The following is a 53886-nucleotide window of genomic DNA, read 5'->3' as shown; positions in this document are numbered from 1 at the left end:
GCGGCTATGGCGACCCTGCTGGGTTTACTAGCCGCACTTATGCACGTGGATACGGTGTAATCGTTGACGTCGCTCGTAGCGATATGCCGGTGTTCGTGGTTCAACCAGACGACCCCTGGTTTCTGGAAGACTGATCGGCTAGAATCGCGTCAGCAAGGTTTCCCCTTGTTCCGGCACTATCCGGAATCCCACCCCCCGGACAGTGCCACCTAGGCCGCAGCCGGTTTTTGACCCCCTTCTTCCGGCTGCGGCTATTTTCGCAGTGATCGATTGCGACGTTTACTTGCCCTGCATTCTGGGCAACGACATCGAAACCACCTGTACGCCATTGACGTGCCGTGTAAGATGTCTTTGCGACGGCCCTCCATCATGGCCGCGTCAATGAGAACGCCGAATGACTCATCCCACCTCATGCGGCCATAAACCGCCGCTGGCGTGATGTGGGGAGGAGTCGCGTCGCTCATAGATTGGCCAGCCCGCAAGTTCTCGATGATATGGTTGTCCCATTCGGCGATAGCGGCGATTGAGATCTGGCGACGCCATTGTCGGACGTCATCGATGTGCGCCTGGCGGCAGGCGGAGCAGGCACACCCCCTCCTCCACCGAGACGGTGTGCCATGTTGTGCGGGGGGCTGTGGTGGCATCCTGCCTCCGAAAATATGCGGCCTGAGACGAGTGGGGCTTCACCTGGGCTGATGATAGCTTAAGTGCATTTGCCCCGGTTGCCAAGCGTTGACAACGCCACGAAACTGTCGTATTTTAGCTATGTCGGCATCGTCATTGGTGGCGATGCCCCTTCATTGAGGCATGGTCAAGGTACTCTGGCCGTTCGTGCCTCCAGAAAATGCCGCTCCCCGCCCTCGGGCGGGGAGCCCTTCATTAAACGGCAACCGAGGTTCCTTCTTCGGTTGCCGTTTTTTATGCCGCGCCAAAGGGCGTGTGCGAGGGGTGCAGGCATCCCCCAACCCCCTTCCCTGGTGGCGACCCCCGGGGGAGGCATTCCACTCGATTCTGAATGTACCCACACACCTTTCACAAGGGGTTCTGTATGTGTGACCCGGAGACGTGGCACGTCGACTATTGCCACGACGAAACTCACAACCACAAACCAGATCTTTCAATACCAGAGGAACGAAAAGAAGGATGGTGATGACTGAACGAGAGAAAATCTGGACCGCCGCCCTTTCGGGGGCGGCGTTTTTTGTTGGTTATATGTTGCCAATCGGCCCATGGTGGGCCGGGTAGGAGAGGAAGAATGGCGAATCAGTGGGGTCAGAGTGACGACTATATCCACCTGAAAGATCCAGTTGTCCAACTACTCGAAAAAGCACGAAGCGCCACCAAGGAAGCTGATGGTGCGCTTCGTGAAGCCAAGAGGATTCTGGCTAGACGGGCGCGAGGGCAGGAATGAATCTCGTTGCCCTAGAAGTCGCTGTGTTGCTGATCGTGGCTGTCGGGTGCGTGATCGTGGGTTATTTTCTGCGCAAGTCGTACGACGATGAGCTGACACAGCATCCGCAACCTGTAATCAAGGAATGGGCGCCGCCTGGGCGGCGCCCGGTTCAAATGACATTTCCGCGCAAGCGGACATGCACACAAGTAATGAAAAGGAGCAGACGTGCGAAACGATAATTGGGAGAACTGGAAGCCGGTTGATTTCAGCGAAATACGCAAAGGCGACCTTGTCCGGGCCAGGGTGGCGGACATTTGGACGAAAGGGGTTGCTCGCAAAAAAAGCAACGTTCTGTGGTATAGCGAGAAGGGCCTCGTTGTGGCTCGATGGGACAGCTCCTACATTTATGTTGACGTTGACAGTCGCCCTCCCGAACCACCCCCTCCAGGGACCAAGGGAACCGTGACGCTGCTGGGCATCGATGAGAGGGGGCGACCGGCGATCGTCGGTGTGGAGGACGTCGTGTACGTCGACGAAGCGGGTTATTTTTGCCAGGTGTCCCATGAGGAAATTGTCGACTTCCAACCAGACCCCCTCCTCACCGAGGAGGCTGCCAAGAAGATCCGGGCCGAAGAACGCGAGCGAATTGCTGATCTGGTCGAGCGAGACATCACGAGAAGGGCGGGAGTGCTTCTAGACGCCTCTGGATGCGCCCGTCTTGCGCGCTGGCTGCGGGAAGGCGCGAGATGAGCGAGCCCATGAGCGACGAGCGCCTGACCGAGCTGGAGCAGCTTATCGCTAACGCTGGCCCCGAGCCATTTGAGGCAGGCGAGCCAACTAAATCTCAACTTACGAACCTTGCGGTCGAACTTGCCCCCCGCTTACTGGCCGAGGTTCGCAGATTGCGAAGTCAGCTCGAACTAGTGCCCCGCCTCGTCGACCTGAACAAAAGACTTGCTCGCATCGAGCAGCTCGACGAGGTCCGCAAGTGTGAGGAGATCGCAGCTCAGGTTGAGGCGGAAATCCGGCCACTTATCAAAACAAGTGGCATGTCCGGGGGATACGACTGTTGCGGATGTCCTACATACGACACCATTTTGGATCATGCTATCCGCATCATTAAGGAACAATCGGAGGCATATGCTGATTAAGCGAGCGCCCCGGGTGGCCGGGGTGAGTGGAAAGTCGCTATTGCCCGCTCCGCCAGAATGGACGGAGCGGGCTTTGTGCGCGCAAGTGGATCCTGAGTTGTGGTTTGTCGAAAAAGGCGAGAGCAATCGACCTGCCAAATCAATCTGCCAACAATGTGAAGTCGTGCCTGAATGCCTCGAATATGCCTTGGAAAATGACGAACGATATGGCGTATGGGGCGGCACGACGGAACGAGAACGACGGAAGCTGCGAAAAGAAAGGAGCAACACACGTGAGTGATCCAGGCCAGCTATTGCTGGATGCACTAGAAGCGATTAAGGCCAACCCTGATCGCCATAAACAAGATGAATACCGCTGCAAGACAGGAATGTGTTTGGCGGGCTGGATGGCGGAAGTAGCTGAGGATGTTACGTGGGTATACCCGCTAGACACATCACCAGCTCACCTCCTCCCTTTGCTAAAGGATGAAAACAGCCACATGCAACATGTTGAAGAGTGGGCAAGTCGAAAGATTGGCTGGATTGCCCCTCATCTAGTCAGATTCCCACCTTTCGCACACGATGCCACCGTGCCGCAGATTGAAGCTGGCGTACATGCCTTTCTTGAGGGCGCCACCAGGCACGAGATTAAGAAGACAATGGAGGCGGCAGTGGGATCAATGGTATGAATCCTACGAAAACTGAACTGAACACTTTAACCGAGCATTTCGGCATGGATACCGCCACCGCAAAAGAGGCGTACACCATGGTCTACGAAATGCTCGCAGACAGAGCAACGGTCGCCCTCCTTTTCCAAGAGGGCGACCGTCACATTGTGGTGTGGGGATTCCCCACGACCCTACAGGCCGAGAAATGGGCGGAGAAGCTCGGCCTGGAGCCAGGACAAGCAACAGTCGCTGCCCTACACACAAAGGAGACACTACCATGACAATTAACATCGATTCGCACTACGCTCTCGACCTGCTCCGACAGGAGGTCAGGGGTCACGAAGATTACGTATATGATGAAAAAGAAAATAGTTTCTGTCATTACATAAAAGATGATCGGCCAAGCTGCCTTATCGGACGTGCTTTGCATCAAGCAGGTGTGCCGATTTATGTCCTGACTAAGCTAGATGAACTTGGCGCCATCAGCCAAGCTTCCACCGTTGAACATCTTGCCGTTAATCATGTGCACATGACTGCGGAGGCGCAACGTGTTTTTTCTGTTGCGCAGGATCTCCAAGACGCCGACCGGCCCTGGGGAAATGCCTTAGCTGCCGCCCACAACACATACGCACGTTTGTGCGAGAACGAGGAGGCGGTGTCTGCATGAGTGTGCCAATCGAGATTGATGCTGTTCGCGCCCTCGACCTGCTTGAGCGGGAAGTTGAAGGGAACGAAGAGTATATATACAACCCCGTTGATTTTACATGTCATTATGCGCATGAAGGCCAGCCAAGTTGTTTGATTGGGCGCGCCCTGTATCAAGCTGGTGTTCCTGTTGACGTGCTTGAAGATATGAACGGTTGGGGGGTAATTGTTGCCCATTCTATTCGCAGGATTTTGGCTATACACAATGTGTACGTTACCGAAGGTGCGCTTAAAGTCTTTTACGCCGCGCAAGTGCGACAGGATGTACGCGGTCGCTGGGGCGAAGCCTTGCTTGATGCCAAAAAAGCCTTCGTGCAAGTTATTGTCGAGGAGGTGGATGATGACTCCACAGAAGACAGTTGATGATTTGCACGAGCAGGCGCTTTGGCAGCGTCATGATGAACTGTGTGAACGCATTTTGGCCGATGTAGCTGAACGTGAGCAGATCTTAATATTGCTGGGAAAACGAGACGGAGTGTGAAAGAAGAGCAAAATGATTGACAGAATTCAAGCTGAACAACTACTTGAAAACCTCAATAACGCATTAGGAAATCTTGAGGCTGCGATCAAAGACCTCATCGCCCAAGAGGCATGGAAGCCTCTTGGATACGACACGTTGTTTGATTGCTGGTGTGAACGAATTAACGCTGGCGAGTTCAAGTGGCCGGTGCTTCGGCACCTGCTGGCGGCAGTCAAGGGACGTCGTTACAGACTACGGAGTACGGCCAGAAAGGAGGCAGTACGCATGAACGAGGCCAATCAAGACAATTCCTGGGGAGGAAAGCTCGAGGAAGAAGAAGAAAAACAAAACAACAACAGCAAGAAGTAGCCAAAATCACGTATGAGGCCCACCCTCTTGAAGGGTGGGCCTCTCTTATGTCCAAGCTTGACACATCCGACTTGGGCGGTATCGTCCAGTCGGGGATGTTTGGGGGGTTTTATGCTACGCAAGATCAACGATCATCACGTGGGGGTGGTGCCATCAGCCATAGTCAAGCGTTTGCCCATTGTGTCAATCGCGCTGTTCGGCGCCGCCGCCTCCCTGGTCGTCACGCGATGGTCCACGTATGGTGCGGCCAGCCTGTACGGCGTAGCCGTTTTCACCATCCTGGGCACCAAACTGCTCCTGTCTCTGTTGCCAGCCAAGCGCTGGCCAGCGCCCAACCCGCGCATGCGGGTGGGCGTCATCGTCACTTTGTACAACGAGGACCCAGAGCTGCTGCGGCAATGCCTGGGTTCGATCCTGAATCAAACCTTTCAGCCAACACACATCGTGATCATTGATGATCATTCGAGGAGCCTCGATGGCCATGATGCCGCACAAGAATACGCGGCTTGGTATGATCACATCAGCGTCATTCGTCAACAGTCCAACTTGGGTAAGCGAGAAGCCCTCGGGGAGGGCTTCCGGGCGCTAGCTGGACGTGTGGACGTGTTCCTATGCGTGGACTCAGACTCATACCTGGAGCCCAACGCTATTTACGAGGGCATGCGTCCGTTCCGGTCTCGCAAGACGGCGGCAGCCACGGGAATCGTGCTGCCAAGCAACTATAACAAGAACATCATCACACGCCTTCAGGATGTGCGCTACATTAACTCGTTCCTTGGCGAACGCGCCGCGTACTCTAAGTTTGGGTCGGTGCTGTGCGTGTGCGGCGCACTGGCCTTCTACCGGGCCAACATGGTCATGCGTCACCTGGACGACTTTCTAGACCAAACATTTTTTGGTCGACCAGCGGTCGTCGGAGACGACCGACACATGACCAACAGGTTGCTCACCGAGGGCCGCGTAGTGCTGGTGGAAGGCTCCATCAGCCACACAGCGGTACCTGAGAAGCTCGGGCATTTCGTGCGCCAACAAGCGCGCTGGGGCCGCTCCTTTTTTCGCGAGTCCATCTGGGCGTTACGTAATCTTGGACCTGGGCGATGCGCCTGGTGGTTGACGCTAATGGAGATGGCACAATGGGCGATCTTTTCGACCATTCTCGTCTACGTGGTGTTGATCCATCCGATTGTTACCGGCCAGATTCTCGCACTCCAGTACCTGATCTTTGTCGGCCTCATGGCCGCCACACGAGCGGTCAGGTATTTTGACCTGCGTAGGCGAGATCAGAGCATTTGGTCCCGGCTTACATCTTTTAGCGTCGCTCCGCTATACGGATACCTCAGCCTCTTCGTTCTGTTGCCTCTACGTTTCTATTCGCTTTTCACGCTACGTATGGCTGCGTGGGGTACCAGGAACAAGGTCGAGGTTCATTCGGCCGTCACAAATGAATCCACACATTTTTCACGACCACGTGGACGCTATCGAGGCGGAAAAATCGGCATCCTAGAAGACGCTGCATGAAAAAGGCCCCGCCTTCTGGCAGGGCCTTTTTTGTTTCATGACTTTTCGCCAAGCAACCAGCGCCAGCCTTCATACTCGGCTTCGAGAAAGACCAAATCAATCTCGCGAGTTGTGAGCTGGTTGGCAATAATCGCATTGACCACATGATCGCGGCGAGGGTGAAGCCACAACTCCCATCGAAGCCTGTCTTCCCAGATACGAGCGAAGAGCCGAGACGTACTGCCCATCAGGTCAACCCCCCCCCTCGTTCACTGCCTTCTTTCACCTCACGCCCATGCCAGTAAAGAAGAAGCGGCTGCTCCGGGAACTTCCCTGAAACCACACCCACAGACACTCGGCCAAGCTTCACCTGCTCCTGGGTCTCTTCGATCCCCGACAGAAACTCGCGCAGCTCGTCTGGCGAACAGGGCAACGGCATGAAGTTCCCAAACTCCCTGGGGAGCCCGGCTCCCGGCTCACCCACTCCCGGATCACTCATCGGGCCACCGTCCATCTAGCACCATGAGCGCGATCGCCGAGTAGTTGAGCATGTCCAGAAACGAGTCGCGCAAACTCTCATTGGTCGGTCCTGCATTCGAGTCGACCAGATTATTGATTCGCGCCTGCTTGTCCCACATCCGCACCCGGAGGCCGTTGAGCGGCCCTCCGGGTGATTCGCTGATATTCTTCGCACCATAATCCTGGTGCTTGCGAAGCAAAAGCTGGCGCGCCTCTTCGAATGTTTTGAAGGTGTCGTTTTCGAGCCGGTCTTCGTGAAACTTCTCTACCATCTCACTTTGGTCCTTTTGCAGTAGACGCTGTAGATCTTCGCGAGTTAACGGAGACAGCCAATCCTCCTCGACATCAACGTAGCCACCGTCCGGAAACATCACTCGCATCAGCTAAACACCCGATCGTTCACACGCGCAGTCTCTTCGGCATGCGCGTCATAACTGCATTCTGGATTGTTGCGAGTTCCAGTGAACTCGCCATAGATGCGTACCGCAGAGTTGCCCAAGAATTCTCGCATCTTCTCTAGTGTGCGCTGCACAACCTTGCGTGCTGCCTCAGGTCCGGGCGCCGAGCATCGAATCGCCAACTTCTCCCAGTCCCAGGCGACCGCCATGCCATGCTGTAGCACTTGCTGGTCCTGTGACGACAACGAAAAGTACGCGTCTCGAACGTCCATCATGGTCTCTTGCCAGTTGTTGACCTTGGACGGATCCGAACCACCGCGCACCTCGACGTCAACACCGTCCTGCTTGCCCAAATACCACTCGTCATCAATGGCGTATGGCAAGTACGCTCGCAGCTCCGCAAAGGAATAACGGTAAGTGTCCTCAGGGTCACCGCCACGCTCTAGGGCTATAATGCGCTCGCAAGCATCTATGGCTACATTGCGAATGTAGCCATAGTAAGTGTCATGACCATACTTTTCTTCACGCCACGCTTCAATTTTGTTCCAGTTCAGGGCAATCCACTCACCGATTTCACTGAGCACTTCGTCCGGGTCAACGCCTGGATAGCGTTGACCCGAATATTCTGCTACTTTAATGGCGGTGTCCCACTCGTACTTGGTCAGCTCAGTCATTACCAACCGCCCGAGCTGCTAGCACGAGACCGTTACGCACACCGCGCGCATACACTGGCGGGTCGTCTTCCCCGAAGACCCCCACGTGATGGTCGTTCCACTCATCAACCATCAACCACAACTCGTCAGAAACCTGTACGCGCACTCGCTCGCGCACCGCGTTGGCAATCTTCTTGACCAACTCCGCGTTTCCATCCCAGGGGTCGTGGGTTATTATGATTTTGATAATCTGGTCTTCTATTGTGTAACTCACGCCGCCACCTCACGCAGATCCACCCGATTAATCGCCTTACCGCCACGCGACCACGAGCCGCACACGCGGCACTGGTATTGCTGAAACTTGCCCTGTTTGGTGAAGGCGTAGCCTTCACGACGAAGGTTTCCGCTGCCACATTCGCGGCAATGGTCCCCCTCCAGGCCGTCATGTAGCGCTACATTCGGGGAGTTGACCAGCCACGGCTTCAACTCGTTGTGGACCTCTTCCAGCAGCGTGACGTCGCGCTTGTTGTATGTGCGCATGGTGCGCCAAGCTTTCTGGTCCCCCGCCAGGCACTTCACCCACAGCTCGTGTCCTTCATGCGGCGCCTTATTCTCAAGTCCAAGCCAATGAGCCACATAGGCAAGCTTGTTGCTGGCCAACTTGAACCGACGTCGTACCGTCTCCAGAATGTCAAGTTGCTTGTAAGGGGCTGGCGGGGCCAGCCCCGCAGCCTTGAATTCGCGATTTAGGTGCGGAACGTCGAATTTCTTGCCGTTGAAGTGGACCACCACATCAGCCTGGTCGAGTAGGCTGTGCGCTGCCTCGACCATTTGCTCATTGCCCACGCCATCAGGGTTGTAGCCCCCCGAATAGAAGTGAATTTTCTTCTCGCCACGCCACTTGGCCGCAAATGACAGCATCTCTGTTGCCTGCTGAAGCTGTGCAAGAGAGATGTTTTGCTGCCACAAGCCCCACACATGCGCCAGATGCGGCGACGTCTCGATATCGAGATACAAAACCCGCAATTTTCCCTCGTCTCTCAGGCGCTCGTTTCGCCCAACTCAATCCTCGGCCGGGGTTAGCCTGGGTCAGGCATTACCGACTACCTTCACTACTTTGATTATGACTTTAAGTCAAACGATTTTCAAGTTCATCCGGACCATAATTAACGTAAATGCTGTTAGGATCCTCACCCTCTGGCATCTCAATGACACGAGCCCAGCTCACTTGGTCCCTAACCTTCTTTGCGAATGCTTTGCCAGCATCATCAGGATCACGCACAACAACGACTTCCGGATACGATTCCAGCAGACGAGTCCAGTGCGGATACCATTTGGCTGCGCTACCAGTCGCCAATGTGGGGCAACCAATCAGCTCCATGACAATCGCGTTGAACTCGCCTTCCAGAACATAAATGCGCTCATCGGCATCATGAAGCGCCTGCACGTTGTACAACAGGTCATTGCCCGGGAGGTATTTGGCATGCCTGTCAATGCCCTTGCAGTCGTGGTCTTTGATGCAGCGGAACTTAATTGTCGAGACTCCCGCTGGGGTCAGGTATGGTATCGAAATCCGGCCCCGATAATGTTCATGTTCATCAAGAATCGGCTCCTCGACGTATCCGAGACGGAACCCATCGACCGCCTCGTCCGTCCACAGCCCCCTGCGATCTAGATACAAAGCGGCCCGCTCGTTCTCCAGTAGGCTCTCGTGATACGTCCGGGCCGCCTCCTCCAAGGCTCTTTTTTGCGTACTCGACGGCCTCGCCAAAGCTCATTCCTCTCGTTTTCATCAGTAGCTCAAACACGTCACCAGCCATCCCGCACGTGAAGCAGTGAAACAGCCCTCGCTCGTAATGTACGGACGCCGAGGGCGTCCGGTCTTCCCCGTGCCAGGGGCAACGGACTTGCTGATTGCCGTGTTCGGGGATGACGTCGACGTCATATTCGGCTAGCAGGTTGACCAACTGAGCAGAACGGCCACCCTCCTGGGTGGCCGTCTTGCCTTTCTTTCTGTGGACGAATTTACTCACCAGCCCAGCCCTCTAGTTCTCGCATCATCGGTGTGAAAACGCCCAGTGGCAGCACCACAAGCCACTGGTCAATCTTTTCTGGGCCATAGCCGTCAGGGCGCCACACCACAAATGGCGTATCGTTTTCAGCGTTCTTGACGGCCTGCCTTACGGCAGCCGTCAGAGAACCATCTCGCGTAGCCTTTACTTCAGGTGCCCAGCCTGGCATGCCCTCAATGTCCATGCCAGGCAATGATGCCGGTCGCGAGCGGGCCTGAAACCAGCCACGATTATTGAACCATTCGGCGAGCAACTCCTGCGTTTTGCGACCTCTTCTTACACGACTAGTCGCCATCCGTGAACTCCACACACAATTCGTTGAAGACATCTGAATATGTGTCACGAAGCACATCCTTAACGTCTTCCGGATCCGCATGCGGCGGGTATGCTACGCGCACATCTATCGTGATCTCATCAACATATCGATTCGGCTCTTTGCCGCCATCAACTTGTTTGCGCTGCACGCGACCAACGTTCTTACGTCTGGCCATCGAACACCTCGTCAGCTATTTTTTCCTCTAAGTCCAGGACCAGCCGCTCTGCTTCCTCAAGAATCCGCCATGTGTCGTAACGCAAATCATCTTCATCGGCGTAGACTTCAAGAAAAAGCGAAGCACCCATTATGCGGCGCTCAACAGAAAGTTTCTTTTTTTCAGTCACGGCGATCCATCGCTTCCTGTAGTTGAATGGCGAGCCTGCCGTCCTCCTCGGCAAGAGAAACTTCGTGCACACAGTCGTTGCACATATCTTCAACGAACGGTTCGTTGCACATATCTACTCCAGTGTTTTTTGGCGACTGGTGCGCGTGCAAGATGTCAATCGACAATAATCACAGTTGATCCACGTACACATTCCGCTGCCAGCACAGTGAAAACGCACGCCATCGCCAACACGTCTACACTTCGGACATTGCGGATCCGTGGTGGTAATCACGAGATATCTCCGAACGTCATCGTCTGTGGGTTGTGTGGAATCCATACAGCAGAATTGCCACTTCTGTCAGAAGGCCCGTGGCGGTGCTTCACGACCGCCACGGGTTGCCCCCTCTGCGGATCGTGATCGCCCATAGTTAGCATCAGGCTCTGCTTCACGGAGGCCTTGCCGAGTACCCGGTCACGCGACGGGCAAACGCTCTTGTACTCGCCATCAGACACGTGGTGCAGGCCAATCACGGCCGAATTGGTGCGCCAGCCGACCCCCGCGAGGGTCCGGCTGGCTTCACGCACGGCAGCCCACTCATCGGCGGCATCAGTCTCGACGTCGAAGAGGTTGTCCATGATGATAAAATCCGGCGTAGCACCCCACTTCTCATCAAACGCAGCAATCTCCTCTTCGATAGCATCAAAAGTGATGTCTGGTTCGAAGCTCCACTCCAAACCCTGTAGCCGCTCAAGGTCGTCAAACTCGGTCGCACGATACTGAGCCTCGCTCTTCTCCGTGCTCTGGCCATTCAGCATTGACAACGCCCGAACCGTTTGCACACGTTCGGGCGAGTCAGCGCTGAAATACAGCCCCACCAGGTTATGGTCAACGACCCAACGCACTGCCATCCACAAAGCCAACTTCGACTTGCCAACGCCCGACTGAGCCGAAACCTGCGTGAACTCTTTACGCCGGATCCGCGCTTTCCACGGATGCTCCAGCTGGGGAAAAACCTGCGGCAAGGGTTCGCCACCACCGTCTTTCCTCTTCATCGCCCCAGAAAGCGTCAGCATTATCTGTCTCTCCGTCGTAAGTTGCGGGCCAAGTCACCATTCCTCCAGTAAGTCGGCCTTCTTGACACGAAACTCCGGCTGTTCGTCACGAACGACAATTTGACCGAAGAGCCTGGCGAGGGCGCCGTCAAAGGCGCCCTCCGCCACCTGACCAAACGCATGCGCCAAGCACCGACCTGACGAATCCTCAACGGAAAACTTGGCCATGGTGTTGTTGTTGCGAATGGACTTCTTCTCGACGTCCAGGACTAGTCCCACTAGCGTGAGCTTGCGTCCGTCGACCCCGTCGCGCACATCTGCCGAAGTACTGGCACCCTGCTCTATGTCTCTGCTCAGGTAGTCAAGCGGATGGCCAGTGATGTAGAATCCGAGCATCTCCCTTTCCTGACGGAGAGCCTCTCGAAAACTCAGCTCTGGCAGGGCTGGGGCCTCAGAGGGTGGGTCAAGCGGGGCGTAGTAGCGCCCCGCTTTTCCTTTCCGTTCCCTCTGTGTCCGCTCCAACTCCAGATCCGCAGTAGCCAGCAGGCCACGCCGGACCATCACCTACCTCCTGGGTGGAGGGGTGAGAACCAGAGCCACGATCAGCAACCCGAAAACGACAAGGCCGAGCCAAACAACCGGATCCATTATCGATCCCTCAGTTCCTGAATCTGCTCAATCACATACCGCTGGCGATCACGAACAGACATGCGCTCGAATGCCATCAACTCCAACTCGCGCTTTTGGTCCCGGGCTCCCCTTACTCGCTCTCGATCTTCCGGCTCAAGAAGCCCTACGGCAGCGCGCGCCGTTGTCCGAAGGCGCGAAAGCTCACCTTCAATCGTCTTCAACCTTTCCCGCAGGTCGCCCCCGTGGGAACAGCCCACATATCGGACTTCTGCTGCACGCTTGCGTCGCATTACTGCTCCCACGGCGGAATATCGTCGTCGTCATCGTCAGATGACGCGACCGCACCGCCGTTGGCGATCTCGATGTCCTGGTCAGTGGGGTCCTTCAACCACCACGACTCGGGGCTACCCTCAGAAGCCCGCTCCTTGACCAGGCGACCGAGCACTTGTTCGCCCACCTTAGAGCGAAGCTGGCGGGCCAAAGCGCTGCCCATTAATTTGGCACGAGTGAACGTTTCGCCGGTTTCAAACACAGTCACGTTCCCATACGTGACAGGCTTCTCGCCGTACTTTCCATCTTCCTTGGTCACCTCAAGCACCTCAACACCCAAAAGCTCACCTCGATGCTCGTCATTCTTAAAGAACGACGTGGGCGCTGCCGATCCTGGCTTCTTCCAGTTCATGCGATCTCCAGCTCCTCACGGCGCTTACGCGCCAGCTCTGTGTGCTCGTTTGTCCAGCGAGCCTTATTCAGCCTGTACAGGGTCTTAAGCGCATCGCCATCAGCGGCAGATGCGATCTTCGCTTCAAGAGAATTCGACACCTCAGAGGGCTCCTGGACCTCCGTTTCTTCAAAAGCCTTTTTCGGAGCGGTCTTCTTGGGTGGCGCCTTCTTCGCAGGCTTGGTGCTCTTGGGCTTCTCGGCCTTTGGCTCCGAGTTGTCCTTCTGGACAAACTCCGGAGGATCGGTCAATTCCTCAGCGGCAGCGAACAGTCCGCGATATCCTCGCGATGTTTCCACCACTAGCTCTAGCAGCGATCCGCCCTGAGGGCCGGATCGTGCCTCACGCAAAAGCTCGTTCACTTCTTCTGCGCTTTCGCCACCAATCACGATCCACGGGGCGTCATAACCGGTTCCCGCCTTGAGGGTGACATTCACCTTGTGATCACTCATGCTGCCGCCCTGGGGTTGTAGGTAAGCGCCACGCCACTCATGCCTTCGCGAATCTTGGCCTGATACTCCTCATCGCTCACATCCAGCGTAAAATAATTTGGCGCGAAACCCTCGCCAATTAGTACGCTTAGCAGCGCCGCCGCGTCTTCCGAATCCATGACAGGCACTTCCAGGCGAAATACCTTTGAATTTCGTTCCTGCTCTTTGCTCACCATGAAACCTCCACCACTGCTTGATTGATCAGGTCCAGAACACGCTCCGCGTCTTCTTCCCCTAGCTCCACACCGTCAGGAGCGTACTCATCAAACAACTCGAACAAGCTGATATACTCAACATCCTTACCATGGTCGCGAATCACAAATCGCGCATACTCCATAAGTTCGTTTTCGGTCATTACTCACGCTCCAAAAGCTTTGCTCGCACAAAACAATCCTTCGCCTCCAACAACTTCCGCAGTCCCGCTGTAAGCTCTGGGATGTCATCCACAATTCAATCCAAGATTTCGGTCTTGGCAGTCCACATGACCTCCGACACATCTTTTAGGTCTGGCGAAAGATGTGAATATTCAAAGAACTGCTCGATTGCCTCAACGCTGTGATGTCGTGCTATCTCTACTTCTTTCCTTCCACACAATGCTTAGCCACCGTGCACGTGTTACACAGGCTTGATGGCACGGTGAAAAACACCTGATTGTCGATACCCTTTTGAATTTCTTGGCTTTCACGCTTCAAGTATTCGACCGAAAACCGTTCCTCGCTTAGGTCAACCATCACCTGCTTTTCTGGATCCCTGCGTAACATCAGGTACATGCCCCAGCGCGGCCGAACGCCGTACTCTTCCTCAATGGCGCACGCATACTCGCCGAGCTGGCGTTCGTTTGGGTAACTTGAGCCACTCTTGATGTCGACAACAATCAACTCACCGGTGTAAGGATGAACATATATCCGGTCGATAAATCCATAAAATGCTTTGTCTTCAATCCACGGAACCTTGTACTCCAACTCGATAGCCCTCTGCCCATCTGGGGTGACCCAGATGGGCCATCCTTTGGCCTTTCTCCACTCCGCGAAACGCTGAAGCATTGCCGGACCATGCGTGGTCCACCAATCAATGCTTTCCTTGTCAGGCCACTCCTTAGTGGCCTTCCCGGTGTGGATCCATTCTTCGAGCGGGAAGTCGGTCTTTTTCAGTTCCTCTTGCAAATGACGGTCGAACCACTCACCGAAAAGCTCTTGAGTTTCCGTCTCCTGCATCACAACCCCGAATACGGATTTCGAATTACGTTGTCATCAAAACCGTCACTTTCGCAAAACCGATACCCACTCTTAAAGCCCTCACCCCACGCCTTCTCGGCCATATCTGCACTCTTCTCAGCCACATAAGCGTTGATGGTAGGGAGGAGGGCGTCGATCATATGCAACGCCCACTTATGCGCCTCCTCGTCTCCCGGATAGTCACCAGGAGTATCAAGCAAACGCCTTGCCAGCGCCTCTCGCAGCTCACCCTGAACAATCGGTGCAGTGAGCAAATCAGCATCCGGTCGCGCTGCCTGCACAGCCTCCATCAAGTCATCCTGGTTGAAAAACCCCACAGTCCTGGCATCGCCGTACCCCATCGGGCCGAGGGCCACGCGAAGTTCATTGTTTTGAGTTGACCCCAAGAACAAATCGTAGAATCCATAACGGCCGTGCACCTGAACAACGCCGTCATGCCTAATTTCCCAATTACGTTCAGTTGGTGTCATCATCGACCTTTCCCCAGTTGGTCACATAGCGGCGCATTGGAGCCTGACTGCAACATGCATCCGAAAACAATTCAGCCTCTTCCCGCGAGCTAAATGTTCCCCGCCATTCCTCGGGCTCGCCCATCAAATCTGTGGTCACCCACTCCTCGCGCATCTCTGGCCACAACAGGCCAGCGTCGGCGAGCGCCCGGACGACCTCCTCGATCGTGAGACCGTCGCCCATCGCCCAGCCATCGCCGATCGGGTCCAGGCGCTGGTAAGCCGCCTCGATCGCACCTTCAGTTGGCGTGGTCATCAGGCCTCCTCAAAAAGCTCTGGCTTGCATCGCCAACACGCCTCACCGTCAGGGCCGCCGCATGTTGCCCTGGCCACTAGCCCCCACCACTCGCGGAGAGCGAAGGTGAAGCGCCCGCAGATATCACACTTCACGGCTGCCACCCAATCCCACGGCGTAACTGCGGATGCGGGCTGCCTTAACGTCTAGCCACCGGTCAGGCGAGTAAGAGGTTTCCGGGTCTTCCGGGTCTCTGAGGTTCCAATGACCCGGACTCTTGTGTGCACGCATACCTTTAGCCGCTTCTTCCAGGGCCTTGGCACGCTCGCGGGCGCGGTCCCGGCGGAGCCACTCACTAGCGAGAATGGCCTCAGCCAGCTCATCAAGGTCGCTCATCGCTTACCTCCCATGATCTCTGAAGAGCCGAAACCACCGCGTAACCTAACGACTTGCCAGTTGCTTGCTCTTGTTCGAGGTGGATCTTCGATACCGGACCCAAATAATGGCCCCCAAGATAGATATGGATAATTTCTTCATCCGGATTGCTGCTCATCACTCAACTCGCTGAATTCGATACGGTGCTCCCGCTCGCTGAGCTTCGCGGCGAAAATCGTCAGCCATTGCCCAGACACCACGCGGCCACAGAATCAACAACTGACCATCAGACTCGTGGACGCTTCCCCAGGTGTTCGGAAACCCCAAAAGCGGATTCTCCACGTTGTCACCTTCACGAAGCTCGTGAAAATCAGCTTGTAGCGTGATCATCCTCCACCCTCCGCTCAATCTCCCACTTCAAGCCATTAGCTTCCATAGCGTTCTCGAAATCCTCGGCGTACTCCCACGGAGCACCTCGCTGGATAAACAATGATGTCCGGCCATCCGGTAACCCGTCCCACAGAATGACCGGCTCACCGTCCTCCTTTTCGACCACTTCACCCCAAACATCACGCGCGTCGGCGAACATGTGTGGGTGACGTACTCGATCACCACGAAGCAGAACCCAATAACCAGGTCCAAGCCGAGTAGCTAGCTTTCCCACGGCCACAAGATCTCCAATCGCTTAGGCCCCCACCGCCCTGTGCAGTGGGCGCAGGCATAACTTGGAAGCTCCCAGTGCTCACACCAATCCTCAGAAGCAAACCCCTGAGGTGGCGGCATTTCCGCCGCCGTCACGAGTTGACCTCTTCACACCACAGCTCCTTGCGGTCAATGACCTCTGTGGCTGAATGGACCGCAGAGCCAGCAGCTCCCGCGATCATCGGGCGCTGCTGTGCCCGTTCGACGTAGCGCAACTGGTATTTGCGCGGGCACTCTCGGTATGTCTTCAGCGACGACGACGACACGTAATCGCGCTCTGTGCTGTTGGCCATGTTCCTAATGTAACCGTGCGATGCACGGTACGCAAGTATCTAGCCAAAAAGAATCCCCGGCGGCTCGCCGGGGATTCTTACCGGGGTCAAGTCAGGGATAGACCCCGTAATCATGAAAGAACCATTCGCAATACTCATCCCACGTCATGGGCTCCTCATCGAACACTTCATCGAACGGCTCCGCCTGGCTCCCCCGCGATTCATTAGCAGCCACCCTGCATCTCCTTCCACCCTTATTTGCGTTGCCGCGAACGGTATCAGGCCACACAACACAACGCAACAACATCTCACGGTTACAAACTCTATCTGTGACGATTCAAGGGCAAAAGGCCCAGGTCGGACGTTCAAACCTCTTGGTACCTAAACGTTATTGTTGATCATGCAATAAACGTTCAAACAATTTTCGACGAGGATGAAGTTGCACAACGGGCGAAGATATGTTATTTTGCGTCTCGGCCGCCAGGCCGAGACGCAACGTGGTTCATGAACCAAGAACTATGTTTATAAACTAAGTTCTTAGTTTCTAGAAATTTATTCTTAGTTCTAAACACAAAAGACCCACGCCCCCGTAGGGGGGCGTGGGTCTCTATGTTCCTAGTTTCTAGTTAAACCCCACCGTCACTATTGGCAGGGTTGGATGGATCTTGGACTGTGGAACCGTAGACCTTTGAAGTTTCTTGAGTCCCAAGCTTGCCGAGTACGCCCAAACCACTTGCTCTTGACGGCATTCATCTAAGAATTTGTCAACCAAACGTTCATGGCGCTCGCTGAGCTTGACGCCTGCTTCTCGATCAAACGCCCACTTGATGAGCTGAGCCTTGTATCGCCGACGGTCGTCGGCAGACATCTCCCAAGGCAGCGTACGCGCACGCTTGAGCAGACCTAAACGACGCAGATGCCACCGCACCGCCTCGCTGGTGACCTTCTCGCCGGTTTCAGTTTCAATGCGGTCAACCATCTCAGCTACCGACAGGCCCTCGGCGTGCCACTGTTGTAGCACCCAATCTTCCGGGACCGTGCGTTCGCGCATTTTTCCTCCCCTTCGTGGTGAGTCTGCAACCATTGTTGCGCACCGTGCGATGCATGGCAAGGGCAGGCGTTGACACGGCTGACAAAACACCATAGGGTCTAACATCGTAGCTGTTCGCAAAGCATGCGGTTGTTGTAGGCGAACACATCGTGCTGGAAGTCGTTGAGCGAGTACAGCCACCCGACCATCGCCCCGGATGTCTGCCGGGAATCGTCCAGCGTCTTTGCCGCCTCCTCGGCGCGGGCGTAGAAATCCGGGAAATTGCCCGACTCGTTGATCCGCACACCCCAGAGGATCACCGACGGCCGGTTGCGGTTACGGCGGACCATCACCTCGACATCCCGGACTGCCAGATCCCGCCATGCCTCGTCACCGACGTATTGCCATCCGGGTATCTCCTCGAATACGAGCATGCCCAGCTCGTCGCACGCGTCCATGAAGGCAGCCGACTGGGGATAGTGGGCACAGCGGACCGCGTTGCAATTGAGCTCGTTGCGGAGCAGTTCGGCGTCGCGGCGCTGCACCCGAGCCGGCATGGCCATCCCGGCATACGGGTAGGTCTGGTGGCGATTCAGACCGAAGAGCTTCACGCGCCGGCCGTTGAGGTAGAAGCCGTCCACCTCGAAGCGCGCCTCGCGGAACCCGATCCGGGTGTCGTACTCGTGCACCGGCTCGTCGCCCACCACCAGGGTCGCGACCACGTCGTAAAGCTGCGGGTCGTCGACGTCCCACAGCCGGATGTCCGGGAGATCATCGAGTGTGGCGGAGACGGTGGCCCGGCCCGGTTCGGGCAGCTCGACATCGGTGGACGTGCGGGCGAGCTCGTCATCTCCGTCCATGAGCCGGATGTCGAGCCGCGCGGGTTCGGTGAGGGGTACCGAGCCGTCCAGCGTGCCCTCGATCTCGACGCGTCGTTCTGCGGAGAGGACGTCCACGGGCTTGGCGAACATGTCGTCGATGAATACGCGCGGGACCACCCGGAGGGTCACGTCGCGATAGAGGCCACCCGGCTGCAAGTAGTCAACCGTGATGGCGCCGTCGCCGTGTCCCGACGGCGGCACGTCGAGCCATCGCGCATCGACGACCACCGCCAGCAGGTTGTCCCCTTCGCGTACCGCGTCGGTGAGCTCGTAGCTGAACGGCAAGTATCCGCCGAGGTGTTGCTCGAGCTCGGTGCCGTTGATCGTCGGCGTGGCCGCCGTGAGCGCGCCCTCGAAGTCGACGAAGATGCGCCCGTCCACCATGTCACTGGTCAGGTCGATATGCCTGCGATAGATCCACCGGTCTTCCCAGCTCGCGACATCCCAGTTGCGCCACGAGAGGTCTGTCACCGTGTGCGGCAACGTGACCCGTTCGAATCCCGAGTCGTCGAACTCGGGAGCGGTACTGCCGTCGATGTACGTCCCGCCGAACAACCAGTCGGTGGTCAGGGGAACGCGCCGGGCCGCTTGGCCCCGAGGCCGGCCCGATGTGCCTGCCCAGGGGCGTGCGAGCACAGCCGTGGCCGCCAGACCGGCGCCACCTTCGAACAATTGCCGCCGCGAGATTCGGTTTCTGCTCATTGCCCACACTCCAGCCGCGCATCGGCCCAGTTCGCGCCGTCGTTGCCCTGACCATCCGGGGTCGGATCGGCGATGAGATCGAGCTGTTGAATTCCGGTGACGTTGACCGACACGCGCTCCGCAGGAGACGAGCCGGTGATCACCGGGCTTTCGTAGAGCACATCGCCGTCTCCGACGACCCGGAACTGCGCGCTTCCCGCGCCGCCTCGAACGTCGTCGATACCCACGACCGCGGAGAACCGCGTGCAGTTCCCGCCGAGATAGACCCCGACCAGGCTGCGCGCGTTCGTTCCGATTCCCTTCTCGTAGGTGTCGCCGTCAAGCCGGATCGGCCCGCCGTCGCCGGGGTCGAGCTCGCCGTTTGCCGCATCGCGCTCCAGCGGCCCGTATCCGTTCGTGGCCCAGGAGAACTCCATGTCGCTGACGTACACATCGTCTTCTGGTGCGGGTGGAGGTTCGACCGTCACCGCTCGGCTCGCGGTGACGGATCGGCGATCTCCGGGCGGGCCGAACGTTGCCGTGGCGGCCACGTTCATGTCGTACGGCGGCGGCTGGGCGCGTAATGGTGCTGCCCACCGCCAGCGCGACGTGACTGAGCTGCCCCGGCTGACGTTGTCGAACCGGGTGCCGGTGACCGGCGCGAAGATGCCCGGGCCGGCGATGGCGAGCACCACGTCACCGGAGCGCGGCACCTGGAAGGTGACGCTGACCTCGTTCACGAAGTCCGGAATGGACTCCCCGGGCGCGGACCGGGCCGACTCGAACGCGATGTCCCACACCGTCAACGGCGCATCCACCGATTCGGGGGCCTCGATCGTCAAGCCGTCCGCTTCGGTCGCGGCGCTCATGGTGTTGCTCCGATCTCGTGCATGGCGACTCCTCGTGATCGAAGGACTGGTGTCTGAGGTCTTACCATTACTCCCACGATTGGGCAACCGTCGGGCACGAAATCGACATTGCGTTCAGGTCCCCGGTCCCCGGAGCCTCACTTCTTGGCTCTGCGGAACGTCCAGGCCGACGTCCCGGCCTCTGGACGTTCCGCAGAGCCAAGAAGACGCATCTCAGCCAGCCTGATCGGCAAGCTGATCGTAGTCGTAGATAGCGATCACGCCGTTATTGATCTCGATCACGTTGTCATTCTCCAGCTCCTCCAGGACCGCTTTCAGCGACCGGCGGCGGGCACCGAGCATCGCGGCCATGGTGCGCTGGCTCAGCGTGACCCGGCCTCCCTCCGCCTCGTCCAGCAGCAGCCGGGCAACCTGTTCCGGCAACGAGCGCCCCAGCAACGCGAGGATGCGGTCCTGACTGGTCGTCAGCCGAAACGCGACACTCGACATCCAGTACCGCGCGAGCTCCGGGTTCGCCCGCATCAGCAGGTCGAAGCTCGCAGCACTCATGTGAAGGTACGTGACCTCGGTCAATGCCCGCGCGGTGTACGGCATGGCGATGTCCAGGAGCAGCTGGATGTCGCCGTCGACATCGCCGGAACCCAACGTGCACACCACCGACCGGCGCCGCCTGGAGCCCAGGGACAGCTCCACTCGCCCCGCACGCACGAGCCACACCCCACCGCCCTGCTCACCACGCTCGAAGATGACCGTGTCGCGATCCACCGTGCAGGTGTCCAGGGCATCGGCCAGGGCAGCGACGTCAGTGTGACGCAGTGGCGTGCCCTCGCCCCGGCCGACACACCGCGCTGCCCACGCGGCCTGCCGCAGGCTGGCATCGGCTCCGTCTACACCGAACCGGCGAAACGCGCCCCCGAGAACGCCGGCCGGTCTCGGCATACGCCCCATACCCTCATCTTGCCACTGTGAGTAATCTTGTGCCCGGAACGTGACGATGTAGACCACCATCGACGGACCGGCGGAATGCTGCCGGGTGGCGCCGCCGTGCCGTTTCGGTGGAAGGTCGCCCGGGCCAGATCGTTCAGTGCGTGGCGTCGGGAGCGAGCACGTCGCGCTGTTCGGGATGCCGTCGCATGTAGTCCGCCACGAACGTGCATTCGGGAACGACGTGCAGGCCACGCGAGCGGATGTCAGCGAGCACGCCGGAGACGAGACGACTTCCGATCCCCTGCCCTGTGGCCGAGTGCATCACCTCGGTATGCGTCAACACGATCAATCCCGGTTCGGTGCGATAGCGGATCTCGCCGAGCCGCTCACCGTCACGGATCATGTCGTATCGGGACTCTCGCGGGTTATCGCGGATGATGTCGTCACCAGAGGTCATCGAAGCCTCCCACACGGCTATCTCGGTCTGTCGTACAACACCGGCGGCTTCGTATGTAGTCCTTCACAGGTGGAAAGTTTCCGGCGCGACGGCGTGGTGCTCAGCGTCTTACCCTGGCACGTACCCACAGTTTCAGAATCCGTGGAGGCCTCATGGACATCGGCATCGGACTCCCCAACGCGTTGCTCGACGTACGAGGCCCGGAACTCGTGACATGGGCGGAACGCTCCGAACAGGCCGGCTTCTCCGTGCTCGGCACGATCGGCCGGGTCGTGTATCCCTCGCACGAGGAACTGATCGCCCTCGCCGCCGCAGCCGGGGCCACGTCGCGGATCGGCCTCATGACCACCGTGCTGGTCGCGCCACCTCGGCAATCCGTCCTGCTCGCCAAGCAGGCCGCGACTCTCGACGCGATATCCGGCGGGCGCTTCCGGCTGGGACTCGGTATCGGCGGCCGCGATGACGACTGGCAGGTCCTCGGCGTGGAGCCACGGGAGCGAGGCACCCAACTGGAGAGAACCATTCACCTGTGCCGGACGGTCTGGTCCGGCGCTCCCCCTGACGGCACCGCGCCTGTCGGGCCGGCGCCCATCGACCTGCCCATCGTCTTGGGTGGCTATTCCGAGCAGGCATGGCGGCGAGCCGGCCGCATGGCCGACGCGTTCCTCGCCGGTCCGATGCCACCGGAAGCCGTCGCCCACGCATACGAGATCGTGAAAGAGGGCGCCAGCGCAGCTGGACGCACCCCTCCGACGTTGTATGCTGCCCGCTACGTCGCGCTGGGCGAAGACGTCGCCGCCGAGGCTGATCACAACGTCGCGAGCTACTATGGCTTCGGCGGGCCAGATCTCGTCGATACCGTCAAGAACAGCGTCCTGCGCTCGCCTTCCGACGTGGCCGACACCATCAGCGCCCTGGAAGAAGTCGGCGTCGAAGAGCTCTGTCTCTGGCCCACCTCGGCTCATGCCCAGCAGGTGAACCGCATAGCTGAAGCAGCTCTGCGCTGATCGCGATCGCCGGCTCCTCGATCCGGCCAAACCGCCTTCGGCACGGGTGTTCGATGCGGCGGATCCGCCACTGGGTATCGTAGCTGAGCAGAGGCCAAGCGCATGTCAGCACCTGCTGACCGAGGAGGAACATCGTCATGTACGGCTCCGGCGTCCTGTTGGCCGACCGGTATCAGCTGGACGAACAGCTCGGTCGCGGCGGCATGGGCGAGGTGTGGCGCGCCACGGACCAGATACTCGGCCGCACCGTCGCGGTCAAGGTCATGCGTCCCGATCTGGTCGCCCAGTCCGGATTCGCACAACGGTTCCTCGCCGAGGCACGCTCCATGGCCACGGTCAAACATCCCGCGGTGGTCGACATCTACGACTTCCATGGAGATTCGTCCGAAGCGTTTCTGGTGATGGAACTGATCGAGGGCGAGTCGCTGGCACAGCGGATACGGCGAGTCGGGCGGATAGACCCGGCTTCTGCCATGAATCTGATCGCACGCGCTGCCGAGGCACTGCATGCGGCGCACGAGAAGGGCATCGTGCATCGCGACGTCAAGCCCGCCAACTTGCTGGTGACCGACGACGATCACGTCGTGCTGACCGACTTCGGCATCGCCCGCACGGATACGGCCACGCACCTGACAGTCACCGGCCAGGTCATGGGCACGCCGTCCTACCTGGCACCGGAGCAGGTGCTCGGCCGCCAGGCCACCCCCAGCTCCGACGTCTACGCGCTGGGCGTCGTCGCCTACGAGTGCCTGACCGGCAGATTGCCGTTCAGCGGCGAGAACTCGTTCGCGGTCGCCACCCAACGGCTGAACGAGCCTCCGGAGCCGCTCGATCCCGATGTGCCACCCGACGTCGCCACCGTCGTGCAGCGGGCACTGGCGGCAGAGCCAGATCACCGGTGGCGCTCCGCTCGCGATCTCGCCGAAGCCGCTCGGGCACCGGCCGCCCAGATGCAGCCGCAGAACGCGCTGCCGCAAAACGCGTTGCCGCAGAACGCCACGGCGGTCACCATCGCGGGTCCGGATGCCATGCCCACCCAGCACGTGCGGCCACCTGGAGGCTATCCACCCGCTGCCCCACCTCAGGTCCCGCCCAACGCCCCGACGGCTCGCGCGACCAGGCCCGCCACCAGGCAGGAGTATCCTCCTCCGCCCACCGCGGCGACGATGCGGGTCCAGCCGGATCCGCAGCCGGTGCGCCCTTCTCGCCGCCAGCCACCGACCACGGTCCAGCCGGCCTCGGAGCACGCCGCTCCTCCCCGGCACGAGCCGGCAGCGACCCGATCCCCGGACGAGCCGCGGCGACAGCGCCGGCCGCGAAGCTTGATCGTCGCCTGCGTGCTGCTCGCCGTGGCCTCGCTCGGTCTCCTGCTCTACGTCGGCGTGCTGTCATCCGTACGGGCGGACGTCGTCGACGTCGTTCGTGATCGGCTGGATCTCGACTACGAGATCGTCTTGAACGCCGTGCCGGTAGCCGCATGGCTGGTCACGGCGCTGTACGGGTTCCTGGCACTGATGCTCCTGCTGCTCGCGGTGCCGGTCGGGATAGGTAGCCGGGAGGCCCGCCGGTGGGCCTACAGGTTCGGCCTCATCACGTTGCTCGGCGCCGCTCCCCTGGGCGTCGTCGCCGCGATCCAGTTCAACCGGCTCGAACCCGGTTCCGGCTTCTGGGGCGCGTTGCTCGACGCTGTCCCGTCGTCCGCGATACAGAACGTGCTGGTCGCCGGGATCATTACGATGATCGTGCTCCTCGTCGCACTGGTTCTCCTGGCGACACGGCCGGTCAACGACTACATCGCAACTCGCCGCCGCTAGCGCGCCCACCCAGGACATCGAGGCGTGAGCCCGGTCACCAGACCGGGCAAAAGTGGCGATTCGTGCGCCCGATGCGTCACGCTGAACTCACACGCGTGGTCTGAAACGAGCGGGGGATCTGATGGGCTCTGCGAGCGGGGTGTCCGCGACGCCGACCCGGAAACGGCGCCGGGAGGGCCAGCCGTGGTATTCCCGCGCTGGCGTCCCGCTCGCGGCTGCGCTGGCCGCCACCGCTGGCCTGGTCTCGCTGGTGATCGGTGTCGTGATGCTGTCCGGGCACTCTGGTACCCGCGACGACGTGTCCGCCATCGACGCCGAAGCCGCCGACGTCGAAGAGAGAACGGCCGACCTCCGGAACGAAGCAGCGGAGCTGCGGGGCCGGATCACGACGCTGCCGGACGTGATGACGGAACTGGACCGCGGTACCGCTGACTTTCTCGCGGCCGTCGAGAGCCAGGCGCAGCTGTGGAACTCCCTGGGCGACTGCCTGACGTCGGCGCCCGACGTCGTTCCCGATCCCGAGCTGGCGGCCTGCTTCGAGGAACATCTCGACGCTTTCGAGGCCGGTACGCGCGCGGAGACAGGAGCCGTCGAGCGGCTGCGGGACGGACTCGACCAGGCAGAGGAAGCCGTGGAGGTGGCCGATGACGCCCGTGGCCAGTGATCGGCGCGCCGTCCTGCTGACGCGTCGCCGCGCCCTCCTCGCAGCTGTCGCCATGCTCGTCGTCGGGGCCGTGGTACTCCTCCTCGGGTTCCGCGCAGCGGACGAGGAACGAGCCGCGGCCGAGGAGCGGCTAGATGCGGCGCGGACCGATCTCGAATACGCGGTCACCGACCGGCGCGCCGCCGCCTTCGAGCTCGGGATTGCCGTCGATCTTGCCATGCCCACGATCTCGCAAGCGCGCGATGTCGTGCCCCTCGCCGAGGAGCTGCGCGACCGGGACGCGCGCATCCTCGAACTCATCACCGAGATGCGCGACGCCGAGGCCGAGGGAGAGGCTGAAGCCCTGAACGCTGCGAGCGCGGAGCTGTCGGACGAGGTCGATGACCTCAACGAGGCACTCGACGATCTACGCGACGCGATGGACCTCGACGGGGACGATGGCTCCCGTAGGGCGACCGTAAGGAAACGGTAAGGCCCGCCCGGCACTGTGGAATCACACGCCGGCGGCACGGGGCCGCCAGCACGGACCACAGGGAGCACCGATCATGCGCAAGCTCATCGAATCCACCTTCGTGTCGCTGGACGGCATCATCGACGACACCCGTCCCTCCACCGCGTCCCGCGCCGAACCACACCACTGGGGTCACCCCTACTGGGACGAGGACCACGGCAACTACGCCACCAACCTCGTACACTCCGCCGACGCCTTCCTGCTCGGCCGGGTGACTTACGAGGGATTCGCCGAGGCATGGTCCACGCGCTCCGGGCCCGAGGCGGACATGTTCAACACCATGCCCAAGTACGTCGCCTCCCGCACGCTGACCGAAACCACCTGGAACGCCACCCTCATCCAGGGCGACGTCGCCGAAGAAGTCGCCCGGCTCAAGGAACAACCCGGCAAGAACATCCTCAAGTGGGGTACCGGCGAGCTCGACCGCACTCTTATCGACCACGGGCTCATCGACGAGTTCCACTTCTGGTACTTCCCCGTGATCGTCGGAGCCGGCAAGCACCTGTTCGAAAACACCGGACTCGACACCACCCATCTCCAGCTGGCCGATATCAACCGATTCGACTCCGGCATCGCCGTCCACGTGTATACCCCGAAATAGACCGACCCCCTCAGGCCCGGTCCCCGCTCACCAGGGATCGGGCCTGCCGGTATGCTCCACCGGCTCATCTCGCACGAACGGGACCCGGTCGCGCCGGGCAGGCGGGGAGTATCAGCCCGTGCGCCGAGCGGTCGCCTCGATGCCCGCGAGGAGCAGGTCGAGGCCGAACGCGAAATAACCTTCGGGGTCTTCGCACTCGCTCAGGGGTACCGCCGCTTCCACGAGCCGCGGGTAGCGCTCCGGGGGCAAGGACTCCAGGAAGACCCGCGCGCGCCGCTGGGCGTCCTCCGATTCCTCCCCCAGAGCCGATCCGGGCATCGCGCTGACGAGGTTGGTGAGAGTGCTCAGCGCGTGCCGGGCGACCTGGGTCGCCTCTGTCGGCGAGAATCCGCCGCGCCGCAGGATGTCGAGCAGCGTTTCGGTAATGCGAAGGCTGCTCTCCGAGGTCGCGCTGCGGGTCGAGAGCAGCGGCGCGGTCGAGGGGTGCGAGCGCAGCACGTCGAGCATCGAACCCAGGAGCGTCCTTAATTGCTCGGGCCACGGGTCGGACGTCCGCACGGTCGGGTCGATCTTCTCGAAGATCCGGTCGACCATGCCGTCCAGCAGGTCGTCCTTGTTGCGGAAATGCCAGTAGAGAGCCATGGGCGTCACGCCCAGGTCCGTGGCCAATCGCCGGATCGTGACCGCTCCCAGCCCCTCCGAGTCCGCGAGCGAGAGCGCGGCCTCGATCACCGTGCGCGGGGTGAGGGACGTCTTGCCGGTGTCTGCCATGCGTTCTCGTCGCTCCATCGCCTCGTGATTGTACGCCGTACAGGATTCATGTACAGTGTACATGTACGTTGTATAGGAGGAAGGGTGACAATGAGCCTGAAGAAGTGGTTCTACCGCGACGGGCGTCCCAACCGGGTGGCGCGCGTCCTCGACCGATGGACAGCTGCGCTCTATGCTCGCGGGATCGCCCCGGACCGCCTCGTCGAACTCGAGGTGCCGGGGCGGCGATCCGGCGCGACCGTCACATTGCCGCTGGTCATGACCGTCGTCGAGGACGAGCGCTATCTCGTTTCCATGCTCGGCGAGACGACGAACTGGGTGCGCAACGTGCGAGCCGCGAACGGCGCGGCCGCCATCCGCCACGGCCGCCGCGAGGAGGTCTGCCTCGAAGAGGTGGCACCGGAACGCCGGGCACCGGTGCTCAAGGCCTATCTGAGCCGAGCACCCAACGCGAGAGTGCACGTGCCCGTGGCCAAAGACGCACCGCTGGCCGAGTTCGAGCGCGTGTCACCGGAGTTTCCCGTATTCCGCGTCCTGCCCAGGAACGGTGCCTGATGGCCGTACGGAGGGTAGCTATTCGACGCCGCTCATCGGGCCTGCTCCCCCACCCACCAGAGACCGCGCCTCGTCGGGCGTTAGCTCGGCACCCCGGGCGAACAGGGTGTCGAAGTCCGGCTCGGCGGCGCGAATCGCATCCGTCACCCGGTCCAGCTCGTCGCGATCCGACGCGGACAGCGGCTGCCCGCTCTGCTGCCGGGCGGCATCGGCCGCACCTAGCAACTGCGCCGCCAGACCGGGCCTCCCGTCCCCGACGAGTGCGGCGGCGACCCCCGTCAGCGCCCACGCCATGCCGCTCACCGAACCCTGGTCCCGGAACACGTCGAGGCCCTCCCGGAGCGCGTCCAGCGCCCCCGCCGGATCACCCCGCTCCGCGACCAGAAGCCCCAGCTCGACCAGCACCATCGAGAGGTAGGGCGGATGGCCGTCACCCGCGTGTTGTCGCCGGGCCGCCGCGAGTAGCCAGCGCAGGTGCTCCTCGGCCAGATCGAGCTTGCCACTGCGGCGGGCGGCGAATGCCAGGCTGATGGTGGCGAACACCTCACCCGGTCGCTGCCCCTGCTCGGCAGCCAGCCGCCGCGCCTGTTCGGCACTTTCCAGGGCGTTGGCGTAATCGCCGGCCTGGACCGAGAGCCAGGCCAGCCAGCCGAGCCGGCCGGCCACATCGGCCCAGAGCCCCAGATCTTCGGCAATCTGCAGGCCTTCCCGGCTCAGCCGGAACGCCTCCGCGTGATCGCCGGTCAGGTCCGCCAGCCCGATCAGCCAGTCGGTGGCCTGCAGCACGCCCCAATCGTCGCCCAGCTCCCCGAACAGCTCGGCGCTGCGCCGGGCGTCGTCCTCCAGCGCGGCCAGATCACCGCGGATGTGCGCCAGCATGGCCCGCGTGCTCAAGGCGGCTGCCTCACCCCAGCGATCGCCGGCTGCCCGGAAGGCGTCGATCGCCCGCTCCAGCAGCTCTCCAGCGGCTTTCTGGTCCCCGACGTCGATGATCGCCGCGGCGAGGAACCACTCGACGCGAGCCCGATCGAGGGGTCCGCCCACGTGACCGTACTCGCGCAGCACGTCTGCCGCCTGCTCCGGCCCCGCCTCGCCCTGCCGGATCGCCAGACCCGCCTGCCATGCACGGGCACTGGCCCGGAGGTCGGGCGGCGCATCGCCCTCGACGTCCAATGCGCCGGTCAGAGCCCGACGCGCCTCGGTCAGCCGGCCGCGCAGGAACCAGTACCACGACAGGGCCTTGGCCAGGCGCAACGCCGACCCGGCTGCGCACTCGTGGCGGAACGCGTCCAGGGCTGTCCGCAGGTTCGCCGCCTCGGCATCCAGCTTGCTCAGCCATTCCCGCTGGCCGTGACCACGCAGCTGCGGCTCGGCCCGTTCGGCCAGGCTCAGGTAGTAGTCGGCGTGCCGCCGCCGCACCGCCGCCTCTTCCCCGGCTTCCCGCAACCGGTCCAGGCAGTAGGCGGAGACCGACTCCAGCAGCCGGAACCGGGGCCCGTCGTCACGCACCACCAGGGAGCGGTCAACCAGCCCGGACAACACGTCCAGCACGTCGCCGGCGGGGACGTCCTCCCCCGTGCACACGGACTCGGCCGCGTCCAGCGTGCACCCGCCCGAGTGGACAGCCAGGCGGCGCAGCACGGCCTGCTCGCGCCCGGTCAGCAGTTGCCAGCTCCAGTCGATCACCGCGGACAGGGTGCGCTGCCGGGCCGGCGCGTCGCGCGGGCCGGCGCCCAGCAGGCCGAACCGATCCTGCGGCACCTGCAGCCGGGACGCCAGCCCGCCTATGCCCAGCGTCGGGACCCTGGTGGCGGCCAGCTCCAACGCCAGCGGGATGCCGTCGAGCCGCCGGCACACCTCCGCCACCCCGACCACCGAATCCAGCTCCGGAACCAGCCCGGCTCGGGACAGGAACAGCCGGATGGCGGGAGATTGGACCAGCCGGGCCGGGTTGTCCGTATCGGGAATGTCCAACGGCGGCAGATCCCAGCGGGCCTCGCCACGCACGCGCAGGGGTTCCCGGCTGGTCGCCAGGATCCGCACGCCAGCGGCTTCCCCCAGCAACCAGGCGACCAGCGTGGCCACCGGTTCGATCACGTGCTCGCAGTTGTCGAGCACCAGCAGCATCTGCCGTTCCCGCAAGGCGGTTGCCAGCCGCTGATTCCCCGGTTCCGGATCCCCGGGCGCATCCGGGATGGACAGCGCGGACAGGATCGGCTCGGCCGGATCGCCCGAGCCGTCCCAGGCAGTCAGATCGATCAGCCATACACCGTCCGGGTACATCTCCACCAGGGATCGCGCCGCCGCGATGGCCACGCTGGTCTTGCCGACGCCACCCGGGCCGGTGAGCGTGACCAGGCGCCCCGTGGACAGCAGCTCTCGCACACGCTGCATCGTCTGGTCCCGTCCCACCAGCTCGGTCACCGGCGCTGGCAGGTTGGTGGTGGGCTTCACCGGCCGCGGGGCCGGCGCCGGCGCGTCCTCCGACGGGTCGCCGGCCAGGATGGCCTGGTGTAACGCGGTCAGTTCGGCGCTCGGGTCCAGGCCCAGCTCGTCAGCGAGCTGATGGCGCAGATCCTGAAAACTCTCCAGGGCTTCGCTCGCCCGGCCGGCCCGATACAGCGCCCGCATGTGGGCCGCCCGCAGCCGTTCCCGGTACGGCTGCCCGGCCACCTGCTCGCCGAGATCCCCGACCAGCTCGCGGTGCTCACCGAGCTCCAGCCGGGCTTCCGCGTGGGCTTCGACGGCGGCCAGCCGCTGCTCCTCCCACCGGGCCGCGGCCGAGCGGGCGAACTCCTCGTCGGCGAAGTCCGCCAGGAACGGTCCGCGCCACAGATCCAGCGCGTCGGCGAGCAGCTTGGCCCGAGTGCGCGGGTCGTCGACCGCCCATGCCTGCCCGAGGAGGGCGTCGAACCGCGCCGCATCCACCGCGTCCAGGCCGGCCAGCAGGGCGTAGCCCGGGGACTGGGACACCACCAGCTCCCGGCCGCCCGCCTCCGCGCCGGCCAGTACCCGGCGTAGCTGTGAGACGCGCACGTGCAGCGCGCTTGGCGGGTCGGCTGGCGCCGCATCCCCCCACAGATCGTCGACCAGGCGATCGATCGACACCGCACGCCCCTCGTGGATCAGCAGGTCGGCCAGCAGCGTGCGTACCAAGCGTCCGGGAACAGGAACCGGCTCGCCGTTGTCGGTCCACACGGCCAGTGGCCCCAGCACCCCGAATCGCATCGGTCCAGACTACGAAACCCAGGTGCCGCACACCGTATCGGGACCGACGATTCATCGGCTGGCTCGCGTCGCTGACGAGCTCCTCAACCTGCCCGCTGACTGGCGTGCAGGTGGGCGGTCCATGTGAGGTGCGTCACGTTCATTGCTTGCTCGAGCATGGACCGCCCTGTTAAGCATCCGGAACGGAAGCGGGCCGAAGCCACTGGAGCCGGCGCACCCGGGCGCCGAGCCGCGCCCTGCCGAACGTTACGCACGGCTGTAAGCGGCCGCCGCCGGAAGGCGCCCTTGACGTGCTCGAATGCCGGCTTGACCCCTTGTCAGGCGAGCTCGACCACACAATCATCGCAGCCAGTGTGATCAGCGCTGCCCGCCTCAGGAGGTCTCATGTCCAGTTACCGACGCAGGCCCATCGATCGTCGCAATTTCCTGGCTCTCGCCGGTGGCGGCACGTTGGCTGTCGCCTCGGCGGTAGCGGGCTTCTCGGCCGCGCCAGCTTGGGCGAACCCGCGGTTCGGGGAGAACCCGTTCTCGCTCGGCGTCGCCTCCGGTGATCCGCTTCCCGACGGCGTCGTCTTGTGGACCCGGCTCGCGCCGGACCCCCTGGCGCCCGATGGGCGTGGCGGCATGCCGGATCGGACCATATCCGTGCAGTGGCAGGTCGCGGAGGATCCCAAATTCCGTCACGTGGTGCGCTCGGGCGTGCACCGGGCGACACCCGAGCTCGGGCACTCCGTCCATGTCGAGGTGAGCGGGCTTCGGGCAGATCGCCAATACTGGTATCGCTTCCGGGCGGGCCCGGAGCTCAGCGAGGTGGGCCGCACCCGGACCGCTCCGGAACCTGGAGCGGCACTGTCCTCACTCGCCTTCGCGTTCGCGAGCTGCCAAAACTATCCCCAGGGCTACTACACCGCCCTTCGGCACATGTCCGAAGAAGATCTGGACCTGGTGATACATCTCGGAGACTACATCTACGAGGGGACCGCGCAGGGCAGCATCGGCCGTGGGCACCTGCCGGCCACGGAGTGTTTCTCCCTGGCCGACTACCGGGTCCGGTACGGCCAGTACAAGAGCGACGTCGATCTGCGTGCCTGCCACGCCGCATTCCCGTGGATGGTGATCATGGACGATCACGACGTCGACAACAACTGGGCCGCCGACCTCGACGGCCACGATAACGGTGGTGCAGAGTTCCTGGATCGCAGGGCCGCGGCGTTCCAGGCGTACTACGAGCACATGCCGCTACGGCAGGCAGCGCTGCCAGCGGGCCCGGACATGCAGTTGTATCGCCGGCTCGTGTTCGGCGACCTCGCCCAGTTCGACATGGTCGATACCCGGCAGTATCGCGACAATCAAGCGTGCGGTGACGGCCGGAAGTTCGACTGCGACGAGCGGCTCGACCCGTCGCGCACCATGCTCGGCGATGCTCAGGAAAGCTGGCTGCTGGACGGGCTCGGAAACGCGACCGCGACATGGAAGGTGCTGGCCAACCAGATCTTCATGATGCAGGGCGATTCGGCATACGGTCCGGAACAAGCGTTCGGCATGGACACCTGGGACGGTTACGCCGCGGCCCGCCAACGCCTGTTCGACGGGGTGCGCGACCGCGGGGTGGAGAACTTCGTCGTCGTGACCGGCGACGCCCATCGCAGCGTGGCTGCGAACCTCAAGGTCGATTTCGACGACCCGGATTCGGACATCGTCGGCACCGAGTTCCTCGGCACGTCCATCAGTTCTGGCGGGGACGGGCAGGACATGGACGCCTGGGGACGCCGGTGGCTGGACGAAAACCCGCACATGAAGTTCCACAACGTTCAGCGTGGCTATGCCCGCTGCGAGCTGACACCCAACGAGTGGCGTACGGACTACCGGGTGGTGCCCTACGTCAGCGAACCAGGGGCGCCGATCTCGACGCGGGCGAGCGTCTACGTCGAGGCCGGCCAGCCCGGCATTCAGCACGTCGAGGAGTAAACGGCGTCGTGCCGGGCCGTCGGCCGATCACCGACGGCCCGGCACGACGATCACACGTCCAGGCCATCCGGCGCAGGGGTCCTGGACGCGCTCCGGCCACCGATGTCCAGCCGTTCACCGGCCCAGGACCCGGTATTGCCGCGCGGCGAGCGGCAAGAAGATCACCGTGAGCACGGCGGGCCAGATTAGCGCGAGGGTGATCGAGTGCTCGGTGGCCCAGTTCTGCGCGTGCCAGTTGGGGTTACCGAACAGTTCCCGGATCGCGGTAGCGGTCGCCGACAGGGGGTTCCAGGTACTGGCGGCGCCAAGCCAGCCCGGCATCGTTTCGGGCGACACGAAGGCGCTGGAAAGGAATCCAACCGGCCAGACGAGGAGCTGCACGCCGGTCGCCGACTCCGGTGTTTTCAGCACGAGCCCGAGGTAGATGCCGACCCATGTGAACGCGAACCGCAGCCATATCAGGAGCCCGAAGCCGGCCAGGGTCAGCAGGAGATCGCGATGGCTGGTCCAGCCGACCAGCAGCCCCGCGAGAACCATGACGGCCAGGCCGACGGCGGCATTCAGCAGGTCGGCGATGCTGCGACCGGCGAGGATAGCGGGCGTCGTGACGGGCATGGCGCGGATGCGTTCGGTGACGCCCTTGGCGGTGTCGGCAGTGACGGCCAGGACCATGGACTCCAGCCCGAATAGCATCGTCATCGTCAGCATGCCGGGAACCAGGAAATCCATGTACTTCCCGTCCGGCACGGCCATGGCGCCGCCGAAGAGGTAACCGAACATCAGCACCATCAAGACGGGGAACAGGAGGCCGATCAGGATCGACCCGGGCCGGCGTTTCCAGTGCTGCAGGACCCGCCCCGTCAAGGTGATGGCATCTCGAAGGCTGCCCGCCGCCGACGTGCTCGGCCGGGTGGTAACTGTGGCGGTAGCGGTCATGACGCCGGCTCCGTGATCTGCTCGGTGGTGCTGGTGGGGTGTCCGGTGAGATGGAGGAAGACCTCGTCGAGGGTGGGTTTGCGGGTCACGGTCTCGACCCGATCGGGCCCCACCTTCGCCTTGAGCTCATCGGGTGTGCCCTCGGCGACGACCCTGCCGGCATCGATCACGGCGATCTGGTCGGCGAGTTGATCCGCCTCCTCCAGGTACTGGGTCGTCAACAGGACCGTTGTCCCGGACCCGACAAGTGATGTGATCGATCCCCAGACATCGATGCGGGCCCCCGGGTCCAGGCCGGTGGTCGGTTCGTCGAGAAACAGCACGGGCGGGGCCAAGATCAGGCTGGTCGCCAAGTCGAGCCTGCGGCGCATCCCGCCGGAGTATTGGGCGACCGATCGCTCCGCCACCTCCGTCAGGTTGAACTGGTCGAGGAGCTCGTCCGCCCGCTGACGAGCCGTGGAACCGGACAGGTGGTACAGCTTGCCGAACATGACGAGGTTCTGGCGGCCGCTCAGGGTCTCGTCCACCGACGCGTTCTGGCCGACGAGGCCGATCCGGTAGCGCACCGTCCGCGCGTCGGCGCGCACATCGCATCCGGCCACGTGGATTTGACCGGCGTCTGCACGCAGGAGAGTCGTCAGGATCCGCACGGCCGTGGTCTTCCCGGCCCCGTTCGGCCCCAGCAGGCCACACACCGTACCCGCCGCGACGGAGAGGGTGAATCCGTCCAGCGCCACCGTGTCCTTGTATCGCTTGTGCACGTCGATGGCCCGGATGCCCAGATCATCTGGGGAGTCCGGCCGCACACCCACTTCTTCGTATGCCATACGGAGAAGAATAGCAAAAACTACGTATGCCGTACCAAGTACGTCTTCTAAGATTGAGAGTCATGGCGACGGAAATCAGGGGCACCAGCGATCCAGCACGCACCATCGCGACCTTGTGGCGTACCCGGCAGTTACCGCAGCGCGGTCCCAAACACACCCTGACCATCGCGCAGCTAATCGGCGCCGCCATCGAGATCGCGGACGCCGACCAGGACCTGGCCACCCTGTCCATGCGACGCGTCGCCGAATCGCTGGGCGTCGGCACCATGTCGCTCTACACTTACGTCGCATCCCGCGACGAGCTGGTCGACGCCATGCTCGACACGGTCTACGGCGAGTCGATCCAGCAGTATGGTGAAGCGATACCGCAGTATGGTGAAGCGATCCACCGGTCCGGAACCCGTGAGGGCGCCGACTGGCGGGACGGGCTCCGCGAGGTCGCACACGTGAACTGGGACCTCTACATGCGCCACCCCTGGGTGCTGCAAGTGTTCACGGGCCGGCCACCGCTGGGGCCACACGAAATCGCCAAGTACGAGCGCGAGCTCAGCGTGATCGACGGCATCGGCCTCACCGACGTCGAGATGGACGCGGTCATCACACTCGTCCACACCCACGTCGAAGGGGTCGCCCGCCGGCGGCTCGAAGCCGACCTGGCCGTCCGCCGCACCGGCATCACCGATCAACAGTGGTGGGAGACCGTCCAGCCCGCCATCGCGGAGGTTTTCGATCCTTCCCAGTTCCCCCTCGCGGCACGCGTCGGCCAGGCCACCGGGCAGGCGCACCAGGCACCCCACAGCCCCGAACACGCCTACACGTTCGGCCTGGAGCGGCTCCTCCAAGGCGTCGAGGCACTCATCGACGAGAGAACCCGGACGTCCGCGTGACCGCGCCCGGTTCGGCCCCTGGGCGGTCAGTACATGCGGTGACGTCTATGATCGCCTCATGGCCGCGGGGCAGCACGAGAGCGGAATCACGATCGACCGGCTCGCCTCACGCCAGGCCCGCGCGGCCGGCGCCGTCATTGCAGCCAGCCATGCTGACTACCCGGCATTCCGGCAGATCTTTCCCGACCCCATCATGCGACGGCGTGCCCTGCTGCCGTTTATGACGGCCACGGCCCGCGATGCCGCTGCGCATGGTCACGGACTCGTCGCCCGCGACGGCGACGACGTGCTCGGGGTCGCGCTATGGATGCCGCCCGGGACCTTTCCGCCTTCCGGTCTCCGGAAGTTCCGGATGACACCCGCGTTGATCCGCGTGGCGGTGGTCACCCGGCGCGCAGTCGGCAGGCTGGCCAGCGTCGGCTCATCTCTCGAGAAAGCTCACCCGCCAGGACCGTCGTGGTATCTGCAGGCCATGAGCGTTCACCCACGTGCCCAACGCCGCGGCGTCGGCACCCGGCTGATCGAACCTGCGATTGCCCTGGCCGACGAGGCGGGCCACGCGTGCTACCTGCAAACCTCAGACCCGGCCAACGTCGACTACTACCAGCGTTTCGGATTCGAGCTCACTCAACCCGCCATCGCCACGTTCGACGGCGGACCCAGCTACATCGGCATGTCCCGGCCACCGTCACGGCCGAGCTAGGGAGCGGCTCCAGAGATGTCGCTTGACCTCAAGCTTAGTTGAGGTCCTAGCGTGCATTGGCACGTGCACAGCGCACCAATGACCAGCGATTGAAGTGGAGCGAGACATGACCCGGATCGAATTGGGACAGATCGGCGTGTCGTTGAACGTGTCGGCGGACGACACGTATCTGCACGACGCCGCCGAACTGGAGAAACTGGGGTACTCGACGATCTGGGTGCCGGGCGGGCAACTGACCACGCTCACGCCGCTCGCCGACATTCTCGACGCCACCTCGACCATCTCGGTGGCGCCGGCGATCATCCCACTCGATCTGTACGGCCCGGACACCGTACTTGCCACCTACGCCGACCTGGAGACCCGGCACCCGGGCCGATTCATCGTCGGGCTCGGCGGACCACAACGCGCAGCCAAACCGCTCGCCGCGCTCAGCCAGTTCCTCGACCAGCTGGACGCGGCCGAACGGCCCGTTCCCGTCGATCGCCGGATCGTCGCCGCTATCGGGCCCCGCAAGCTCGCCCTGGCCCGCGAGCAGTCCGCCGGCACCATTCCTCTCCTGGTGACCCCGGAGTACACAGCCGACGCACGCCGGATCCTCGGGCCGGACTCCACGCTGATCGTCGACGAACTCGTCGTCTTGGAGTCCGACTCGTCTCGCGCCCGCGACATCGCCAGACAGCCATTGAGTTTCCTGGCCAGCGTCAGCGGATACGCCGCAAATTTCAGGCGGATGGGCTTCAACGACACCGACGTGAGCGACCTGAGCGACCGGCTCGTCGACGCCGTCACCGCCTGGGGTGACGCCGACGCCATCGCCGCCAGAGTTCAGGCCCACCTGGACGCCGGCGCCGACCACGTCGTTCTCAGCGTCTTGAACGATCACGACGGGCCGGACCGCCTCGCCGTCGAGCGGGAACTCGCCCACAAACTGATCCACTGAATCGCGAGCCGTTCCCGGCCGGCGGAACGGAGAACTGAGCCGGCAGGCCGGCGTGCCGGCTCATCAGCTATGTTTACCACGGGCGTCGTCACCAGCGTGATCGCACTCTGGTGCACCAATGTTGACCGCCCACCTGGTCACTTGACCCTCACATCGTGTCAGGCCGTACGTCTGGAGTCGTCATGTTCACCATCGGAGACTTCGCCAGGCACGGCCGGGTATCGGTGCGGATGTTGCGGCACTACGACGCCGTGGGGCTGCTGCGCCCCGCCCGGGTCGACGAGTGCACCGGCTACCGGTACTACGAGGCGTCCCAGCTCGCCACGCTCAACCGCATCGTCGTGTTGAAAGATCTCGGTTTCACCCTGCAGCAGGTGGCCGACATCCTGCACGACAACGTCGACGTGACCGAGCTACGCGGGATGCTGCGGCTGCGCCAGGCCGAGCTGCGCGAACAGATCGCGGCCGACACGGCGCGGCTCGCGCAGGTCGAGGCGAGGCTCTCCGTGATCGACGCGGAGGGACACATGCCCACCACTGACATCCAGATCAAACGGATCCCGGCGGTCCGGGTGGCCGAGCTGACCGGCACCGCCGAGGACTTCGAGCCACAGGCGATCAGCCCGGTGATCGGGCCGCTGTATGCCGAGCTCGGGGAGCGCCTGGCCGCCGCCAACCTCTCCCCCGCCGGACCAGCCATCGCCTATTACGACGACGCCGACAACGGTTCGGTGCTCGTGCACGCCGCGATTCCGGTGAACGCGGAGCCGGGATCCGGGGACTTCGCCATCGTGGACCTGCCGGAGATCGAGCAGGCGGCCACCGTCGTGCATCACGGTTCCATGAACGACGTGATGCCCACCGTGCAAATGCTGGCCCGGTGGATCGACGCCAACGGTTACCGTTCCGCGGGATATCAGCGGGAGGTCACCCTCGAGGCCACCGACGATTGCCTGCCGGCGGTGACCGAACTGCAGGAACCCGTCACCCGCTGACCCGTCCACTCGCCCTCGGCCTCGTCCACTCATTCGTTCACCCGACCACAGATCCTGATCAACAGCTTCACCTCCTGCCCAGTGGTGCGCAGGAGGCATCCACGACACACCTCCAGGAGGACAATCATGTACTTCGAGATCCACGCCGACGACCCCGCTCGCGCCGCCGACTTCTACCGCCGGCTCTTCGGCTGGTCGGTCGAGAAGGCGGACGAGAACCTGCCGGTCGAGTACTGGCGCGTGCACGGCGACCAGCTGGCCGGCGGCCTGCTTCCCCGGCCCGAGCCAGCACCGGACTCGGAGCGCGGCTGCAACGCCTTCGTCGTCTCGTTCGAGGTAGCCGATTTCGATCGGACCCACGATCGGATCGCCGAGCTGGGCGGGCAGGTCGCGCTGCCGAAGTTTGCCGTGCCCGGCCGGTGCTGGCAGGGTTACTTCCTCGACACGGAGGGCAACACGTTCGGCATCTATCAACCCGACGACACCGCCGGCTGACCTCTACCCCACCTCCCCACCTCCCTCGCAAACTCCCATGATCATGAACGATTTGGGGGCCTCATGGCTCGCGAACTCTTCATGATCATGGGAGGTGGGCGGGGAGCGCGTGAAGGTCAGGGGCGCGGCGATCTTGGATCGTGCGTGAACACAGGCTTACCTAACTCATCAGCCCTTTACTCAGTGTTCGCCCCTCCGTGGTGGTTCTTGCATCGGCTGATTTCTATGTTTCGAAACACAGACGTGCTGGACTGTCACGAAGGGACCCCCATGCCCGACACCACGAACGGCACCGGCCGCCACCGCCTGCTGCCGCTGCTCAACAACGGTCACGGCGGACGCAGCGCCATGACCTGCATGTACCGGTGCGCCGACCAGTGCGCGCACCCGGCACCCAACACCAGCGACAACGAGTACTTCGGCGACATGGTCCAGAAGGCCATCTCGCGCCGGGGCCTGCTCGGCGGTGCAGCCGCCGCGCTCGTCGTCGGCACCGGCGCCGTGGCCGGTCCGGCGGCCGCCACCACCCGGACCACGGCGCCGGTGGCCACCGCCGGACGCCGCCCACCCGCCGGTGACGAGCTGCGGATCGACGCGCCAGAGTACGGTCGCCCGATCGGATTCCAGGCCGTCACCGGCAACACCGTCGACAGCGTGGTGGTGCCCAACGGCTACGACTGGTCGGTCACCATGTCCTGGGGCGATCCGGTGGAGCAGGGCGCACCCGACTTCGACTTCGACAACCAGAGCGTCGAGGCTCAGCAGGGCCAGTTCGGCTACAACTGCGACTTCGTCGCCGTCCTGCCGCTGGACCGCAACCTCAACCGGGCACTGTTGTGCGTCAACCACGAGTACACCAACGAGAACCTGATGTTCCACGGCTGGACCGATGCGGAGTCGGCCACCGAGGAGCAGCTGCGCATCGCCATGGCCGCGCACGGGTTCTCCGTCGTCGAGATCGAACGGGTCGGCGACACCGGCGAGTGGAGGCCCACCAAGCGTCGCCGGAACAACCGCCGCCTGCACACCTGGAGCGAGTTCAAGCTCGTCGGCCCCGCCGCCGGTAGCGACCTGCTGAAGACCAGCGACGATCCCAGCGGCACCACCGTGCTGGGCACGCTGAACAACTGCGCGGGCGGTGTCACCCCGTGGGGCACGATCCTGTCCGGTGAGGAGAACTTCCACCAGTATTTCGGCGCCACCGACGACATCACCGACGCCACCACCCGCGAACGTTTCGGCCGGTACGGCATCCGCACCAGCCCCGGCACCCGGCGTGGCTGGGAACGCGTCGAGGACCGCTTCGACGTCGCCAGCGAGCCGAACGAACCCAACCGATACGGCTGGGTCGTCGAGATCGACCCGTATGACCGGACGTCGACGCCACGCAAGCTCACCGCGCTGGGCCGATTCAAACACGAGGGCGCCACGGTCACCATCGCCCGCGACGGCCGGGTGGTCGCCTACATGGGCGACGACGAGCGCTTCGACTACATCTACAAGTTCGTCTCGAAGAAGAAGTACAAGCCGGGCAACAACAAGCGTCACCGCGATCACAACAAGACGCTGTTGGAGGACGGCGACCTCTACGTCGCCAGGTTCACCGGCAACAGTCCCGAGTTCCCGGACAGCCCGCCAGATGACGGCCTGTTCGACGGCACCGGCGAGTGGCTGCCGCTGATCGAGGACGGCGAGAGCAAGGTCGACGGCATGAGCGTCGAGGAGGTCCTCGTCTTCACCCGGTTGGCCGCAGACAAGGTCGGGCCGACCAAGATGGACCGGCCCGAAGACATCGAGCCGCACCCGATCACCGGAACCGTCTACGTCGCGTTGACCAACAACAACCGTCGCACGCCCGCCGAGGTGGACGAGGCCAACCCGCGTCCGGACAACCGGTTCGGCCATGTCATCAGCATCGACGAGGACAACGGCGATGCCGCTGCCACGTCCTTCACCTGGTCGATCGTGATCCTCTGTGGTGACCCGGAGGACCCGGAAACCTACTATGACGGGTTCGACAAGTCGCAGGTCAGCATGATCTCGTGCCCGGACAACGTCGCCTTCGACCCGGCCGGGCGGCTCTGGCTCGCCACCGACGGCATGCCGGGTTCCGCCGGCGTGCACGACGGCATGTTCGTCATGCCGATCGAGGGCGACGACAAGGGCCACCTGCGCCGGTTCTCGTCGGTCCCGGCCGGTGCCGAGTGCTGCGGGCCGACGATCACACCGGATGGCCGTACGGCTCTGATGGCCATCCAGCACCCCGGTGAATTGAGCGGCGCGACGACGGAGAACCGCATGTCGACGTTCCCCTACGGGAACCAGCCCCGGCCGTCGGTCGTGACGGTGTGGCGCAAGACCCCCGGCAACGACAGGCCCTTCATCGGCGACTGACCACTCGCCCTACATACCGTGGTCTGGTCACCTTCCGCACCGCATGAACCGGTCGCTGGTCCATGCGGTGCGGAAGGTGACGATCGCCGGTGCTTTCCGCGACCTTGATCGTTGACGATGTCCGGCATCATGATGCACGCGATTCTGGAGATCGTGGCGACCGGTCGGATTCATTCCTCGATTGCGCCACCCAGGGCTCGCAGGTGCTCCCGAAACGTCAGGGCCGGGTTTTCCTGGCGCCTGGCGAGGTAGGCGTCGAACTGGAGCTGATCCCGTAAAGAGGTGCCGGCGCGGATGAGCTCCGTTTGACGCCGCTCCGTATCGCGAATCTTCTCGGCCAGCGCAAACAGTTCGCCCGCCTGCTCTGCTGGAATGAACAGCACGCCGTCGTCGTCTCCGACCACCACATCGTCGAGCTCGATCGTCCATTCGCCGACCGCGGCCCACGTCAGCGCGTCCGAGGGCTGCGGATCGAGGCGAAGCGGGCCGGTCGGCGTCCTCCCGAGGCTGAACAGGGGAAGTCCGATCGCTTCGATGTCGGCCGAATCCCGATGCAGCCCCCAGATCACGATGCCGGTCAACCCGGCCGCTTGCGCTTCCAGAACGATGAGGTCGCCAACACATGACTCATCCACGCGTCCCGCGTTGTCAACCACTAGCACATCGCCCTCGGCGGCGCCGGTGCACGCCTCCAGGAACACGTCCACGCTACCGGCATGCCGAGCGGGACGCACCGGACCGACCACCCTGTCGCCCGGATTCATTGGGCGCAGTGACGGGGGCGCACAGCGCACGGGAACATCGGCGCGGATGCAGGCGTCCGCCAGGTGAGCCGTCGTCAGTGTCGCGAACCGGTCACGGAGCTCATGGTGATCCATGTCCTTCCCTCTCTCGCGTAGCCGCGCCTAAAGCGCAATTGTCGATATCGTGCCACTGGAGATCGTCGAGAGGAAGAGCGCAGACCACCGCCCGCGGGAACAACAGAAGCGGCACCACTCGTGATAATCACACCTCCCTACGTCGGTTACGCCGAGGTCGACACGCGGCGCCGCCCCGGGCCTGTCCGTGATCCGCGGGGTGTAGCGGCTCAGGCACGCAGGATGTCGTCCAGGGGTAAATCCGCGAAGGTGGTGAGGACGTCGAGGAACGTTCTGCGCTGGGCCGGGGTGAGTTCGGCGAGCAGGGCCTCCTCTGCCGCCCGGATATCGGCCTGAGCTGCGCGGCACTTCCGCTGGCCGGCGTCGGTGACGGACAGCAAGTGAACCCGGCGGTCGGCGGGGTCGGGTTCGCGGATGATATAGCCAGCGTCCTGAAGTTCGTCGAGGGTGCCGATGATCCGGGTCTTGTCCGCGCCGATGGACTGCGCGAGTGCGGCCTGGCTGCGAGCCGGCTGACCGTCGAGCGCGGAGAGGACGGAGTACCCCCACATCGAGATCTCGTGGCGGGCCAGTATACGGCGCTCCGCTGCGAGCAGTGCTTGAAACAGCGGGTGCAGCATGGCGGCCAGGTCGGCACGCCGTTCTGACTGGTCAGGCATACGAGCAAGATACCCTTCGACAATTCATAAGCAGGCGCATATGATAGGCACATGCTTACTAATGACAACGGTGCCGACAACGGCGCCGGCAACACTCCCGGCACGGGCGCCAACAGCGATGCCGACCGAACAACCGACCCGGACGTCGTCGAGCTGGATGCGCAGGCGGTCGGGCTCAGCCTCGACCTGGCGGAGACGATCCGTCCCGAAGACCTGGACAGGCCGACGCCGTGCGTGGGATGGACGCTGTACGGCTTGCTGGCTCACATGACGGCCCAGAACGAGGGCTTCGCCGCGGCATACCACGGCGACGGCGACCTGGACCGGTGGAAGTGGGTGGTGACGAACACCGACCCCGTCGCGGCACACCGCTCGTCGGCAGAGCGGGTGCTGGCCGCCTTCGCGACGAGAGAGCTGGACCGGATGATGCCGATGCCGGAGTTCGGGGCCGACCTGACCATCCCCGCTCACCAGGCAATCGGAATGCATCTCGTCGATTACGTCGTCCATTCCTGGGATCTCGCCCGCACACTCGACCGGCCACTGCAGGTCGAGGGGCCGCTGCTCGACAGGGCCTGGGAAATCGCCCGTATGGTGCCGGACGGGCAGACCCGTGTCGCTCCTGGCGCGCCTTTCGGTCCCCCGGTGCCGTGGTCGGACGAACCGACGCTGGACGGTCTCGTCGCCTTCCTCGGCCGCTCACCTCGCTGGCCGGCCGCCGCCTGAAGGCCATCCCCACCCTCGTCGCAGAGCGAGCCGAGTATGCCGCCGGCAGCCCGGAAGTCAGTGAGGCGAGGGTGGGGAATCACCACCGGCGCCCGCCTCCCCCGACGAGCAATCTCGAAACCTCACGCTCCCGGGACGGCCGCTTTCCGCACGGTCCCCGCGATCTGTCCCGGTTCCAGGCGTTCGCGGCCGACGTAGTACAACACTGAACCGGCGGGCAGCTCGGTGCTCCAGCTGGGACTCACCTGCAAGCCCTCACTCGTCCGGACGGCCAGCACCGTGGCGTCGTGGCCCTGGCCGAACGCGGTCTGGCACGCGCCGAACGTCACACCTCCCATCGAGTCCGGCAGCCGCATCGAGTAAGCATTGCCGCCGCCGTACCGCATGAGTTCCATGTACACCTGGGTGACGCCTGGATCCTGCAGCTCCTCGGTCGCCATCCGGGGCATGTGCCACTGCACGCACCGGATCGACTCGCTCACGTATTTCAGGTGGTCTGCCCGGCTCATGTCGCGCAACGCCACCACCAGGTGCGCCTCCGGGTTGAGGTGCTGGACCGACACGGCCATGGCCAGTGCCTCGTTGTCGTCGCGAGCATCCACCAGGACGCTGTACGCACGGTGGACTCCCGCCCGGCGCAGCACGTCCACATCGGTCAGGTCACCGCGGACGAACTCGACATCCCGGTCCGGCATCGGGTGAGCCTCCACGTCGTCCCACGCGCACAGCACCACCGTCCTTCCCCCCTCGGTGGGCATACCGTGCACGATGCGCTCGGTACGGCCTGGGGTGTACCCCAGCACGACCACGTGATCGGCCACATCGACCGTGATGGCACCTTGCATGCGCCGTCCTCTCGCTCTCTCGATGACGTTCGCCAGCTGGGTGAACAGGGTAGTCAGGGCGGCAATACCACCGACGATCACGTAGACACCGACCACGTGCCCCCCGACCGTCTCCGGGTAGAAATCGCCGTACCCCACCGTGGATCCGGTGACGATGAACCACCACCAGTAGTTCTCCGGCTCGACGATCGGGCTGCCGGCCGGCTCGAAGAGGACCATCAACGGCCAGCTGGTGACGAAGACGAATGCCATGACCACCGCCGCGGGCACACCAGTGCGCACTCGCGCCAACTGGCGCCGCAGGCGCGTCAGGATGATCAGCACGCGTTACCTCCCCTTCGCTCGCGGTGCCTGGCATGGCTTACGGTACGGCTCCCCGCGTGGGACCTTAGCGAAGCCGCACGCCCGCTGCCGCACGGGCACGCGTGTGCGACCCACCCGCACGTGTAGAGTGTGGGCGGACTTTCGTTGTGTAGCGTCAAGCGCGTCGATGCGTGAGAAACGCGAGGGGAACCGTGGAAGCCATCGTGGCCATCCTCGTCATCGCCGCGATCGTTGTGGCGGTGGTCGTGATCGTGCGTGCCGTCCGGTCGCGGAACCGCGCGGAGCCGGCGCCTCCTCCACCACAGGATCCGTTCGATCCGGGACAGAGCACGTTCGGCGATCCGCGCACGCTCCGAGCCGGCGACATGGTCGAGTACCTCGGCGAACGCCTCTTCGTCCGCGGCTCCCTGCGCCTGCGCGAGGGCGGATACCAGTGGAGCGAGCACTTCCTCGACGACGTCTCGGGTACCCGCAGGTGGCTGTCGGTCGAGGAGGATCCGGATCTCGAAGTCGTCATGTGGACCGAGCTCAAGGGTTCCGACCTGCAGCCGAGCGCGAAGGTCCTCACGCACGAGGGCATCGAGTACCGCCGCGACGAGCACGGCACCGCGCAGTTCACCTCCGAGGGCACCACCGGATTGGGAACGTCCGGCAGGGTGGAGTACGTGGACTTCGAAGGGCGCGACGGCCACTACCTCTCGTTCGAGCGGTTCGACGGCGGAGAGTGGGAGATCGGCCTGGGCGAACGGATCCCGTCGGGCACGTTGACGGTCTACCCGGGCAGCGACCGGTGAAGGGCTGATCGCTGCCATGCTTTCCACTCTGGACGTGCCCTACATCGACACGGACGCGGCCGAGCTGGTCTGGACGCTGGGTTACCCGCTCGCACCCGCGCTGAGCACCACCGCGATACGGCTGGGCCACGACGACGAATCGAGACTGGAGCTGCGCGTACTCGGAGCCTCGCATCAGGCGGCACTGTGCTGGCCGGGCGGGGAGCTCATCGAGACCGTCGCCTGCCTGCCAAACGAGCAGCCGCACCTGCCATCGACGATGGAACGCAGGGTTGACGGCCGACGCTACCGGTTCCGGGCGCGAGTGGAGACCGTATCCGTCGCCGAGCTCCGTTCGCGGGCCGACACGCTGCGCCAGCTAGCGACGCAGGACGGGACGCGCGACACGACGGTACTCGCCGTGTTCCCCTCCGAGCCGGACGCCGTCACCGCACTGAGCTTGGACGGTGTCACTCCCGGGGTCTCGTGGAACACCTGGCACCTATACCCGAACAGTGGACAGATCGTGACGACCAGCACGGAGGTGCGCTGATGAGAGGCTTCGCCCGGGGAGAGAAGGGGCGACGTTGCGTCGCCGCCGTCGCGCTCGTGGCGGTGCTCGCAGTGGCCGCGTGCGGCAGCACCGAACAGGACATCCGCGACCACCTCGACGAGAACTACGAGCTGGTCGACAAAAGCGACTCCTACGCCACGTACCGCTCGGACGATCCTCCGGAGCACGTCGGCGCCCGCTTATCATCCGTCGCGCGCCCCGGACGTAACCACCGAGAGGGCGACGAACTCTACATGGGCTACGAGAAGCTCATGGTACGCATCCAGCAAAAGCCTGCCACGGGCGGCTCGGAGATCGAGGTCACCAACGCCAGGGACGGCTACAGCCGCTGGGGACCCACCATCATCCCCATCTGGGGCACGTTCGGCGGAGGCTACAGCAGCGCGTTCTCCGGCGGTGGCCCCGGTTTCGGTAAATGACACATCTGACGAACGCATCGACGACACCCGTGTCGACGGCGTGAACATCGACGACGAACACGGCGAACGAGAGGACGGGCATGGTAACGACCCTCGGAATCGACGGCGATCTGACCGCCGCGGACCTGCTGGAGGAGGTCGGTATCGTCCTGGCCTACTGTGGCGTGGGCCTGCTCATGATACTTCTCGGCTTCATCCTGGTGGACCTGCTGACCCCGGGACGGCTGCGCGATCTGATCTGGACCGAGCGCAATCACAACGCGGCGGTGCTCGTCGGGACGGGCTTCGTCGCGCAAGGGCTCATCGTCATCGCGGCCATCTGGGCAAGCGCCGACGACTTCGGCGAGGGCCTGATCACGACGACCGCCTACAGCATCGTCGGGCTGGTGGTCAGCACGGTGGTCTTCCTGCTGGTCGACCTCTTCACGCCCAGTAACTTGCGCCGCGATCTGGTGCACGACGAGCCGCATCCGGGCAGCTGGGTGGTCGGGACGCTGCGCATCGTCGTGTCCGGCATCATCGCCCTGGCCATACTCTAGGTGGTCGCGCCGGCGGCACCGCCCGCTCATCGGTCTCGCCCGGCGCGGGTGGTAATTCTCGGGGCGGCGCTGCTGTGCGCCGCCTGCGGGCTGGTTTACGAGCTCGCCCTGATCGCACTGGGCAGCTACCTCATCGGCGACACGATCGTGCACGCGTCGATCGTCGTCTCTGTCATGGTCTTTGCCATGGGCATCGGGTCGCTGGTGGCCAAGCCGTTGCAGCGTTTCCCGGCGTTCTCGTTTGCCGCTGTCGAGGCGGCGCTTGCCCTGGTCGGCGGCTACGCCGTGCTGACCCTGTACAACGCGTTTGCCGTCACCGATACGTACATGCCTGTCATGATCGTCTTCGCAACGATCATCGGCACCTTGATCGGCGCGGAGATCCCGCTGCTGATGACGCTGCTCCAACGCATCCGCGCGCAGGAAGCCGGCAGCGCGGTTGCCGACATGTTCGCCGCCGACTACCTCGGTGCACTGGTGGGTGGCCTGGCGTTCCCGTTCCTGCTCCTGCCGACCCTGGGGCTGGTCACGGGAACCATCGCGACAGCAGCTCTGAACCTCGTGGCCGGCACCGTTGTCGTGCTGTGGCTGTTCCGCCGCTCATTGGCACGACGTGCATGGGTGGCGATCAGCACCATCGTCGGCGGCGTCGCGATCGCCCTCGGCGGCCTGTTCTGGCAGGCGGACGAGATCGAGGTGGATGCGCGGCAGCAGCTTTTCCGCGACCCCATCACGCACGCGGAGCGGTCGGATTATCAGGAGATCGTGCTCACCGAGCGGAACCGCATCTCGGGGGTGGACGACCTGCGGCTGTTTCTCAACGGCGATCTGCAGTTCGCATCGCCGGACGAGTACCGCTACCACGAGTCCCTGGTCCATCCGGCCCTGGCAGAGAGCCGGGAACGCGTGCTGATCCTCGGCGGGGGCGAGGGCCTGGCCCTGCGCGAGGTCCTGCGGTACCCCGACGTCGAGGAGGTCACGCTGGTCGAGCTCGACCCGGCCGTACTCGAGCTGGCCCGCGAGAACGAGAGCCTCCGCGATCTCAACGACGACGCGCTCGCCGACGAGCGGGTGCGTACGGTGGCAGCGGATGCCTTCGGGTGGGTACGGGAGCAGGTCGACGTCGGGGCGGAACCGTACGACGCCGTCATCGTCGACATGCCCGACCCCGACTCGACGGCCACGTCGAAGCTGTACTCCCTGGAGTTCTACGGCATGGTCCACGATCTCGTCGCCGATGACGGGCGGATGGTGTTGCAGGCCGGCTCGCCGTTCTTCGCGCCACGCTCGTTCGCCTGCATCCAGGAGACCGTCCAGGCGGCAGGCTTCGGGATCCAGCGCTACATGGTGTCGGTACCCAGCTTCGGTGACTGGGGCTTCGTCCTCGCCGGCCCGGCGGGAGCCGAACCGGAGCTGCGGCTGCCGGACGACGCCCCCGAGCTGCGCTACCTGTCCCCCAGCGTGCTGGATGCGGCAACCGTGATACCGCCCGACAAGGTGGTCTCCGACGTCGAGGTCTCCACCCTGGTCGATCCGGTCATCCTGGAATACACGCGACGCGAGTGGCGCACCTTCTAGCACCGTGCGAGTGCCGAGTACATCGCGCTCCCGCAGCCTACCGGGCTTACGCTGCACTTGTTGGGTTTGTGGAACGTCCAGGAGCTTCTGATGGGCGCTGGACGTTCCGCAGACCCAACAAGTGCGCCGTAGCCCGGTAGGCTGCGTTTGAGAACATGGAAGCATCTCCACCACAGCCACCACAGACGGAGGTACCGTGGGCCGCCCGAGCTTCCTTCATCCGTTCGCCAAGCCGGCATCGGAGGAATTCATCGAGATCGTTGCGGGTGAGGGAGCACTCGTCCGCGATCGGAACGGCCACGCGTACGTCGATGCGCTGGCCAGCTTGTGGTATTGCAATGTCGGACACGGCCGGCGCGAGATTGCCGACGCGGTGGCCGCCCAGATGCACCGGCTCGAAGCGTTCCACACGTTCGACAAGTTCACCAACCCGGCAGCGGACCAGCTCTGCCACGAGGTGGCCGGCGTGGCGCCGATGAACGACGCGCGGGTATTCCTCACCTCGAGCGGATCGGAAGCGGTAGACAGTGCCATCAAGATAGCCCGGGCCGCACACGCGACGGCCGGCTCGTCACAGCGCTCCGTGGTGATCAGCCGCGAGCCCAGCTACCACGGCGTCACGTTCGGTGGACTCGCCGCCACCGGGCTACCGGCGAACCAGGCCCGCTTCGGGTCGATGCTCCCCGACGTCGTGCACACCCAGAAAGACGATCTCGACGCGGTTGCCGCGGTCTTCGCGGAGCACGGCGAACGCGTGGCCGCGGTGATCGCCGAGCCGGTCGTCGGGGCTGCCGGCGTGTACCCGCCCCGCCCGGGATATCTGAGCGGCCTGCGCGAACTGTGCGACACGTACGGCGCATGGCTGATCCTCGACGAAGTCATCACCGGATTCGGCCGGCTCGGTCACTGGTTCGGCGCCCAGTACTACGGCGTCCGGCCAGACCTGATCACGTTCGCGAAGGGCATCACCTCCGGATATCTCCCGCTCGGCGGGGTCGTCGTCGGCGACGCGGTACTTGCCGCCTTCAATCATGAACCCGACTTCATTCTTCGTCACGGGCACACCTACAGCGGACACCCCACCGCGTGTGCGGCTGCCTTGGCCAATCTCGCCATCCTCCGCGACGAGAAGCTGATCGAGCGGGCCCCATCGCTGGGAGAACGGCTGGCCACGGGATTGCGTTCGCTGGAGGCTCGCGGCGCCGTCGCCGACGTCCGCGGCGACGGCGCCGTCTGGGCCGTGGGGCTGCATCAGGGAGCGGATGCCTCTGCCGTGCGTGACGCCATGCTCTCTCGCGGTGTGATCGCGCGTCCCATCGGCGCCGACACGATCGCGTTCTGCCCACCGCTGGTCATCACCGACGAACAGATCGACCAGTGTGTCGACGCGGTCGGACAGGCGGTCGAAACTGCTCGCCCGGTATGAGCGATCTCCGGGTCATGTCGAGTCTTCCCCCGCACCACTCTGCCCGCACTCCACCTAGCCGGTCCCCCGGCTGCGGCGCCGGTACCTGCCCGGCGCCACTCCGTATTGGCGCTTGAACGCGTTGGCAAACGCAAACTCCGAGCCGTAACCGACGCGCGCGGCTACGGAATCGAGCGAAGCATCCGAGGTGCGCAGCATGTCGGCAGCGACCGTGAGCCGCCACCAGGTGAGGTACGCCATGGGCGGTTGGCCGGTGAGGGAACTGAACCGGCGAGAGAAGGCGGCGCGAGAGAGCCGGGCCACGCCAGCAAGGTCCTGCACCGTCCATGATCGGGCGGGATCCTGGTGGATCGCGTTCAGGGCAGCGTTGACGGCAGGATCTGCGAGTGCTGCCGCCCAGCCCGACCCGGTCTGGTGTGCCGGAACCTCCTCGAACCAGGCCCGGAGGATGTACAGGAGCAACATGTCCAGGGCGACCGAAACGATGGCGTCCGCACCAATGTTGCCGCCGTCGATCTCCGTGCCCAGGATGTCGACCGCCGCCCGCAGTCCCGGGTGGCGTCCGACGCGCGCCGGGATGTGGATCGTGGCGGGAAGAGACCGCAGTAGCGGATGCGTCCAGCTGGGATTCAGCGTGTATCCGCCACAGAGCATGACGGTCGGCGCGACGCCGGTGTCCTCGCCAAACGAGATCGTCGTGAACACTTCGGTGTCCGCCAGAAGATCGCCGGTCGGTGAATCATCCAGCGGAGTGCCCGGAGAATCGGCGAGCATGCAGCCGTCACCGTGCGGAAAAAAGAGCACGTCGCCCGGGCTTATCGGTACGGGGTCCGCGTCATCGCTGAGCAACCAGCACGAACCTTGCAGGATCACGATAAACCCGGCAGTGCCTGGATCGTCAGGAAAACGCCGGCCCCACGGCGAGTGCCACTCCGCGCGCACGATACCGGGACGCCCCGCACGCATCGCGGAGATCACGTCACTGAGGATGTCCACACGCAGAGTCTACCTGTCACACCTGTATCAATACGATCGCTTATAGCACTACGTCATTTGCGCATACTCCGTCTTCCAGCTTGGCCCAGGCCCATGCGCACGGGTCAGGAGGCCCAGGTCTCGTGGAGGTGCCGCCAGCGCAGTCCCGTCAGCGCGTGCTCGTCGCGGACGAACACCACCGTGGCGTGCCGGGACCGGTCCGAGGCCGAGCCTCGATGTTCCTCCCGGTACGTCGCGACCACCACCGAGGCGTCGGCTGCGACGACGGCGACGTCGTGGATGTGGATCTCAAGCCCGGGTTCGCTGCCGCGCACCGCCCTGACATCGGCCACGACGCGCTCGCGATCCAGCAATGCTCCGTCGGGAACGACCATGGTGAACCCGGATGCAAGCGCGTCGCTGAAGGGCTCGAAGTCGTCCTCTCCGGCCGGGCCGTGCAACCATCGCTCGATGATCCGGTGCAGGCGGACGATCTCCTCCCCGGCCGCCGTTTCAACTGTCTGGCCGTCATGCGGCACGGCACCGCCGTCCATCACGTCGCCCGCGCTCATGCCGCTGCCTGCGCGATCCTGTGCCATGGCTGTGCGCCCGCCCAGGTTCGAAGCGGCGTGAGCTGGACGCCCAGCGCCTCCTCCACGTGTCTCGACGACGCCGCCACGGCCCAGCGGGCACAGGATCGAGCACCCTCGGCGGTGGCAAGCCAGCGATACGTGGCAGCGACGCCGGCAGCGGCGTCCGCGCCCACGGCGTACGCAAGGCCGCGCTCGAAGTCGTCGACGTCGAGCTCGGCATACTCCACTGGCCGCCCGAGTGCGGCGCCGATCTGGCCGGCCAGTTCGGTCCCGGTCACGACATCCGGGCCGCCAAGGCGCACCGTCGTCCCCTCCACTCCGTCCCGCGTCAGCGCGGCGACCGTCGCCGCGGCCAGGTCGTCATGGCCGAGCCACGCGACCGGCAGGTCGGCCGGAAGCGGGTAGCGCAGGACACCCTCGTGCACGGTGGATCCGGCCACCCACGGCGCGCAGAGGTTCTCCCGGTACACCAGCGGATGCAGCACGACGGTGGGGACACCCGAGCCGAGCAAGGTCGCTGCCGCGGCCCGGCGCGTCTCGAAGGCCGTCACGCCGGTCAGCACGTCTGGAACGCCGGTCCCGGTGTTAAACACCAGGCGGTTCACACCTGCGGCGGCAGCAGCCCTGGCGAGATGTTCGGCGTACGAGGCCACCACGGTCGGCTCGTAGACCATGGGAAGCATTACCGACGCGTGTGTCACGCCGGCGAATGCCGAGGCCATCTGGGTGGGATCCGCGAGATCGCCGATGACCGGCTCGACACCGGCGGGAAGGCGAACGGGATCGGTCCCCGCGCGGATCAGGACACGGACGTGATGCCCGTCACTCAGCAGCCGGCGGGCGACGGCCCCTCCCTGCTCGCCGGTAGCGCCGACGACGAGGTAGCGATGGTGGTCGGTGGATGTCATGCGCACGCTCCGTCACTGGTTGGTTCGGGGTGATGGCAACTAGTCTTGTCGGCCATGTCGACGCTGAGCTATAAAGCGGTGTCCTCGTCTCTTAAAGAGTCGTCCACAGAATCCGGCCATGACCTCCTGAGCGAGTTGCTCGCGCCGTTGCGCTTGCAGGGGGTCTTCCACAGCCGCTGGTCGGTGCGTGCACCGTGGGGTATCGCGGGCGAAGGCGAAGACTGCGCGCTGGTCCACTACGTCCACCAGGGCCGCTGCGTCGTCGAGATGCCCGACGGCGCCGAACCGGTCGAGCTGCGGGCAGGAGACCTCGCCGTCTTCCCGCACGGAACCGCGCACCGCCTGGGCGACCGTCCCGGGCGGAACACCGTGCCACTGGCCAGCCTCCTGCCACACCGCCCACCCGGCTCCACCCGCACCGTCCAGGTCGACGGCCCCGGTTCGCTGACCACGATGCTGTGTGGCGGCCTGCATTATGAAGCGGCGTCAGCCGCTCCGCTCTACCAGGCGCTGCCCGCGGTCTTCGTCCTCGACGCGGCCGCATTGCGCAGCCAGCCGTTGCTGGCCGACACGCTCGCGAGGCTCGCCGACGACTGGACCGACGACGAGCCCGGCGCCCAGCTCGTCGCGCTGCGTGCATTCGAGCTCGCCTTCGTGCTCGCGTTGCGGACGGGTCTGAGCGCGCTCGGCAGCCACGAGCCGGTGCTGCGCGCGCTGCGCCACCCGTCAATCAGCAAGGCGCTGCTCGCGATCCACACGAGGTTCGGCGAACCCTGGACGCTGGAGTCCCTCGCTGCCGAAGCCGGTCTCTCCCGGTCGGCATTCGCCGCCACCTTCCGGGATCTCGTCGGCCAGGCACCCATGGCACACCTCGCGGCACGCCGGCTGCAGGAGGCCGCTCGCCTCCTCGTCGAGACGGCACGGCCGCACGAGCGGATCGCCGAACGCGTCGGGTACCGTTCCGGCGTCGGCTTTCATCTCGCGTTCCGGAACCACTACGGGCAGACGCCGGGTGAGTATCGCCGTACCCGCCGCTAGGACCGCCGCCGGCGGCGCCGCAGAGCCCGTCGCCTTCGACTGGTACGACCCCCTCCACACGAGATGGCCCTGAACGGCGTGCACGGCATCTACCTCGTACCGCGGACCGGGGAGCTGGATCCAGTCGCCGTCATGCTGCCAGCTCTGGAACGTGCCCCGAACCTGTCGGTGCTGGCTTGTACGGTTCCGGGCATGTCGAGTCAGTCGGGTGGGGCCCATGATGCGGTGTTTCGTCGGATTCTTGGTGAGCCCGCGAATGCGGCCTCACAGATCCGCGCGGCCGTGCCGGCCGCACTGGTCGACCGACTCGATCTCGATCAACTCAGCCGGGCCTGCGGCAGCTTCGTCGATGCCACGCTGCGCTGGCGACACTCCGATCTGTTGTTCACCGCACCCTTGGACGGGCACGCAGCGTTCATTTACGTGCTCATCGAGCACCAAAGCGGTGCGGGTCCGCTGATGCCGTTTCGGATGCTGCGCTACGTGGTGCGCATCTGGGACAGCCACCTCAGCGAACATCCCCGGGCCACCCGCTTGCCTGCGATCATCCCGCTGGTCGTGCACCACAACCGCCGCCCATGGGCCGGGCCCACAAACGTGCTCGACCTGCTCGACCTCGACCGCGACACCACCCACGCGGCCCAGCCCTACCTGCCCCGATTCCAATTCCTGCTCGACGACCTGGCCCACCTCGACGACCACGCACTGCGCACCCGGCCGCTGACCCCGCCGGTTCGCCTCACCCTGCTGCTACTCACCATC

At 63.7% G+C, this 53886-nt stretch carries 67 protein-coding genes and 1 pseudogene (1 of these 68 only partly in view); 32 read left to right on the top strand and 36 right to left on the bottom strand.

All coding sequences use genetic code 11. From position 1 onward, the window contains the following. The 10 genes from DPM12_RS22895 to DPM12_RS17550 all read left to right on the top strand — a co-directional run. Positions 1-134, top strand: the 3' end of a protein-coding gene (locus DPM12_RS22895; protein ID WP_123788286.1) for a hypothetical protein. Its footprint begins 190 nt before the window's first position; 134 of the gene's 324 nt are visible here — the last part of the coding sequence; the start codon falls outside the window, past its left edge; its stop codon occupies positions 132-134. A 1484-nt stretch (positions 135-1618) separates the two neighbouring features. After that, positions 1619-2143: a hypothetical protein gene (locus DPM12_RS22890; RefSeq protein ID WP_123788284.1), complete on the top strand. Its 525-nt coding sequence runs from the start codon at positions 1619-1621 to the stop codon at positions 2141-2143. An 8-nt stretch (positions 2144-2151) separates the two neighbouring features. Continuing rightward, the gene (locus tag DPM12_RS17565) at positions 2152-2544 is read left to right on the top strand and encodes a hypothetical protein (protein WP_112259653.1); all 393 of its coding nucleotides are present in this window, start codon (positions 2152-2154) and stop codon (positions 2542-2544) included. Then, positions 2534-2824 carry a WhiB family transcriptional regulator gene (locus DPM12_RS17560; RefSeq protein WP_112259652.1) on the top strand — a complete coding sequence of 97 codons (291 nt, stop codon included), beginning with the start codon at positions 2534-2536 and terminating at the stop codon, positions 2822-2824. The genes DPM12_RS17565 and DPM12_RS17560 overlap by 11 nt, the downstream gene beginning before the upstream one ends. Continuing rightward, positions 2817-3212: a hypothetical protein gene (locus DPM12_RS22885; protein ID WP_123788282.1), complete on the top strand. Its 396-nt coding sequence runs from the start codon at positions 2817-2819 to the stop codon at positions 3210-3212. The genes DPM12_RS17560 and DPM12_RS22885 overlap by 8 nt, the downstream gene beginning before the upstream one ends. A 44-nt stretch (positions 3213-3256) precedes the next feature. Further along, complete coding sequence (locus tag DPM12_RS17555) at positions 3257-3472, top strand: hypothetical protein (RefSeq protein WP_123788280.1); 216 nt, start codon at positions 3257-3259, stop codon at positions 3470-3472. After that, positions 3469-3858, top strand: a complete 390-nt coding sequence (locus DPM12_RS22880; protein ID WP_123788278.1) for a hypothetical protein — start codon at positions 3469-3471, stop codon at positions 3856-3858. The genes DPM12_RS17555 and DPM12_RS22880 overlap by 4 nt, the downstream gene beginning before the upstream one ends. Next, on the top strand, positions 3855-4259 hold the full coding sequence (locus DPM12_RS22875) for a hypothetical protein (RefSeq protein ID WP_123788277.1): 405 nt from the start codon (positions 3855-3857) through the stop codon (positions 4257-4259). Before DPM12_RS22880 ends, DPM12_RS22875 begins: the two co-directional genes overlap by 4 nt. A 130-nt stretch (positions 4260-4389) precedes the next feature. After that, positions 4390-4725 carry a hypothetical protein gene (locus DPM12_RS22870; RefSeq protein WP_123788275.1) on the top strand — a complete coding sequence of 112 codons (336 nt, stop codon included), beginning with the start codon at positions 4390-4392 and terminating at the stop codon, positions 4723-4725. Between the two features lie 111 nt (positions 4726-4836). Next, positions 4837-6243 (top strand): glycosyltransferase, encoded by a 1407-nt coding sequence (locus DPM12_RS17550; protein ID WP_158542936.1) that lies wholly within the window; start codon positions 4837-4839, stop codon positions 6241-6243. Positions 6244-6278: 35 nt separating this feature from the next. Here the strand turns inward: DPM12_RS17550 and DPM12_RS17545 are convergent, their stop codons facing one another. The 26 genes and pseudogenes from DPM12_RS17545 to DPM12_RS17430 all read right to left on the bottom strand — a co-directional run bounded on the left by DPM12_RS17545 (position 6279) and on the right by DPM12_RS17430 (position 21573). Next, entirely contained in the window at positions 6279-6470 is a 192-nt protein-coding gene (locus DPM12_RS17545) for a hypothetical protein (protein WP_112259649.1), read from the bottom strand. 243 nt (positions 6471-6713) lie between these two features. Next, positions 6714-7121 (bottom strand): nucleotide modification associated domain-containing protein, encoded by a 408-nt coding sequence (locus DPM12_RS17535; RefSeq protein WP_112259647.1) that lies wholly within the window; start codon positions 7119-7121, stop codon positions 6714-6716. After that, complete coding sequence (locus DPM12_RS22865; protein WP_123788273.1) at positions 7121-7813, bottom strand: hypothetical protein; 693 nt, start codon at positions 7811-7813, stop codon at positions 7121-7123. Before DPM12_RS22865 ends, DPM12_RS17535 begins: the two co-directional genes overlap by 1 nt. After that, positions 7806-8066 carry a hypothetical protein gene (locus tag DPM12_RS17525; protein ID WP_112259645.1) on the bottom strand — a complete coding sequence of 87 codons (261 nt, stop codon included), beginning with the start codon at positions 8064-8066 and terminating at the stop codon, positions 7806-7808. The genes DPM12_RS22865 and DPM12_RS17525 overlap by 8 nt, the downstream gene beginning before the upstream one ends. Then, positions 8063-8809 (bottom strand): ribonuclease H-like domain-containing protein, encoded by a 747-nt coding sequence (locus tag DPM12_RS17520; protein WP_112259644.1) that lies wholly within the window; start codon positions 8807-8809, stop codon positions 8063-8065. The genes DPM12_RS17525 and DPM12_RS17520 overlap by 4 nt, the downstream gene beginning before the upstream one ends. Before the next feature lie 112 nt (positions 8810-8921). After that, positions 8922-9530, bottom strand: coding sequence for a toprim domain-containing protein (locus DPM12_RS23965; RefSeq protein ID WP_123788271.1), 609 nt, complete (start codon positions 9528-9530; stop codon positions 8922-8924). Between the two features lie 16 nt (positions 9531-9546). Further along, positions 9547-9825, bottom strand: a pseudogene (locus DPM12_RS24525) (CHC2 zinc finger domain-containing protein); the annotation flags it as partial. After that, positions 9818-10159, bottom strand: a complete 342-nt coding sequence (locus DPM12_RS22855) for a hypothetical protein (RefSeq protein WP_123788269.1) — start codon at positions 10157-10159, stop codon at positions 9818-9820. The pseudogene DPM12_RS24525 and the gene DPM12_RS22855, both read right to left, overlap by 8 nt. Then, positions 10149-10355 (bottom strand): hypothetical protein, encoded by a 207-nt coding sequence (locus tag DPM12_RS22850; protein ID WP_123788267.1) that lies wholly within the window; start codon positions 10353-10355, stop codon positions 10149-10151. The genes DPM12_RS22855 and DPM12_RS22850 overlap by 11 nt, the downstream gene beginning before the upstream one ends. Then, positions 10342-10524, bottom strand: a complete 183-nt coding sequence (locus DPM12_RS22845) for a hypothetical protein (RefSeq protein ID WP_123788265.1) — start codon at positions 10522-10524, stop codon at positions 10342-10344. Before DPM12_RS22845 ends, DPM12_RS22850 begins: the two co-directional genes overlap by 14 nt. A gap of 269 nt (positions 10525-10793) precedes the next feature. Continuing rightward, positions 10794-11579, bottom strand: coding sequence for an AAA family ATPase (locus DPM12_RS17505; RefSeq protein ID WP_112259641.1), 786 nt, complete (start codon positions 11577-11579; stop codon positions 10794-10796). Positions 11580-11612: 33 nt separating this feature from the next. Next, positions 11613-12119, bottom strand: coding sequence for a hypothetical protein (locus DPM12_RS17500; RefSeq protein WP_112259640.1), 507 nt, complete (start codon positions 12117-12119; stop codon positions 11613-11615). Between the two features lie 358 nt (positions 12120-12477). Beyond that, positions 12478-12870, bottom strand: a complete 393-nt coding sequence (locus DPM12_RS17495; RefSeq protein WP_112259639.1) for a hypothetical protein — start codon at positions 12868-12870, stop codon at positions 12478-12480. Continuing rightward, positions 12867-13361, bottom strand: a complete 495-nt coding sequence (locus DPM12_RS17490; RefSeq protein ID WP_123788263.1) for a hypothetical protein — start codon at positions 13359-13361, stop codon at positions 12867-12869. Before DPM12_RS17490 ends, DPM12_RS17495 begins: the two co-directional genes overlap by 4 nt. Continuing rightward, entirely contained in the window at positions 13358-13576 is a 219-nt protein-coding gene (locus DPM12_RS22840; protein ID WP_123788261.1) for a hypothetical protein, read from the bottom strand. Before DPM12_RS22840 ends, DPM12_RS17490 begins: the two co-directional genes overlap by 4 nt. Beyond that, positions 13570-13755: a hypothetical protein gene (locus DPM12_RS17485; protein WP_112259637.1), complete on the bottom strand. Its 186-nt coding sequence runs from the start codon at positions 13753-13755 to the stop codon at positions 13570-13572. Before DPM12_RS17485 ends, DPM12_RS22840 begins: the two co-directional genes overlap by 7 nt. Positions 13756-13972: 217 nt before the next feature. Next, on the bottom strand, positions 13973-14614 hold the full coding sequence (locus DPM12_RS17475; RefSeq protein ID WP_112259636.1) for a PD-(D/E)XK nuclease family protein: 642 nt from the start codon (positions 14612-14614) through the stop codon (positions 13973-13975). Beyond that, entirely contained in the window at positions 14614-15108 is a 495-nt protein-coding gene (locus DPM12_RS17470; RefSeq protein WP_123788259.1) for a hypothetical protein, read from the bottom strand. The genes DPM12_RS17475 and DPM12_RS17470 overlap by 1 nt, the downstream gene beginning before the upstream one ends. Further along, positions 15092-15400, bottom strand: a complete 309-nt coding sequence (locus DPM12_RS17465) for a hypothetical protein (protein ID WP_112259634.1) — start codon at positions 15398-15400, stop codon at positions 15092-15094. The genes DPM12_RS17470 and DPM12_RS17465 overlap by 17 nt, the downstream gene beginning before the upstream one ends. Positions 15401-15931: 531 nt before the next feature. Continuing rightward, positions 15932-16144 carry a hypothetical protein gene (locus DPM12_RS22835; RefSeq protein WP_123788257.1) on the bottom strand — a complete coding sequence of 71 codons (213 nt, stop codon included), beginning with the start codon at positions 16142-16144 and terminating at the stop codon, positions 15932-15934. 404 nt (positions 16145-16548) lie between these two features. Beyond that, complete coding sequence (locus DPM12_RS17455; protein WP_112259632.1) at positions 16549-16749, bottom strand: PD-(D/E)XK nuclease family protein; 201 nt, start codon at positions 16747-16749, stop codon at positions 16549-16551. Between the two features lie 601 nt (positions 16750-17350). Next, positions 17351-17779, bottom strand: coding sequence for a hypothetical protein (locus DPM12_RS17450; RefSeq protein WP_112259631.1), 429 nt, complete (start codon positions 17777-17779; stop codon positions 17351-17353). Between the two features lie 98 nt (positions 17780-17877). After that, positions 17878-19341 (bottom strand): glycoside hydrolase family 2 protein, encoded by a 1464-nt coding sequence (locus tag DPM12_RS17445; protein ID WP_112259630.1) that lies wholly within the window; start codon positions 19339-19341, stop codon positions 17878-17880. Continuing rightward, positions 19338-20189, bottom strand: coding sequence for an NPCBM/NEW2 domain-containing protein (locus tag DPM12_RS17440; RefSeq protein WP_112259629.1), 852 nt, complete (start codon positions 20187-20189; stop codon positions 19338-19340). The genes DPM12_RS17445 and DPM12_RS17440 overlap by 4 nt, the downstream gene beginning before the upstream one ends. 213 nt (positions 20190-20402) lie before the next feature. Beyond that, the gene (locus DPM12_RS17435; RefSeq protein WP_164465284.1) at positions 20403-21128 is read right to left on the bottom strand and encodes a Crp/Fnr family transcriptional regulator; all 726 of its coding nucleotides are present in this window, start codon (positions 21126-21128) and stop codon (positions 20403-20405) included. 142 nt (positions 21129-21270) lie between these two features. Then, positions 21271-21573 carry a GNAT family N-acetyltransferase gene (locus tag DPM12_RS17430; RefSeq protein ID WP_112259687.1) on the bottom strand — a complete coding sequence of 101 codons (303 nt, stop codon included), beginning with the start codon at positions 21571-21573 and terminating at the stop codon, positions 21271-21273. Between the two features lie 152 nt (positions 21574-21725). Between DPM12_RS17430 and DPM12_RS17425 the strand changes: the two genes are divergently transcribed. The 5 genes from DPM12_RS17425 to DPM12_RS17405 all read left to right on the top strand — a co-directional run bounded on the left by DPM12_RS17425 (position 21726) and on the right by DPM12_RS17405 (position 26170). Beyond that, complete coding sequence (locus DPM12_RS17425; protein ID WP_112259628.1) at positions 21726-22580, top strand: LLM class flavin-dependent oxidoreductase; 855 nt, start codon at positions 21726-21728, stop codon at positions 22578-22580. Between the two features lie 137 nt (positions 22581-22717). Next, a complete protein-coding gene (locus tag DPM12_RS17420; protein ID WP_112259627.1) occupies positions 22718-24394 on the top strand; it encodes a serine/threonine-protein kinase in 1677 nt (558 codons plus the stop codon). 121 nt (positions 24395-24515) lie between these two features. Continuing rightward, complete coding sequence (locus tag DPM12_RS17415; protein WP_112259626.1) at positions 24516-25058, top strand: hypothetical protein; 543 nt, start codon at positions 24516-24518, stop codon at positions 25056-25058. Beyond that, positions 25039-25530 carry a hypothetical protein gene (locus DPM12_RS17410; RefSeq protein ID WP_112259625.1) on the top strand — a complete coding sequence of 164 codons (492 nt, stop codon included), beginning with the start codon at positions 25039-25041 and terminating at the stop codon, positions 25528-25530. Before DPM12_RS17415 ends, DPM12_RS17410 begins: the two co-directional genes overlap by 20 nt. A 73-nt stretch (positions 25531-25603) precedes the next feature. After that, the gene (locus DPM12_RS17405) at positions 25604-26170 is read left to right on the top strand and encodes a dihydrofolate reductase family protein (RefSeq protein ID WP_112259624.1); all 567 of its coding nucleotides are present in this window, start codon (positions 25604-25606) and stop codon (positions 26168-26170) included. Positions 26171-26281: 111 nt separating this feature from the next. Here DPM12_RS17405 and DPM12_RS17400 read toward each other — a convergent pair whose 3' ends face one another. Then, positions 26282-26959, bottom strand: coding sequence for a TetR/AcrR family transcriptional regulator C-terminal domain-containing protein (locus DPM12_RS17400; RefSeq protein ID WP_112259623.1), 678 nt, complete (start codon positions 26957-26959; stop codon positions 26282-26284). A gap of 72 nt (positions 26960-27031) precedes the next feature. Between DPM12_RS17400 and DPM12_RS17395 the strand changes: the two genes are divergently transcribed. Continuing rightward, positions 27032-27496 carry a nitroreductase/quinone reductase family protein gene (locus tag DPM12_RS17395; protein WP_112259622.1) on the top strand — a complete coding sequence of 155 codons (465 nt, stop codon included), beginning with the start codon at positions 27032-27034 and terminating at the stop codon, positions 27494-27496. Between the two features lie 18 nt (positions 27497-27514). Here the strand turns inward: DPM12_RS17395 and DPM12_RS17390 are convergent, their stop codons facing one another. Then, complete coding sequence (locus DPM12_RS17390) at positions 27515-30724, bottom strand: ATP-binding protein (RefSeq protein ID WP_112259621.1); 3210 nt, start codon at positions 30722-30724, stop codon at positions 27515-27517. 384 nt (positions 30725-31108) lie between these two features. On the opposite strand from DPM12_RS17390, the gene DPM12_RS17385 reads away from it, so the two are divergent. Next, positions 31109-32692, top strand: coding sequence for an alkaline phosphatase D family protein (locus tag DPM12_RS17385; protein WP_112259620.1), 1584 nt, complete (start codon positions 31109-31111; stop codon positions 32690-32692). A 114-nt stretch (positions 32693-32806) separates the two neighbouring features. Here the strand turns inward: DPM12_RS17385 and DPM12_RS17380 are convergent, their stop codons facing one another. Both DPM12_RS17380 and DPM12_RS17375 read right to left on the bottom strand, forming a co-directional pair. Further along, positions 32807-33628, bottom strand: a complete 822-nt coding sequence (locus tag DPM12_RS17380) for an ABC transporter permease (protein WP_112259619.1) — start codon at positions 33626-33628, stop codon at positions 32807-32809. Then, positions 33625-34455: an ABC transporter ATP-binding protein gene (locus DPM12_RS17375; RefSeq protein WP_112259618.1), complete on the bottom strand. Its 831-nt coding sequence runs from the start codon at positions 34453-34455 to the stop codon at positions 33625-33627. Before DPM12_RS17375 ends, DPM12_RS17380 begins: the two co-directional genes overlap by 4 nt. Before the next feature lie 62 nt (positions 34456-34517). Here DPM12_RS17375 and DPM12_RS17370 point away from each other — a divergent pair, with 62 nt between their 5' ends. The 6 genes from DPM12_RS17370 to DPM12_RS17345 all read left to right on the top strand — a co-directional run bounded on the left by DPM12_RS17370 (position 34518) and on the right by DPM12_RS17345 (position 40869). Continuing rightward, positions 34518-35342, top strand: a complete 825-nt coding sequence (locus DPM12_RS17370; RefSeq protein WP_112259617.1) for a TetR/AcrR family transcriptional regulator — start codon at positions 34518-34520, stop codon at positions 35340-35342. A 58-nt stretch (positions 35343-35400) separates the two neighbouring features. Further along, entirely contained in the window at positions 35401-36045 is a 645-nt protein-coding gene (locus DPM12_RS17365) for a GNAT family N-acetyltransferase (protein WP_112259616.1), read from the top strand. A gap of 106 nt (positions 36046-36151) precedes the next feature. Beyond that, positions 36152-36985, top strand: coding sequence for a TIGR03620 family F420-dependent LLM class oxidoreductase (locus DPM12_RS17360; RefSeq protein ID WP_112259686.1), 834 nt, complete (start codon positions 36152-36154; stop codon positions 36983-36985). Between the two features lie 182 nt (positions 36986-37167). Beyond that, positions 37168-37980 (top strand): MerR family transcriptional regulator, encoded by an 813-nt coding sequence (locus DPM12_RS17355; protein WP_112259615.1) that lies wholly within the window; start codon positions 37168-37170, stop codon positions 37978-37980. Between the two features lie 126 nt (positions 37981-38106). Beyond that, positions 38107-38475: a VOC family protein gene (locus DPM12_RS17350; protein WP_112259614.1), complete on the top strand. Its 369-nt coding sequence runs from the start codon at positions 38107-38109 to the stop codon at positions 38473-38475. A 270-nt stretch (positions 38476-38745) separates the two neighbouring features. Beyond that, positions 38746-40869, top strand: coding sequence for a PhoX family protein (locus DPM12_RS17345; RefSeq protein ID WP_112259613.1), 2124 nt, complete (start codon positions 38746-38748; stop codon positions 40867-40869). A 170-nt stretch (positions 40870-41039) separates the two neighbouring features. Here DPM12_RS17345 and DPM12_RS17340 read toward each other — a convergent pair whose 3' ends face one another. Both DPM12_RS17340 and DPM12_RS17335 read right to left on the bottom strand, forming a co-directional pair. Beyond that, the gene (locus DPM12_RS17340; protein WP_112259612.1) at positions 41040-41747 is read right to left on the bottom strand and encodes an RraA family protein; all 708 of its coding nucleotides are present in this window, start codon (positions 41745-41747) and stop codon (positions 41040-41042) included. A 209-nt stretch (positions 41748-41956) separates the two neighbouring features. Beyond that, on the bottom strand, positions 41957-42406 hold the full coding sequence (locus DPM12_RS17335) for a MarR family winged helix-turn-helix transcriptional regulator (protein WP_112259611.1): 450 nt from the start codon (positions 42404-42406) through the stop codon (positions 41957-41959). 51 nt (positions 42407-42457) lie between these two features. Here DPM12_RS17335 and DPM12_RS17330 point away from each other — a divergent pair, with 51 nt between their 5' ends. Beyond that, complete coding sequence (locus tag DPM12_RS17330) at positions 42458-43132, top strand: TIGR03086 family metal-binding protein (protein WP_112259610.1); 675 nt, start codon at positions 42458-42460, stop codon at positions 43130-43132. Positions 43133-43254: 122 nt separating this feature from the next. On the opposite strand, the gene DPM12_RS17325 is transcribed toward DPM12_RS17330, so the two are convergent. Continuing rightward, on the bottom strand, positions 43255-44301 hold the full coding sequence (locus tag DPM12_RS17325; protein ID WP_170313720.1) for an NAD-binding protein: 1047 nt from the start codon (positions 44299-44301) through the stop codon (positions 43255-43257). Between the two features lie 170 nt (positions 44302-44471). Here DPM12_RS17325 and DPM12_RS17320 point away from each other — a divergent pair, with 170 nt between their 5' ends. The 6 genes from DPM12_RS17320 to DPM12_RS17295 all read left to right on the top strand — a co-directional run bounded on the left by DPM12_RS17320 (position 44472) and on the right by DPM12_RS17295 (position 49610). Further along, positions 44472-45095 carry a DUF4178 domain-containing protein gene (locus tag DPM12_RS17320; RefSeq protein ID WP_211659096.1) on the top strand — a complete coding sequence of 208 codons (624 nt, stop codon included), beginning with the start codon at positions 44472-44474 and terminating at the stop codon, positions 45093-45095. Positions 45096-45111: 16 nt separating this feature from the next. After that, entirely contained in the window at positions 45112-45627 is a 516-nt protein-coding gene (locus DPM12_RS17315) for a DUF2617 family protein (RefSeq protein WP_112259608.1), read from the top strand. Further along, positions 45627-46067, top strand: coding sequence for a DUF4247 domain-containing protein (locus DPM12_RS17310; RefSeq protein WP_112259607.1), 441 nt, complete (start codon positions 45627-45629; stop codon positions 46065-46067). Before DPM12_RS17315 ends, DPM12_RS17310 begins: the two co-directional genes overlap by 1 nt. Positions 46068-46147: 80 nt before the next feature. Then, positions 46148-46606 carry a DUF350 domain-containing protein gene (locus tag DPM12_RS17305; RefSeq protein WP_112259606.1) on the top strand — a complete coding sequence of 153 codons (459 nt, stop codon included), beginning with the start codon at positions 46148-46150 and terminating at the stop codon, positions 46604-46606. Continuing rightward, complete coding sequence (locus tag DPM12_RS17300) at positions 46607-48184, top strand: polyamine aminopropyltransferase (RefSeq protein WP_112259605.1); 1578 nt, start codon at positions 46607-46609, stop codon at positions 48182-48184. A 196-nt stretch (positions 48185-48380) separates the two neighbouring features. Next, complete coding sequence (locus tag DPM12_RS17295) at positions 48381-49610, top strand: aminotransferase family protein (RefSeq protein WP_112259604.1); 1230 nt, start codon at positions 48381-48383, stop codon at positions 49608-49610. A gap of 54 nt (positions 49611-49664) precedes the next feature. On the opposite strand, the gene DPM12_RS17290 is transcribed toward DPM12_RS17295, so the two are convergent. The 3 genes from DPM12_RS17290 to DPM12_RS17280 all read right to left on the bottom strand — a co-directional run bounded on the left by DPM12_RS17290 (position 49665) and on the right by DPM12_RS17280 (position 52086). Continuing rightward, a complete protein-coding gene (locus tag DPM12_RS17290; RefSeq protein WP_112259603.1) occupies positions 49665-50606 on the bottom strand; it encodes an AraC family transcriptional regulator in 942 nt (313 codons plus the stop codon). 104 nt (positions 50607-50710) lie between these two features. Continuing rightward, on the bottom strand, positions 50711-51157 hold the full coding sequence (locus tag DPM12_RS17285) for a DUF4440 domain-containing protein (protein WP_158542933.1): 447 nt from the start codon (positions 51155-51157) through the stop codon (positions 50711-50713). Continuing rightward, a complete protein-coding gene (locus DPM12_RS17280) occupies positions 51154-52086 on the bottom strand; it encodes an SDR family oxidoreductase (protein ID WP_112259601.1) in 933 nt (310 codons plus the stop codon). Before DPM12_RS17280 ends, DPM12_RS17285 begins: the two co-directional genes overlap by 4 nt. Positions 52087-52140: 54 nt before the next feature. Here DPM12_RS17280 and DPM12_RS17275 point away from each other — a divergent pair, with 54 nt between their 5' ends. Beyond that, positions 52141-53124: an AraC family transcriptional regulator gene (locus DPM12_RS17275; RefSeq protein WP_112259600.1), complete on the top strand. Its 984-nt coding sequence runs from the start codon at positions 52141-52143 to the stop codon at positions 53122-53124. A 192-nt stretch (positions 53125-53316) separates the two neighbouring features. Next, positions 53317-53886, top strand: a 570-nt coding sequence (locus DPM12_RS17270; protein WP_170313719.1) for an Rpn family recombination-promoting nuclease/putative transposase, incomplete at its 3' end; no start/stop codon positions are given.

It is taken from the genome of Phytoactinopolyspora halophila (genome assembly GCF_003287285.1).
In the GTDB taxonomy this organism is placed as follows: domain Bacteria; phylum Actinomycetota; class Actinomycetes; order Jiangellales; family Jiangellaceae; genus Phytoactinopolyspora_A; species Phytoactinopolyspora_A halophila.
Note: the sequence above shows the minus strand (reverse complement) of the source record. Positions and strands in the feature narration are given on the sequence as shown.

Bases quoted from the DNA above. Each gene is read 5' to 3' on its own strand.
- DPM12_RS17355 (WP_112259615.1), top strand. From the start codon at position 37,168: ATGTTCACCATCGGAGACTTCGCCAGGCACGGCCGGGTATCGGTGCGG.
- DPM12_RS22880 (WP_123788278.1), top strand. From the start codon at position 3,469: ATGACAATTAACATCGATTCGCACTACGCTCTCGACCTGCTCCGACAG.
- DPM12_RS22875 (WP_123788277.1), top strand. From the start codon at position 3,855: ATGAGTGTGCCAATCGAGATTGATGCTGTTCGCGCCCTCGACCTGCTT.
- DPM12_RS17385 (WP_112259620.1), top strand. From the start codon at position 31,109: ATGTCCAGTTACCGACGCAGGCCCATCGATCGTCGCAATTTCCTGGCT.
- DPM12_RS17400 (WP_112259623.1), bottom strand. From the start codon at position 26,959: ATGGAGCGACGAGAACGCATGGCAGACACCGGCAAGACGTCCCTCACC.
- DPM12_RS17425 (WP_112259628.1), top strand. From the start codon at position 21,726: ATGGACATCGGCATCGGACTCCCCAACGCGTTGCTCGACGTACGAGGC.
- DPM12_RS17340 (WP_112259612.1), bottom strand. From the start codon at position 41,747: ATGGATCACCATGAGCTCCGTGACCGGTTCGCGACACTGACGACGGCT.
- DPM12_RS17315 (WP_112259608.1), top strand. From the start codon at position 45,112: ATGCTTTCCACTCTGGACGTGCCCTACATCGACACGGACGCGGCCGAG.
- DPM12_RS17485 (WP_112259637.1), bottom strand. From the start codon at position 13,755: ATGACCGAAAACGAACTTATGGAGTATGCGCGATTTGTGATTCGCGAC.
- DPM12_RS17285 (WP_158542933.1), bottom strand. From the start codon at position 51,157: ATGAGCGCGGGCGACGTGATGGACGGCGGTGCCGTGCCGCATGACGGC.
- DPM12_RS17550 (WP_158542936.1), top strand. From the start codon at position 4,837: ATGCTACGCAAGATCAACGATCATCACGTGGGGGTGGTGCCATCAGCC.
- DPM12_RS17370 (WP_112259617.1), top strand. From the start codon at position 34,518: ATGGCGACGGAAATCAGGGGCACCAGCGATCCAGCACGCACCATCGCG.
- DPM12_RS17345 (WP_112259613.1), top strand. From the start codon at position 38,746: ATGCCCGACACCACGAACGGCACCGGCCGCCACCGCCTGCTGCCGCTG.
- DPM12_RS17435 (WP_164465284.1), bottom strand. From the start codon at position 21,128: ATGCCGAGACCGGCCGGCGTTCTCGGGGGCGCGTTTCGCCGGTTCGGT.
- DPM12_RS22870 (WP_123788275.1), top strand. From the start codon at position 4,390: ATGATTGACAGAATTCAAGCTGAACAACTACTTGAAAACCTCAATAAC.
- DPM12_RS17335 (WP_112259611.1), bottom strand. From the start codon at position 42,406: ATGCCTGACCAGTCAGAACGGCGTGCCGACCTGGCCGCCATGCTGCAC.
- DPM12_RS17445 (WP_112259630.1), bottom strand. From the start codon at position 19,341: ATGAGCAGAAACCGAATCTCGCGGCGGCAATTGTTCGAAGGTGGCGCC.
- DPM12_RS17505 (WP_112259641.1), bottom strand. From the start codon at position 11,579: ATGCTGACGCTTTCTGGGGCGATGAAGAGGAAAGACGGTGGTGGCGAA.
- DPM12_RS17450 (WP_112259631.1), bottom strand. From the start codon at position 17,779: ATGCGCGAACGCACGGTCCCGGAAGATTGGGTGCTACAACAGTGGCAC.
- DPM12_RS17405 (WP_112259624.1), top strand. From the start codon at position 25,604: ATGCGCAAGCTCATCGAATCCACCTTCGTGTCGCTGGACGGCATCATC.
- DPM12_RS17490 (WP_123788263.1), bottom strand. From the start codon at position 13,361: ATGAGTGATCACAAGGTGAATGTCACCCTCAAGGCGGGAACCGGTTAT.
- DPM12_RS17560 (WP_112259652.1), top strand. From the start codon at position 2,534: ATGCTGATTAAGCGAGCGCCCCGGGTGGCCGGGGTGAGTGGAAAGTCG.
- DPM12_RS17545 (WP_112259649.1), bottom strand. From the start codon at position 6,470: ATGGGCAGTACGTCTCGGCTCTTCGCTCGTATCTGGGAAGACAGGCTT.
- DPM12_RS17410 (WP_112259625.1), top strand. From the start codon at position 25,039: ATGACGCCCGTGGCCAGTGATCGGCGCGCCGTCCTGCTGACGCGTCGC.
- DPM12_RS17395 (WP_112259622.1), top strand. From the start codon at position 27,032: ATGAGCCTGAAGAAGTGGTTCTACCGCGACGGGCGTCCCAACCGGGTG.
- DPM12_RS17360 (WP_112259686.1), top strand. From the start codon at position 36,152: ATGACCCGGATCGAATTGGGACAGATCGGCGTGTCGTTGAACGTGTCG.
- DPM12_RS17565 (WP_112259653.1), top strand. From the start codon at position 2,152: ATGAGCGACGAGCGCCTGACCGAGCTGGAGCAGCTTATCGCTAACGCT.
- DPM12_RS17535 (WP_112259647.1), bottom strand. From the start codon at position 7,121: ATGCGAGTGATGTTTCCGGACGGTGGCTACGTTGATGTCGAGGAGGAT.
- DPM12_RS17440 (WP_112259629.1), bottom strand. From the start codon at position 20,189: ATGAGCGCCGCGACCGAAGCGGACGGCTTGACGATCGAGGCCCCCGAA.
- DPM12_RS17420 (WP_112259627.1), top strand. From the start codon at position 22,718: ATGTACGGCTCCGGCGTCCTGTTGGCCGACCGGTATCAGCTGGACGAA.
- DPM12_RS17430 (WP_112259687.1), bottom strand. From the start codon at position 21,573: ATGACCTCTGGTGACGACATCATCCGCGATAACCCGCGAGAGTCCCGA.
- DPM12_RS22855 (WP_123788269.1), bottom strand. From the start codon at position 10,159: ATGGCGACTAGTCGTGTAAGAAGAGGTCGCAAAACGCAGGAGTTGCTC.
- DPM12_RS22850 (WP_123788267.1), bottom strand. From the start codon at position 10,355: ATGGCCAGACGTAAGAACGTTGGTCGCGTGCAGCGCAAACAAGTTGAT.
- DPM12_RS22865 (WP_123788273.1), bottom strand. From the start codon at position 7,813: ATGACTGAGCTGACCAAGTACGAGTGGGACACCGCCATTAAAGTAGCA.
- DPM12_RS17350 (WP_112259614.1), top strand. From the start codon at position 38,107: ATGTACTTCGAGATCCACGCCGACGACCCCGCTCGCGCCGCCGACTTC.
- DPM12_RS17380 (WP_112259619.1), bottom strand. From the start codon at position 33,628: ATGACCGCTACCGCCACAGTTACCACCCGGCCGAGCACGTCGGCGGCG.
- DPM12_RS22835 (WP_123788257.1), bottom strand. From the start codon at position 16,144: ATGATCACGCTACAAGCTGATTTTCACGAGCTTCGTGAAGGTGACAAC.
- DPM12_RS17365 (WP_112259616.1), top strand. From the start codon at position 35,401: ATGGCCGCGGGGCAGCACGAGAGCGGAATCACGATCGACCGGCTCGCC.
- DPM12_RS17555 (WP_123788280.1), top strand. From the start codon at position 3,257: ATGGATACCGCCACCGCAAAAGAGGCGTACACCATGGTCTACGAAATG.
- DPM12_RS17495 (WP_112259639.1), bottom strand. From the start codon at position 12,870: ATGAACTGGAAGAAGCCAGGATCGGCAGCGCCCACGTCGTTCTTTAAG.
- DPM12_RS22840 (WP_123788261.1), bottom strand. From the start codon at position 13,576: ATGGTGAGCAAAGAGCAGGAACGAAATTCAAAGGTATTTCGCCTGGAA.
- DPM12_RS17465 (WP_112259634.1), bottom strand. From the start codon at position 15,400: ATGACCACGCCAACTGAAGGTGCGATCGAGGCGGCTTACCAGCGCCTG.
- DPM12_RS17375 (WP_112259618.1), bottom strand. From the start codon at position 34,455: ATGGCATACGAAGAAGTGGGTGTGCGGCCGGACTCCCCAGATGATCTG.
- DPM12_RS17280 (WP_112259601.1), bottom strand. From the start codon at position 52,086: ATGACATCCACCGACCACCATCGCTACCTCGTCGTCGGCGCTACCGGC.
- DPM12_RS17310 (WP_112259607.1), top strand. From the start codon at position 45,627: ATGAGAGGCTTCGCCCGGGGAGAGAAGGGGCGACGTTGCGTCGCCGCC.
- DPM12_RS17470 (WP_123788259.1), bottom strand. From the start codon at position 15,108: ATGATGACACCAACTGAACGTAATTGGGAAATTAGGCATGACGGCGTT.
- DPM12_RS17275 (WP_112259600.1), top strand. From the start codon at position 52,141: ATGTCGACGCTGAGCTATAAAGCGGTGTCCTCGTCTCTTAAAGAGTCG.
- DPM12_RS17330 (WP_112259610.1), top strand. From the start codon at position 42,458: ATGCTTACTAATGACAACGGTGCCGACAACGGCGCCGGCAACACTCCC.
- DPM12_RS17415 (WP_112259626.1), top strand. From the start codon at position 24,516: ATGGGCTCTGCGAGCGGGGTGTCCGCGACGCCGACCCGGAAACGGCGC.
- DPM12_RS17475 (WP_112259636.1), bottom strand. From the start codon at position 14,614: ATGCAGGAGACGGAAACTCAAGAGCTTTTCGGTGAGTGGTTCGACCGT.
- DPM12_RS17305 (WP_112259606.1), top strand. From the start codon at position 46,148: ATGGTAACGACCCTCGGAATCGACGGCGATCTGACCGCCGCGGACCTG.
- DPM12_RS17455 (WP_112259632.1), bottom strand. From the start codon at position 16,749: ATGGCCAACAGCACAGAGCGCGATTACGTGTCGTCGTCGTCGCTGAAG.
- DPM12_RS17500 (WP_112259640.1), bottom strand. From the start codon at position 12,119: ATGGTCCGGCGTGGCCTGCTGGCTACTGCGGATCTGGAGTTGGAGCGG.
- DPM12_RS17390 (WP_112259621.1), bottom strand. From the start codon at position 30,724: ATGCGATTCGGGGTGCTGGGGCCACTGGCCGTGTGGACCGACAACGGC.